Origin of the sequence: Streptomyces rectiverticillatus (assembly GCF_013394065.1) — a bacterium.
Taxonomy (GTDB): Bacteria; Actinomycetota; Actinomycetes; order Streptomycetales; family Streptomycetaceae; genus Streptomyces; species Streptomyces rectiverticillatus.
Genome location: NZ_CP040752.1, coordinates 7,132,582 through 7,188,938, shown reverse-complemented (window position 1 = coordinate 7,188,938; position 56,357 = coordinate 7,132,582). Strand labels below are relative to the sequence as shown.

Sequence of the window (56,357 nt, the reverse complement as noted above, 5' to 3'; positions counted from 1 at the left end):
CATGTGGCGATCCATGGAAACGATCCCTCCGGTCGGGTCGGTCGGGTGTGTGGGGTGAGTGGGTCCCTCTCCCTACTCCGCGTTACCCGGGATCCGTGAGGTATCCGTGTGAACGTCACACCATGTGGACGTCGATACCTGACAGAGCGGGTGGCTCGGAAGGGTGGCGCGCCCGGCTGATCGGTAGGTAGTGGTTCCACGCCCACGCCTCCCTTGAGCCCCAGGACGGTCAGCATGCTCGCGCCACCTCCCGCCAGCGCCGGTACCCGTAAGAGCCCGCCCGCGCCCGCCGCCGCCACGGAGGCGGGCGCCGGGCTGCCGCGCGGGCTCAAGCAGCGTCACCTGTCCATGATCGCGCTGGGCGGTGCCATCGGAGCGGGCCTGTTCGTCGGCTCCGGGGTGGGGATCAGGGCCGCGGGGCCCGCGATCGTCGTCGCCTACGTGCTGGCCGGCGGCCTGGTGCTGCTGGTCATGCGGATGCTGGCGGAGATGTCCGCCGCCGACCCGGCCACCGGGTCCTTCTCCGTGCACGCGGCCAAGGCGCTCGGCCCCTGGGCCGGTCTGACGGCGGGCTGGCTGTACTGGTCGCTGCTGGTCGTCAGCGTCGCCGCGGAGGCCCTCGGGGCGGCGGACATCATGACGGGTCTGCTCCCCGGGGTTCCCGGGTGGCTGTGGATGACGCTCTTCATGGCCGTGTTCACGGGCAGCAACCTCGCCGCCGTCCGGCGCTTCGGCGACCTCGAATTCTGGTTCGCCGGCCTGAAGGTCACCGCCATCTGCGTCTTCCTCCTGCTGGGGGCGCTCGCCGTCTGCGGCCTCCTGCCCGGTTCCGCCGCGCCGGGCGCCGCCCACCTCACCGGCCACGGCGGCTTCCTGCCGCACGGCTGGCACGGGCTGGCCCTCGGCCTCGTCGCGGCGGTCTTCGCCTACGGAGGGCTGGAGACCGTCACGATCGCGGCCGCCGAATCCGCCGACCCGGTCAGGGCGGTGGGCCGCGCCGCCAGAACCGTCGTCTGGCGGATCTGCTTCTTCTACATCGGCTCCATGGCCGTCATCGTCACCCTGCTGCCCTGGGACAGCAGTACCGCGCACACCAGCCCCTACAGCGGCACCCTGGAGCGCATGGGCGTCCCCGGCGCCGGGCACCTCATGAACGCCGTGGTGCTCGTCGCCCTGCTGTCGGCCATGAACGCCAACATCTACGGCTCCTCCCGCATGCTGTACTCCCTCGTGCACCGTGGCGATGCGCCCCGCGCCCTCGGCCGCGTCACGCAGGGCGGCGTCCCGCGCAACGCCGTCCTCGCCTCCGCCGCCTTCGGCTTCGCGGCGGTCGTCCTCAGCGTCATCTGGCCGGGCACCGTCTTCCGCTTCCTGCTCAACGCCGTGGGGGCCACGATCCTGATCGTCTGGTTCCTCATCGGCCTCTCGCAGCTGCGCCTGCGCCGCCGCCGCGCCGCACGCGGGGAAGCCGGACCGCCGGTGCGCATGTGGCTGTTCCCCCACCTGACGCGGCTGGCCCTGCTCGCGATCGGCGCGGTCCTGGTGGTCATGGTCCTCGAACCGGACTCCCGTACGCAGGTCCTGTGCACGGGGGCCTGGGCGGCGCTGCTGATCGTGTGCGGTCTGGTGAACGGGCGCCGGGGCAGGGCGCGGCGGGCCGCACACGCCGGGGCCCGGCACCGGGCAGGGTGACGGGCCCGGGGCCCGGCGTGTGCGGCCCGCGGATCACGTCGGCCGCTTCGGCCGCTTCGGTCACCGGTCACCGGTCACCGGTCACCGGTCACACCGAGAGGCCGACCCCCTGCTTGCGGTACCGGCCCGGCGCCACCCCGTACTCGCGCTTGAAGGCCTTGGCGAAGGCGAACTCCGAGGTGTACCCCGCCCGTTCGGCGACGGTGCGCAGCGGGGCGTCGCCCTCGCGCAGCAGCCGGCCCGCCGTCGTCATGCGCCACCACGTCAGATAGGCGAGCGGCGGCTGGCCGACCAGCGCGGTGAAGCGCCGGGCGAAGGCGGCGCGGGACAGCGCCGCCCGGGCGGCGAGCTCCTCGACGGTCCAGGGCCGCGCCGGTTCGTCGTGAATGGCGTGCAGCGCGGCCGTGACGGCCGGGTCGCTCAGGGCCGCCGCCCATCCGGACGGCTCCTCGGGGCGCTCGGTCAGCCACCAGGTGCGCAGCAGGTAGAGCAGCAGGGTGTCGAGGAGCGCCGGCACGACGGCGTCGGATCCGGGCTGGGGATCGGCCAGTTCGGCGCCGAGCAGGTCGACGGCGGCGCGCAGCCGGTCGTGGGCTCCGATGCGGGCCGGGAGGTGGATGAACGGCGGCAGGTCGGTCAGGAGGGGGTGGGCCCGCGCCTTGTTCAGCTGGTAGGCGCCGCAGAGCATGATGGTGTCGTCGCCGTGGACGGGCCCTTGGTGACGGAGCGACGGCCAGGAGCCGTCCGTCTTCAACCAGGCGTCCTCCAGCGGCGTGCCGGGGTCGTCGGCGATGCCGTGCCCGTACCCGTGGGCGAGGAAGACGACGTCGCCCGGGCCGAGGCGGGCGGGTTCGGCGCCGCCGGGCGGCAGCAGCCATGCCGAGCCCTGGAGGACCACGTGGAAGCCGGCGCCTTCGGAGGCCGGGAAGCGGACGCCCCAGGGCGCGCGCTTGACCGAGCGCGAGGAGTGGGGGCGTCCGGTGCGCATGGCGGCGATCGCGTCGCTCAGTACGTCCATGGCGGTACCTTACCGCCGCGATCGCACCCTGCCGCCGTGATCAAAAGACGCTGGGACATAACCAGGAGGCTTTCGGATATGGATCGTCTTCCGTCTCCTCCATACGGTCGTTCCCATGACAACTTCTTCTGCACACAAGACAGTCACCGGCGCAGCGGTCACCCGGGCGGTTCTCTTCCATGAGCTCGGCGGTCCCGAGGTCCTCAGGGTCGAGGACGTGCCGCTTACACAACCCGGGCCCGGCGAGGTCCTCTTCCGCGTCGAGGCGATCGGCCTCAACCGGGCCGAGGCCCTCTTCCGCGCGGGCGGCTACTACTACCGGCCGACGCTGCCCGGCTCCCGGCTCGGCTACGAGGCCGCGGGGGTGGTCGAGTCGGTCGGCGAGGGCGTGGCCGCGTTCGCCCCCGGCGATGCGGTGATGGCCGCGGCCAACTTCGACTTCGGTGTCCACGGGGTGTACGGCGAGCACGCCGTCCTGCCCGAGACGTCGCTGGTGCACCGGCCCGAGGGCGTGGACGCGGTCACGTCCGCGGCGGCGTGGCTGTCGTACTCGACGGCGTACGGCGGCATGGTGGAGACCGGCGGGCTGGCCCCGGGCGACCATGTGATCATCACGGCCGCCTCCAGCGGTACGGGGACGGCCGCGATCCAGACGGCCCTGCGGATGGGTGCGATCCCGATCGCCACCACGCGCGGCGAGTCCAAGCGGGAGCGGCTGCTGGAGCTCGGCGCGGCCCATGTGATCAGCACCGGCTCCCAGGACCTGGTCGAGGAGGTCGGGCGGATCACCGGTGGCCGGGGTGCGCGGATGGCCTTCGACGGAGTGGGCGGCCCGGGCTTCGCGACCCTCGGCGACGCACTGACCCCGGGCGGCACGATGGTGGCCTACGGCTTCCTGGACCCGCGCCCCATCCAGCTGTCGATGAACTGGCCGCTCACCGTCCACGCGTACGCCAACGGAGTCACGTGCCGCGACGAGGCGTACCGCCGCCGTGCCGCCGCCTTCATCGGTTCGGGCCTGGCGGGCGGCACGCTGGAGCCCGTGATCGCCGAGACCTTCGACGGCCTGGAGCGCATCACGGACGCGCACCGCCTGATGGACTCCAGCACCTTCACCGGAAAGATCGTGGTGAAGGTGTGACCACCGGGGCGGCGACGAGCCGGGCCCGGCCCGTGAACAGCCGCCGCGCGATGCTGCAGGCCCCTCTGCAAAGAGGGGCCTGCAGCCGCCCCGCAGCTACGGGGACAGGGGCGGCAAGTGATCGTTTCCGGCCGCAACGCAACCCCCGGATCGGGTGACCGGCCACGGTGGAGTGAATCGCACAAACGGCGACCGGCCCCCGGCCCAGAGCCCGCGGGCCGGTTGACGCCTCCTCGAATTCCCGAGCGACGAAACGCCCTTGGAGGGCCGTGACGCCCCCGATCAGGGGTCGTTTTCCCGATCGCTCGTCCGATCCGTACGTCAACGAGGAGGCGTAGTGCATCACCATCACGAGGGCCCCGCGCACACCGGCGGGGTGCATCCGGCATTCGAACACCGTCGGCCGGCAAGGCCCGTGGGATCCGGCGCGGCCACCTCCGGGAGGTGGCCGTCATGAGGCAGCGGGCGCGCTACACGTGCGCGGTCGACGTGATGGTCCTGCTGCACCGCGACGACGGCCGCGTCCTGCTGCTGCGGGGGGCCGGGGACGTGTACGCCGCCGGTCTCCTCGCCCCGCCCGGCGGGCATCTCGAGGACGGCGAGACCCTGGCCGACGGTGCGCTGCGCGAAGTCGCCGAGGAAGTCGGAGTCGCCATCGACCCGGCCGACCTGGAGTTCTGCCACCTGATCCACCACCGCAACCCCGAGGGGCAGGCCCGGGTCGGGGTCGTCTTCACCGCGCAGCGGTGGTCGGGCGAGCCGCGCAACCTTGAGCCGGAGAAGTGCTCCACGCTCGTCTGGGCCGACCCGGCGCACCCGCCCGCGGATTGCGTGCCCTGCACCGCCGCCGTCCTCGGCAGGTTCGTCTCGGGGGCGCTGCTGTCCACCCACGGCTGGGACGGGAAGCCGGGAGGCGCGGCATGAAGAGGCGCGGCATGAACATGAAGAGGCGCGGCATGAAGCAGAGGAACACGAATCCGGGGAAGCAGCAAGACCCGAGCGAGGGCGCCACGGCGGGAGACGCGGCGACCGGGAGCCGGCCGGATTCGGAACAGCTGCTGTTCGGCGGCCCGCTGCTGTACGACAACGGGTGGGCCCAGCACGAGGCGGCGTACTTCGAGATGTCGCTGTGGGCTATGGCCCTGCGGCTGCCCCGCCTCGTCCGCTCCACGGTGCGCCTGGCCCGGCAGGCCGACCGCCGGTCCCTGGCCGTGGTCGGCGCCGCCGAGCTGATCCGGGGCGCGGGGCAGGCCGTGGGACTGGTCGCGGTCAACGGCGTCCTGACCGCCTTCCTGGCCTCCGGGACCATCGCGCAGCGTCTGCTGGCGGCCGCACCGGCGATGGTGGTGGTGACGCTCGCCGGGACGGTGAGCGCGCTGGCGGCGTCGGCTTCGACGTCGGGCACGGGCCGGCTGGAGCCGAAGGTCGAGCGGGTGGCGACCGAGCAGTACCTGGAGCGCGTGGTCCGGGTCGAGCTGGCGGCGATCGAGGACGCGGACTTCCACCGGCTGCTGGATTCGGCCCAGTACGGGGCCGCCTCGGCGCGCCGCATGATCAGCTACTGCACCGGCGTCATCGGATCACTGGTGTCCTTCGCAGCAGCCGCCGGCGTGCTGACGGTGCTGCATCCGGTACTGCTGCCGCTCCTCGTCCTGATGACCGTGCCGCGCTCCTGGGCCGCCCTGCGGAACTCACGGACGCGGTACGCGAGTTACCTGCGGTGGGTGCAGCACTCGCGGGCCGGGAGGCTGCTGAGCCAGACCCTGATGCGGACGGGGCCCGCCCCGGAGATCCGCGTCCACGGCGTCGGGCCCTTCCTCGTGGATCACTTCCGCAGCATGTCGCAGGACTCCGAGGCCGAGCAGTCGCGGCTGGCCGACAGCGCCGCCCGGGTCCGGCTGGTCGCGTCCGCGCTCACCGGCGCCGCCACGGCCCTGACGTACCTGGCGCTGATCGGGCTGCTGGCGGCGGGGGCGATGGACCTGTCGGTGGCGGGCACGGCGGTGCTGGCCGCACGGACCGGCGGGCAGAGCCTGTCCACCCTCGTCCTGCAGGTCAACAACCTCTACGAGGAGGCCTGCTACGTACAGGACCTGGAGCGTCTGTGCCGGGAGGCGGCGGAGCGGGCCATCCCCGACGGCGGGCTGCCCGTGCCCGAGCGGCCGGCGCTGATCCGCTTCGAGAACGTCACCTTCCGCTATCCCGCCGACGGCCCCGGAGGCTGCGAAGGTTCCGAAGGTCCCGAAGGCTCTGAAGACTCCGAAGGTTCTGAAGGTTCCGAAAGCTCCCGGCGCCGCGAGCGGCCGGCGCTCAGGAACGTGTCCCTGGACATCCCCGCCGGAAGGATCGTGGCGCTCGTCGGTGTGAACGGCTCGGGCAAGACCACCGTCGCCAAGCTCGTGGCCGGTCTGTACCGGCCTGACGCCGGGAGCATCCTGTGGGACGGCGTGGACGCCGGCGCACTGGACCGGGCGCAGCTGTTCTCCCGGATCGCGATGGTCGGCCAGGACTTCCACCGGTGGCCGTTCACGTGCCGCATGAACGTGGCCATCGGCCGCACCGACCGGCCGCTGGACCAGCGGGCGCTGGAGGAGGCCGCAGTCCACTCGGGCGCCGACAAGGTCGTGGCGGAGCTGCCCAAGGGCTGGGACACGCTGCTGTCCAAGGGCTACAAAGGAGGCCATCAGATCTCCGGGGGCCAGTGGCAGCGGCTGGGCATCGCCCGCGCCCGCTACCGCGACGCCCGCATCCTCATCGTCGACGAGCCCACCTCGGCCCTGGACGCCCGGGCCGAGCTGGAGGTGTTCGAGCAGATCCGCAGACTCGCCGACGGCGGGCAGACCGTCGTCCTGATCACCCACCGCCTCGCGTCCGTGCGGCACGCCGACGTCATCCACGTGCTGGAGCAGGGCGAGCTCCGGGAGAGCGGCACGTTCGAGGAGCTGCTGAACACGCCCGGAGGCGTCTTCCGCGGCCTGTACGAGCTGCAGCGCGGGCAGTTCCAGGACGTGCCCGTGCCGGAGCAGCGGCGGATGGCTTAGTGGGGGCAGGCGGTGCAGGTACGGACGATGTAGATGCGTGGATGCGAGACACGTAGATGCGAGATGCGTAATTGCGGCCCCCGGGCGGTTTCCGTCCGGGGGCCGCATGACGTTCCGGTCGGGTCATCAACGCGCGTAGAAGCGCTGTCACCGAAATGCCCGCCTCCACATCGCCCGCGTCCGGCGGCCGACGGCTCATCATTCAGCACCATGGACATGGGCTTCCCGACCGATGCGGCGGCTCCCCCGCCGAACGGCGCCCGCAACGGGCCCGCCGTCTCCCGCGAGGAGTTCGACGCGCTCTTCGGCAGGGTCCGCACGTGGGGCCGCTGGGCGCCCGCCGACCGCGGGGCCTGGAACCGGGTGACCGCGGACCACGTCCGGCGGGCGGCCGCCCTGGTGCGGACGGGGACCGTCGTGCCGATGGGGCGGCCGTGGGACACCGTGCCCGGTCCGGACAACACCAGGCCCGCCCTGCGCTACATGTCCGACCTGGGCGACGTCGAGGCGCCCGAGCCCGCCGTCCACAAGGACTTCATCGGCGCCGACTACCACGGCAAGGCCGTCAGCCATCTGGACGCGCTCTCCCACATCGCCTACCGCGGGCGGTTCTACGGCGGCGGCACGGCGCGCGACCTCGTCGGTGCCGGAGGGGCCCGCTTCGGGGAGGTCGCGGCGCTCGGCCCCCTGGTGACCAGGGGGGTGCTCCTCGACCTGCCGGCCGTCATGGAGACCCCTTGGCTGGAACCGGGGCAGGCCGTGCACGCCGCGGACCTCACCGCCGCGGAGACGGCGCTCGGCGTGACGATCGGCGAGGGCGACGCCGTGCTGCTGCGGACCGGCCGCTTCCGGCGCCGCCGGGAACTGGGCCCCTGGGACCCCGGTGCCTCCTGCGCGGGCCTCCACGTGAACGCCGTGCCCCTGCTGGCCGAGCGCGGTATCGCCCTGCTCGGCGGCGACGGCGACAGCGACGTCCGGCCCTCCCCCGTCGAGGGCCTGCACTCCCCCGTCCACACGCTCGCCATCGCCGCGATGGGGGTGCCGCTGCTGGACAACCTCGACCTCGAAGAGCTCTCCGCCGCCTGCGCCGGCACGGGCCGTTACGCGTTCCTGCTCCTCGTGGCGCCCCTGAGCATCCCCGGTGGTACGGGCTCCCCGGTCAATCCCGTGGCAGTGCTCTGACGGCCGGGCCGCACCCGCCACCCCACCACTGTCACCGACCGCCACTGACCGTGACCGGACGACCGCGCACGCCCAGCCCGTTCCGATATGTCGGCAAAGTTCTAAAATGGAACAACAGTGCAGCCACCCCGGTACGGGTGGCCATCGGCGCACGTACCGATGAGGAAGTGATCCGGATGGGGCTCGTGGCGGACGACATCGGTCCCGTACGCGCCCGTGAGCAGTTCCTTCGCGGCGGGACGGTCGAGGACGCCGTGCGCAGCCCGATCCTGGACTCGTGGCAGCGCAGCCGGGCGCTGGGGCTCTCCCCGGACGGCTGCGAGCTCCCCTACACGCAGGACCTCGACCTCGACGGCCGCCTCATCCGCGCGGCCGCCCCCGTGATGGGCCGGCTGCAGGCCATGTTCGACGGCAGGAGCATGAACATCTCCCTCGCCGACGCGCGCGGGGCGGTGCTGCAACGCCGGTTCGGCGAGGCCGCGATGGTCAGGCACCTGGCCGCGATCCAGAGCGTCCCGGGCTTCGTGTTCGCCGAGAAGTACGGCGGGACCAACGGCATCGGCCTGGCCCTCGCGGAGCGGCACCTGGTCAACATCTACGGCGCCGAGCACTTCGCCGAGCGCTCGCAGGCGAACGCGTGCGTGGCGATACCCGTACGGGACCTGCTCAACGGGCGCATCGAGGGGGTCCTCTGCCTCGGCTACTCCTACGCGGACGCGGACCCGGCGCTGGACGTCGTGATCCGCAGGGCGGCCGGCGCCATCGAACGGCGGCTGCTGGAGCAGAGCTCGGCGCGGGAGCGCGCCCTGCTGCAGGCCTACCTCGACGCCAGGCGCCATGCACCGACCGACGGCACGCCCGTCAACGGGCAGCTGGGCGAGCTCGCCGCGAGCGGCCTCGACTGGCGCGACCAGATGATCCTCAAGGAGAAGGCCGGCGAGCTGCTCGCCTCGGCCCAGCGGGCCGCCGTCGAGGTGATCCTGCCCGGCGACCGGCGGGTCACCCTGCTGAGCCGCCCGGTGACGAGCCCCTCCGGCGTGGAGGGCCTCGCCGTCGAGGCGGTCATCCCCTCGCGGCACCAGCGCCTCGCCGTCTCCGCCGAGTCCGGGCCGCCCCTCGGCGCTCCCCCCGGCCTCCTGGCGCAGCAGGCCCTCACCGACGTCGTCCCGCCGCCCGGGCGCCTTCCCGGCCGCCCGTCGCCCGGCCGGGACACGGCGACGGCCCGCAGGCCGGACGCAGCAGGCGCGCCCGGCACTTCCGGCACTCCCAGGACTCCCGGCACTCCCAGCACTTCCGGCGCACGCGGCGCACGCGGCGCGCCCGGCGGCGCAGGCCTGCCCGCCGTCGCCGGCGGTGCGACCAGCGGGCTGGTGCTGGTGGGCGAGCCGGGGGTGGGGAAGTACGCCGTCGCGGCCCGCCGCCGCCTGGAGCTGCTGTCCGAGGCCAGCACCCGCATCGGCACCACGCTGGACGTGAGCCGCACCGCCCTGGAACTCGCCGAGATGGCCGTCCCGCGCCTGGCCGACTACGTCACCATCGACCTTCCCGCGGCGGTGCTGCGCGGCGACGAGCCGTCCGACCCCCGCAAGGACCTCCACCGCACGGTGGTCCACGGCATCCGCGACGACTGCCCCTTCTACCCCGCCGGCGAGCGGGTCGACCTCAAGCGGACCACGCCGCAGCTCCGCTGCCTGACCAGCGGGGAGAGCATCCTGGAGCCCGATCTGCGGGCCGCCCCGGGCTGGATCTCCCAGAACCCCGCGCGCGCCCAGCGCCTCCTGGCCCACGGCGTCCACTCCCTCATCGCAGTCCCGCTCCTCGCCCGCGGCATCGTCCTGGGCACAGCGAGCTTCTACCGCTCCCAGGACCCCTCGCCCTTCGGCGACGACGACCGCTCGCTGGCGCAGGAGCTCGCCACGCGCGCCGCCATCTGCATCGACAACGCCCGCCGCTACACGCGCGAGCACAGCATGGTCCTGGCCCTGCAGCACAGCCTGCTGCCGCAGGGCTTCCCCGAGCAGAACGCCGTCGAGGTCGCGCACCGTTACATGCCCGCCGAGTCCGGTGTCGGCGGGGACTGGTTCGACGTCATCCCCCTCTCCAGCGCCCGCGTCGCCCTCGTCGTCGGGGACGTCGTCGGCCACGGGCTGCACGCCGCCGCCACCATGGGCAGGCTGCGCACCGCCGCGCGTAACTTCGCCGAGCTGGACCTGCCTCCCGACGAGGTCCTCACCCACCTCGACAACCTCGTCGGGCGCCTGGACCGGGAGGAGTGCGGCGAGGACCCGTCCAGCGGCAACACCGGCATCATCGGCGCCACCTGTCTGTACGTCATCTACGACCCCACCTCGCAGCAGTGCACGATGGCCCGGGCCGGGCACCCACCGCCCGCGCTGGTCCGCCCCGACGGCGCCGTGACCTTCCCCGAGCTGCCCGCCGGCCCGCCCCTGGGGCTGGGCGGCCTCCCCTTCGAGAGCGCCGAGTTCCTCCTCCCCGAAGGCAGCCAGCTCGTCCTCTACACCGACGGGCTCATCGAGGACCGCCACCGCGACTTCGACGTGGCCCTGGAACAGCTGTGCCGGGCCCTGTCCCACCCGAACCGCCCGCCCGAGGAGACCTGCCGGGAGGTCGTCCGGACCGTGGTCCCCGAGCACCCGGCCGACGACATCGCCCTGCTCGTGGCCCGCACCCACACCCTGGACCCGCACCGGATCGCCGTCTGGGACCTGCCCGCCGACCCGGCCCTCGTCTCCTCCGTCCGCGCGGCCGTCACCGCCCGCCTGACCGAGTGGGGGCTGGAGGAGCTCGCCTTCACCACCGAGCTGCTGCTCAGCGAGCTGGTCACCAACGCCGTCCGGTACGGCACCGGCCCCATCCAGGTGCGCCTGCTCTACGACCGCGCGCTGACCTGCGAGGTCGCCGACACGAGCAGCACCGCCCCGCACCTGCGCCACGCGGCCACCACCGACGAGGGCGGCCGCGGCCTGTTCCTCGTCGCCCAGCTCTCCCAGTGCTGGGGCACCCGTTACACCGCCGGCGGCAAGGTCATCTGGGCGGAGTGCGCCCTGGAGGTCGGCGGCAAGCCCTTCGGCGCCGAGGCGTTCCTCGACGACATTCCGGCGCTCTGACGGCCCATCCGGCGCCGGGGCCCGCGGTGGCCGTAGCATGATGAAAGCGATGAAGGCGATAAAAACGATAGAAATGATGGAATATCTGCATTGCGGTAACTGGTCCTGACAGGTCCCGGAGAAGTCCGTGCACGACACTCCCGACATCCGCCCTCTCCCGGGCCGCGGCCCCGAGCCCCTCGTCCGCGTACGCGGCCTGAGCAAACGGCTCGGCGGCACCCTCGCGCTGGACGCGGTCGACCTCGACATCCGCACCGGCAGCGTCCTGGCCCTGCTCGGTGCCAACGGCGCCGGGAAGTCCACCCTCATCAAGGTGCTGGCGGGCATCCACCACGCGGACGAGGGCGAGGTGAGCGTGGCCGGGCACCCGCTGGGCACCGAGGCGGCCTCCCGGGCCATGTCCTTCATCCACCAGGACCTGGGGCTGGTCGGGTGGATGACCGTCGCCGAGAACATCGCCCTGGGCACCGGATACCCGCGCCGCGCGGGGCTGGTGTCCTGGCGGCGGACCCGCCGGCAGTGCACCGAGGCCCTGGGCATCATCGCCGCACACCTCGACCCGGACGCCGTCGTCGCCGACCTCACGCGAGCCGAACGCTCCCTGGTCGCCATCGCCCGCGCCCTGTGCACCCGGGCCGCACTGATCGTCCTGGACGAGCCGACCGCCAGCCTCCCGGCGGCCGACTGCGAGCGGCTCTTCGGCGTCCTGCACACCCTGCGCGACCACGGCCGCGCCGTCGTCTTCGTCACCCACCGGCTCGACGAGGTGTACAAGGTCGCGGACGCGTTCGCCGTGCTGCGCGACGGCCGGCTCGTCAGCCACGGCCCGCTCGCCGGCCACGGCCCCGCCCGACTGGTGCACGACATCGTGGGCCACGACGCCGTGGGCCACGGGCCGGGCGCCCACGGCATCACCGACCCCGCCCCGGGCCCCGCCGTCCTGAGCCTCGACGGCGTGCGCACCGAGCACACCGGGCCGGTCAGCCTGCGGCTGCGCCCCGGCGAGATCCTCGGCATGGTGGGCCTCACCGGCGCCGGGCACATGGAGCTGGGCCGCGCCCTCGCCGGCTCCCGGCCGGTCCTCGGCGGGCGGATCCGGCTCAACGGGCGCCCGTACCGGCCGGGCACGGTCGCGGCCGCCGTCGGCGACGGCGTCGGCTTCGTGACCAGCGACCGGCAGGAGGAGGGCTGCGCACCGGAGCTGACCGTACGGGAGAACTTCCTGGCCAACCCCCGGGCGGCAGGCCTGCGGGGCGCGCACTGGATCAGCCCCGGGCGCGAGCGCGCCACGGCCGGCGCCCTGATCGAGCGGTTCGCGGTGCACCCCCGCGACAGCGAGGCACCGATCGCCACCCTCTCCGGCGGCAACCAGCAGAAGGTCATGATCGGGCGCTGGCTGGGGACGAGCCGGAACCTGCTGATCCTGGAGGAGCCGACCGCCGGCGTCGACGTCGGCGCCAAGGCGGCGATCTACCGGCTGCTCCGGGACGCGCTGGCCGCAGGCCTCGCCGTCCTGCTCATCTCCACCGACTTCGAGGAGGTCGCCGACGTGTGTCACCGCGCCCTGGTGTTCGTCCGCGGAACCGTGACGGCGGAGCTCAGCGGCGAAGCGCTCACCGTCACCGCGCTCACCCACGCCGCCTCGGACATCGCCGCCCTCACCGGAACGCCGGGACGATGACGCCGCCCTCCCCTTCCCCTCCCCCGTCCCCGCCGCCCTCCTCTCCGGTGCCTCCGCCCGCTCCTTCGCCTCCTTCGCCCCGGCACCCGCCGGGCCACCTCTTCGGGCACCTCATCGGCGCCTACGGCCTCCTCGCCCTCACGGCCCTGCTGTTCCTGTGCTTCTCCCTCGCCCTGCCCCGCACCTTCCCCACCCTGGACAACATCTCCGCGGTCCTGTCCAGCCAGTCGATCCCCGCCGTGCTCGCGCTCGGTGCCACGATCCCCATCGCCGCCGGCAAGTTCGACCTGTCCATCGGCTACGGCCTCGGCCTCGCACACGTCCTGACGATGCAGCTCGTCGTCGCCGAACGGTGGCCCTGGCCGCTCGCCTGCCTCGTGGTGATCCTGGGCGGGGCGGCCGTCGGCGCCGTCAACGGCGCCGTCGTCGAATTCGCGAAGATCGACTCCTTCATCGCCACCCTCGGCACCGGCAGCATCATGTACGCCTTCACCGGCTGGATCACCGACGGGGCCCGGATCGTCCCCGGCCCGCACGGCCTGCCGGCCGCCTTCACCGCCCTCTACGACTCCCGGTTCCTCGGCCTGCCCGTCTCCGCCTTCTACGTCCTCGCCCTCACCGCCGCGCTGTGGCTGCTCCTGGAACGGCTGCCCCTCGGCCGGTACTTCTACGTCATCGGGTCCAACGCCCGCGCCGCCGACCTCGTGGGCATCCCCTCCCGGCGCTACGTGATCTACGCCTTCACCGGATCGGGCCTGGTCGTCGGCGTCGCCGGTGTCCTGCTCGCCGCGCAGCAGCAGACCGGCAACCCCAGCGTCGGCATGGACTACCTGCTGCCCGCCTTCGTCGGCGCGCTGCTCGGCTCCACCGCGATCAGGCCCGGCCGCGCCAACGCCCTGGGCACCCTCGTCGCCGTCACCGTCCTGGCCGTCGGCCTCGCCGGGATCGGCCAGCTCGGCGCCCGCTTCTGGGTCACGCCGCTGTTCAACGGCAGCACCCTGCTCCTCGCGGTCGGCCTGGCCGGCTACGCCGCGCGCCGGCAGCTGCGCCGACGGCGGACGGAACCCTCCCGGACGCCCCGTCACCCGCCCGGAGCCACGCGGTGACCACGGCCCGCACCACCCTGGCGGGTACGGTCGCGCTGGCAGTGGCCGCATGCGTCGTCGCCACCGGCTGCGAACGCGGTTCGTCGACGGGCGCCGCCTCCCCGCCCCCGGAGCCGGCGGCGGCCGGGTGCCCCGCCGTCCTGGCGAAGGCCCGGGCGGCCACCCGGCAGGCCGAGAAGACCGACACGGCGTGGGACGGCCCCACCACCGGCCCCCGCGCGGTCCGCGGCAAGAAGATCGTCTACGTAGCGCAGACCATGACCAACCCGGGCGTCGCGGGCACCGTCCACGGTGTGCGGGAAGCCGCGCGGGCCATCGGCTGGGACGTCCGGGTAATCGACGGACAGGGCACCCCCGCCGGGATCCAGGCGGCGTTCAGCCAGGCCGTCGCCCTCCGGCCGGCGGGCATCGTCATCGGCGGCTTCGACCCCCGTCTGACGTCCCAGCAGGTCGCGAGGGCCCACGCGGACCGCATCCCGCTCATCGGCTGGCACGCGGTCGACTCCCCCGGCCCGAGCGCGGACCCCCGGCTGTTCACCAACGTCACCACCCGGGTCGAGGACGTCGCGAGGATCAGCGCGGACTGGGTCATCGCGCACTCCCACGGCACCGCCGGAGTCGTGGTGTTCACCGACGCCTCGATTCCGTTCGCCAGGAACAAGTCCGAGCTGATCGAGAAGGAGCTCGCCACCTGCTCCGGAGTGAAGCTCCTCGCGGAGGAGAACATCCCGCTCTCGGACACGTCCAGCCGCACCCCCCAGGAAGTCTCCTCCCTCCTCTCCCGCTTCCCCGACACCTGGACCCACTCCGTCGCCATCAACGACGTCTACTTCGCCGACGCCGCCCCCGCCCTGCGCGCCGCCCGCAGAAAGGGCGGCGGCGCCCCCTACAACATCGGCGCGGGCGACGGCGACCCCTCCGCCTTCCAACGCATCAACAGCAAACAATTCCAGGCAGCCACCGTCCCCGAACCCCTCTCCCAGCAAGGCTGGCAGATCGTCGACGAGTTCAACCGCGCCTTCTCCGCCCGACCCCCCAGCGGATACGTCGCCCCGGTCCACATCGCCACGGCCGCCAACAGCACCGGAACCACGTCCTGGGACCCACCCGGCTACCGCGCGGCCTACCGGAAGATCTGGGGCACGTAAGAGAGGGCGCTGACACGGCCCTCACACGCAACCGCTCGGGGCGCCCGCGTCGCGCCACTGGGCGAAGCGGTTGCAGACGGTCTGCCAGGCACCGAACCCAGGCGGCACATCCCGCCACTGGCTGCCGGTGCGGAACCGCCATGACGCCCTCGAACTGCTGCCGCAGCGTATTCCTCCCGCGCCATCCGCGCCCGCCTTCGACGCGATGCGTCCACATCACCGCCATCAACGAATGGCTCCACCTACTTCGAAACACGGCCTACTAGGTTCTGTCTCTCCGATCACGATCGGAGAGACAGACCGTCGACGCGGCGTCTGCTCAGTTCTTATGTGCGGTCACCAGAGCGAAGGAGAGGAATTCTCCGCAGTCTGTGGTGAGCATGTCGATGACAGGCTGGTTCGCGCTCTGGCCGTCGGGATGGCGTTCAGCGCCTGCCCGGACTCACAGCAGCCAGTCCCGCCAGGCACCTTGCTGCAGCCGCGCGGACGCGACCTTCACCACGCCGAGGAGTGACCAGCGTTCCGCCGGTGCGGGCGAGGGCGCACTGACCGGCGAGAGGTCGCCTGTGGTTGGCAGCGCCGCCCGAAATCGGTGGACACGTCGCTCCCGAGAGCTCTAGGTTTGCGCGGGCCCAAGATCGACACGTCCAAGCGGGGTGCATTTGATGACGGTTCAAGCAGTGGTGGCCGACTGCGGACGGCTGCCCTCCAGGAACGCCAGGACCTCATCGAACTAAGGAATCCCTCCTGTGGATCTTCCACGCATTTTCACCATTCGCGAGAGCAGCCACCGCATCCACAACCCGTTCACCGCTGACAAGCTCGCCGCGCTGGGCCAGGCGCTCCATCTGGCACCTGGCACGCGGGCACTCGACCTCGCCAGCGGATCGGGCGAGATGCTGTGCACCTGGGCGCGTGACCACCGCGTCACGGGGACGGGGGTGGACGTCAGCACAGTGTTCACCGAGAAGGCCCGCGCCCGTGCCGCTGAACTGGGAGTCGCCGACCAGGTCGACTTCGTCCACGGCGATGCCTCCGGCTACGTCGCGGACGAGCCGGTCGATCTCGCCGCGTGTGTCGGCGCCACCTGGATCGGGGGCGGCGTGGCCGGCACCGTCGAGCTGCTGGGCCGCAGCCTCCGCCCAGGCGGCCTTATGCTGATCGGCGAGCCGTACTGGCGTCAGGCAACGCCGACCCAGGACGTCGTCGAAGGCTGTCACGCCAGCAGCAGAGCCGACTTCCGGATGCTGCCGGAGCTGATCGGGCACTTCGGCGACCTCGGGTACGACGTTGTGGAGATGGTGCTCGCCGACCAGGACAGCTGGGACCGGTACCAGGCGGCGCAGTGGCTCAACCTCCGCTGCTGGCTCGAGCAGAATCCCGATGACGAGCTGGCCGCCGAGGTGCGGGCCGAGCTCACCACCGGGCCTGCCCGCTACGTGCAGTACACCCGTGAGTACCTCGGCTGGGGCGTCTTCGCGCTGATGAGCCGCTGACACTCCGGGCAGTGCGGGTCTGGGCAGCATGCTGTCCGGACCCGCACGTTTCAGGCCGTGCCCCAATCTCGCTGACTACTCGTTGCGCTTCCCGATGCCGAGCTGGAGGGCGCCGCCCACGAGCCTGTGCAGGTTGTTCCATTGATACCCGAGGCCGTCTTCGGTCACGAGCGGAGCCAGATGAGGAGTGCGGCGGCGGTGACGGTGCCGAGGAAGACGTATCCACGCTTGTCGTAGCGGGTGGCGACGGCCCGGAAGTGCTTGATTCTGTTGATCGCCCGCTCGACAGTGTTCCTGGCTTTGTACCGGATCTTGTCGAAGTGGGCGGGTCGGCCGCCACGTGAACCTCTGCGCAGGCGGGCCGTCTTGGTGTCGCTCTTCTCCGGGATCACGTGCCGGATACCGCGTCGCCGCAGGTAGGCGCGGATCACGCCGTTGCTGTATGCCTTGTCGGCGCTGACGCTGCCCGGTACCCGCCGTGGCCTGCCCACGCCGAGCCGGGGAACGCGGATCTTGTCCATGACCTGCTCGAACTGGGTGCAGTCCGCCCGCTGCCCCGGAGTGATGACCAAGGAGAGCGGGCGGCACTTGCCGTCCGCACTCAGGTGGAGCTTGCAGGTCAGCCCGCCGCGCGAGCGGCCGAGGGCTTCGCCTGGAGCACCGCCCCCGCCGGGAACGGGTGCGGGCGCATGTTCGCCTGCACGTGAACTGATCTTTGTGCGGCCCCTTTTGAAGCACCGGACGTTGCCGGCGGCGGGTCTTTCGGGGCCCCGGCGGCGTGCTGGTGGGCGCGGATGGAGGTGGAGTCGATGTTGATATTCCAGTCGAGGTCGCCCGTGGCGTCGGCGACGGCCTGGACGTGTTGGAGCAGCTTCTTCCAGGTGCCGTCGGCCGACCACAGCTTGTGGCGTTTGTGGACGGTCTGCCAGGGGCCGAAGCGTTCGGGCAGCTCGCGCCACTGGCAGCTGGTGCTGATCCGGTGGATGATCCCGTTGATCACCTGGCGGTGGTCTCGCCACCGGCCGCACCGGTTGTTGCCCTTGGGCAGGAGCGGTTCCAGGACCGCCCACTCGTCGTCGCTGAGATCCCCTCTGCTGAGCATGATCAGAGCAACGAGCCGCCGCGCGAAGGGATATGACCTTCAGCGAGCGAAAGCCTCGGTCAGCAGCCCGGAAATGAGTTGCCCTGGCTGAGGAGGGGCTATTACCCTCACGCCAGCGCGACAGACGCGTGATCTCGGGATGAGGAGGTTGATGAATATGGCTGCCGTTGGCCGTCATCAGCTTGCCCTCGTCCGGCCCGTGCGATAGCAGAGCGCGGCCGGTCGTTCCAACGACCAGGAGAGACACATGTCTTCCTCTTCTTCCCCCGTCCACGCCGACGTGGTCACCAAGCGCCTCGTCCTGCGGCCCTGGACCAGGAGCGAGGCCACCGCGGTCCTCGACGGCACCCGGTCCCCGCACTGGGCGGACGATTTTCCCGCCGAAGGTGATCGCGTGGTCGCGGGCCTCTTCGAGATGTATCCCGACTGGCTCGGCGCCTACGGCCACCGTCTGGTCATCGAGTGCGACAGCGGCCTGGTGGTGGGCTCCATCGGCCTGTTCTGGCCGCCCAGCGAGGGCGTCCTTGAGATCGGATACGGCATCGTGGCCTCCCGACGTGGCCGGGGCTATGCCCCCGAGGCCGCCCAGGCCCTCGCCGACTTCGCCCTCACCGCGCCAGAAGTCCACACCGTGTCCGCCGACGTGGAACTGTCGAACCCGGCCTCAGTCCGAGTAATGGAGAAGGCCGGCTTCCACCGCTGGGCGACCGGGGAGAACGTAGCCAAGTGCAGGATCCCGATCCCGGACCGCGATCTGCGCTGATTGCGTGGGATCCTGGAAGCAGTGCCCTCCAGGACCCCATTGCGGTGGCTGATTTCCCCGGGCACCCAGCGTGATCGGAGAGACAGAACCTAGTCGCGCTTGGGCCAGATGAGGCCCTGATCGGTCCAGATGACACCCTTGTTGCGGCAGAGGCAGAAGGGGTGGCCAATGGGGTCGGCGTAAACGCGGAAGCCGTAGCCGTCGGGGCCGATGCAGTCCCGCTGCAGGGTCGCGCCGAGGGCGAGGACGCGGCGCTGTTCGGCCTCGATGTCGTCGACTTCGAAGTCGAGGTGGAACTGCTTGGGGTGCTCGCTGTCGGGCCACTGCGGGGCGCGGTAGTCCTCCACCTGGATGAAGGCCAGTTCGATCTCGCCGAACTGGATACCGGCCCAGTTCTCGTTACTGCCCTCCTTGACCGGGAGCCCCATCACCTCAGAGTAGAAGGCTGCCAGCTTCATCGTGTCCGGGCAATCGATGATGAAGTCGGTTAGTCGTAGCATCCCGCGATCTTGCCACAAGCTCAAACGAGCCGGACTTTGAGACAAGCCCTAACCCCGGCCGGCCGGGCCGACTCACACAGGCATGCAGCGGCGGTAGCCTTCGGCGGCCTTCTCCAGCAACCGGTTGGTCTTCTCCCGGTCAGCCGCCGCGTAGCCCAACTCGTTCAACGCGTGGCGGTACCGGTCGACCTCTGCCGACCGGGTCCGGTACATCGCGTTGTCAATGTGCTCGACGCAGACGAGCTCGGCCGGCCCGCCGTCCCTGAACCGCAAGTGCGTGATAGCTCGATAGCCGGCATCAGCTGACGGCGATGAGCAGCTCCACCCGCTTCTCGATGCTCTCCACCGGCTCGTGTGCATCTCGTCCGCCGAGTCCTCCAGCGCGATCAGGGAAGGCGCCGGCCAATATTGTGCCCGGCCGGCAACTCTTCGTCCTGTTAGGGCTGGTCGGTGAGGAGGCCGGCGCGTTCGGCGAGGAGAGCGGCCTGGAGACGCCGCTGCACCCCGAGCTTGCGCAGCACGGCTCGTACGTGGTCCTTGACCGTGCCCAGGCTCAGGTGCAGTTGCCGGCCGATGTCGGCATTGGGCAGTCCCCGGGCCGTCAGGGTGAGGATTTGTTGCTCGCGGGGGGGGGAAGAGCCGGGCGATGACGGCTGTGGTCGCGGTCCGGCTGGCGTCCGACAGGATCAACGTGAAGATCAAGATCATGGCTGCGGCGGTCGTCGCTTCGACGATGGCGCTCGCGGCGGCACCCGCCGCCTATGCGGTGGACCCGGTGCAGGAGCACAACATCGCGAAGTGCTACTTCGACAAGAGTGCGTCGGGCAAGGAGAAGGAGTGCCTCAAGCGAGCCGGTATCGCCGGCGCGGCTGCCCTTACCCTGGGCAGGATCAACAACAAGAAGGCCAAGGAAATCACCGCCAACGCGACGGTCGGTGCGCTGGCCGCCTGCAGTCATCTTCGCCGTCTGGGCCCTCGTCCTGTTCGTGGTCGACGCTTACGTGATCCGCGCCTTGTGGGGCCAGTTCCTCTTCACCGGCGCTTCCGTCGTCGCCATGACCTACCTCCAGAACAAAATCGCTCCCCGGAAGGAAACCTGACCGGCACGAAGTCAGCGGCGTCGACGTCTCCAGCGAACGACGCCGACCCCCAGCGCGCAGCGGAGGACCCCGGCATCACCCTGCCGGGGTCCTCCACCGGTTACCCACCGACTCGCGCAGATCCTCCAGCCGCACGACCAGCAGGTGCTGAGCGGTGCGCTTCCGTGCATGGTCGTCGGGTTCCGCCGGCCCTGCCGGCCGACCGGTGGCTCTGGAAGATCCGCGACCGCGCCGCCGTCAACGCCAGGCTGCCCGCGGTGAGCCTCGGCACGGCCGACCCCTCGAACGTGCCAAGCGGCTACGCCCTTCAGCTCAGCCTCGGACCACTGGACTCCCTCGTCGACTCGATGCAGAGGAGGCAAAGCCGGCCGAGGAAGCGGAAGAGGGTGAGGAAGGGGCCGACCCGCCGTCCCATGAGGCGCCCCCGCCGAAGCGAGGCAGCCTGGCGTCCTGCCGCGCGGATTGTCGGGCTGGTAGTGGGGGCATGGGAGCGGAGGCTGTTGGGGAGGGGGTACGGGGCTGGCGGCCATCGTGCGGCGCCGGTGTCCTCATATCGGCGGTCGAAGGAGTGTCATGGCTGATCTTGTGCCCGGCGTCTACGTCCGCGACGTTCCCAGCGGGCTTCGCACGGTGAATGGGGAGGGTACGTCCACCCCGGCGTTTCTGGGACTCACCTACCGAAGGGGCGAGGAGGGGGAAGAGCAGGGATCCGGCTCCTTGCAGCCCGTCAGGAGCTGGAAGGAAGGCGGTCAAGCTCGGCGAGGACGCGGTGCTGGGGGCTCTGTCCGCCGTCACTGGGGTCCGGGCCGGTGCTGCGCCGCGGTTGCCCGATCCTGGTGATGAGCTGGAACGTTTCCTGCCGCTGGCCGAAGCCGTCCATGGGTTTTTCGCCAATGGTGGCGGCTCCTGCTACGTCGTGCCCCTGACGGTCGAGGACGGGAAGTTTGCTTCTCTGGTGACGGCGCTGGAGGCGCTGGAAGGGGTGCACGACGTTCACATGGTGGCGGCGCCGGACATTGCGGTGTGGGCCCCGACGACCGACCGGCTCGGCGAGTGCGCACAGCAGCTCGCCGCCCACTGCGTGAAGATGCAGAACCGCGTCGCCATAGCGGACGTACGCAACGTTGTACTACCCGTGGGTGAAGGTGCCGGGACTGGACGGTGTGGCGCGGCAGGTCCCGCCCTGCGGCCACATCGTCGGCATCTGGGCCCGCACCGACGCCGAACACGGCGTCCATAAAGCCCCTGCCAACACACCCATCAAGGAGATCACCGGCCTGGGGCGCGACCTTAGCGACGGCGAGCAGGGCCCGCTCAACGACGCGGGCATCAACGGCCTGCGTACCTTCCCCGGCCGGGGATCCATGGTCTGGGGTGCCCGTACGCTCGCCGCGCCCGGCGACTCGGACTACCGGTACCTCAACGTGCGTCGGTTGGTGTGTTTCCTGAGGGATTCCATCCTGCAGTCCACCACGTGGGCCGCCTTCGAGCCGAACGACGAAGCCCTGTGGGCCACGATGAGGCAGACCATCACGGCATTCCTCACCGATCCATGGCGTCAAGCGCTCTGACGGGCACCACGCCTGAACAGGCGTTCTGCGTCACCTGCGACCACACCAACAACCCGCCGGAGAGGATTACGGAGGGCGTGGTGAACTGCGATATCGGCATCGCACCGGTCCGTCCGGCCGAGTTCGTCGGGTTCACTGTCCAGCAGTCTGCCGGGCAAGTAACCACTGGCGAATGACCTGGACGCATGCCGGCGTGCGCAGTTGGTGGCACGGCCGGCACGCGGGCGAAAAGACTCCGGACTGCTGTGGCATGGCCTGGTCCGGTGCGCGGTGGGCGGTGGGCGGTGGGCGGTGGGCGGGAGAGCATGCCTAGTTCATGGGCATAGTCAGCCGTACGAGCCTGCCGGGAGGGCTCTACTCCATGTCCTCGATGGGAGCGTCGTCGGTCAGGCGCATGTTCTTGAACGCCTCGCGATGTTCCTGGACCGTCCGGCGCAGACCCTTCTCCGAGGACTTGGTCTTGTTGCCTCCGCCGACCTGGGTCACGTAGGTGCCCTCGCCCCGGGCACGTCCTCTATCCGGGTCACGGAGAAACAGAATCCGGCGACCTCACCGCAGGATTCGGGCAGCCGCTCGCCGGTCCGCTCGGTGACGCCTTCGGCGAGCTTGTGCTTGCCGGACTTGTCGAAGACGATCACGTGCTCCCCTGCGAGGTTGGGGGTGCACTGGTCGCCGCCCTGCCCCTTGCCACTGTTGCGCAGTGGTGAGGTCAGGCATGACGTGGATCATTCCAGCCTGCCCCGATCGCGCAGATATAGGGCCATAGAGCCCTGAGTTGCGGACAGGGCGTTGGCCGGAGTGCGACACTCTCGACAGCAGCCCACTAAGAACTTCTAACGAAATGATCTTCAAGGTGGTTGGATCACTCCGAGACTGATGATCCGGGGGTGCTGGGTCGCTCGGCCGAAGCCATGGGAAGTCGACGACGAGCTGTGGGCGGTGCACGCTGCGCCGAGGAGAACGACCGCACCACTGCCGTGACCGTGCGCCCCGAGCCGGGCGGTGCCCTGAAAGGTCTGTACCGGCCCGCCCCGAACCGTTTGATCGGAGCCGGTGGAAGGTAAATGCGTCGACAGCGCCCCTCGGTACCCGGCAAAGTGGCCGCCCGTGACGAGCAGTGAGCTGTGGACCCGTGCGACCGCCGACCGCTACGACGCCGAGGAGACCGAGACGTCCTCGGCCGCCGTTCTCGGACCGGCTCTCGCCTTCCTCGCCGAGCTCGCCGGAGACGGCCGGGCACTGGAGTTCGCCATCGGGACCGGACGAGTGGGCGTTCCGCTCCGGGAACGCGGCGTGCCGGTAGTGGGCATCGAACTGTCCGAGCACATGGCAGCGGTGCTGCGGCGCAAGATCGACGAGGACACGCTCCCGGTAGTCATCGGGGACATGGCCACCACCGTCGTTCCCGGCGAGTTCACCCTGGTCTATCTCGTCTACAACACCATCACGAACCTGCTCACTCAGGACGAGCAGGTCGAGTGCTTCCGCAACGCCGCACGTCATCTGGAGCCCGGCGGCCGATTCGTCATCGAGCTGGGCGTGCCGCCGCTGCGGTTCCTGCCGCCCGGCCAGGTCGCGGTGCCGTTCGACGTCTCTGAGCAGCATCTCGGCTTCGACACATTCGACCTCGTCGAGCAGATTCTCGTCTCGCACCACTTCACCCGCGACGGCGACGACGGCCGCTACCGCCGCGACAACTCCCGGCACCGCTACGCCTGGCCGGCAGAGCTCGACCTGATGGCACGGATCGCTGGGCTCGAGATGGAACGTCGCGTCGCGGACTGGGACGGGGCGCCGTTCACCCAGGACTCCGCGAAGCACATCTCCGTGTGGCGCAAGCCAACCTGAGGTCGGCCACCGGGCCGTCAAAGTAAGCCGTGCCTGTCTTGAAACTCCTACCGGGAGTTCAGACGTCGCCAGCAGATCAGTGCGCATCCGAGGGTGAGGAAGGCTTCGTGGATGTCGTCGCGTATCTCCCAGCGGACCCGCAGGCGGCGGAACCAGTGCAGGCGGGCGAATGCTCGCTCCACGACCCAGCGTTGGGCGCCGAGTCCGGAGCCATGCTCGGTGCCCCGGCGGGCGATCAGCGGCTTCACGCCGAGATCCCGGACGAGGCGGCGGTACTTGTCGTGGTCGTAGCCGCGGTCGCCCAGCACCACGTCCGGGCGGTGCCGGGGCCGGCCTCGCTTGCCCCGCACCGGCGGTACCGCCTGAAGCAGCGGGATCAGCTGGGTGACGTCGTGGCGGTTGCCGCCGGTCAAGGTGGCGGCGAGCGGGATACCAGTGGCGTCGGTGATCAGGTGATACTTGCTGCCCGTCCTACCCCGGTCAACGGGGCTTCGTCCCGTCTTGGATCCGCCTTTAACGCCCGTATGTGGGAGCCGTCGACAGCCGCCCGGGAGAAGTCCAGGGCGTTCGCGCTGCGAAGCTTGGCCAGGAGGACCCCGTGCAGCCGGGGCCAGACTCCAGCCTCGGTCCACTCGGCCAAGCGGCGCCAGCAGGTCATACCCGAGCCGAAGCCGAGCTCCTGCGGCAGATGTTCCCAGGCGATCCCCGTGTGCAGGACGAACAGGATGCCCTGGAACACCAGCCGGTCCGGATGCCGCCTACGCCCGGGATGCAGGGGCCGACGCTCCACCTTCGGTAGCAGCCGCTCGATCACCGCCCACAGCTCGTCATCGACTTCCCACGGCTTCGATCGAGCCACCCCACACCCCCAGATCATCAATCTCGGAGTGATCCAACCACCTTGAAGATCATTTCGTTAGGACTTCTAAGGCGTGCCCGATGAGACCTTGTCTCCACCGGACACGCCCTCGGCGGTTGCTCAAGCCGTGCCTCATGTGACGACACAACGAAGTCTGTAGACGAATCGACCTATCGGCGTGCCCGCAAGCCGGCCGTCGCCAGCAGTGGGATGGCGAGGGGGTGTCCGAAGCGGCACCGCCCTCGTGGTGTCACCGGTGGCGGCGACCGGACCCCGCGTTGGACGCTTTATGACGCCGGATCTCAGGGCGTCATGACGTCGGGTGCGGGTGCGCGCTCAGCCGATGACGTCGAGGAGGTAACTGCTGTAGCTTCCGGCCGGCTGGTTGCCGAAGGGTTGCACGCTGGCACCGGCGGGAACCGTGCAGTTCTCGTCGAGGAACTCGACGAGAACATGTGACGTGTTGTTGCGGACCGAAAGCGCAGTGCCGTTGTTGGCACCCGGGAAGTCGACCTGCGTACAGGTGCCGGTCAGCGGGCGCCGGTCAATGTCGGTCGAGCCCGTGAAGAACACTCCGCTGTACTGGCAGACAGCATCCGTTGCGGGGCAGGGCGGTGCCGCCTGGGCGGATGTGGGGCCGACCACCATGGCGGCGGCCAGGCAGCCCACTGCGGCAGCAGACGTCACGATCCTGGACAGTGTGCGGGACATGCGACCTCCTTGGAACGACAGTCCTTGCGGGCACGTAGCTCAGGTTCGGCGCAGTGCTCCTCTCCACCCGGCCACACCCTTGGGATGCGGCGTAACCGGGCAACATAGGGGATACGAAAGGTGGCCACGCCGGCACAATCGGCTCGAAGGGATCAATCTCGGGCCGGGCGTCTGCGGGACGCACGGGGGGCGAGTGGGAGCTGCGCGTGCGAGGCCTCGCGCTGAACGGATAGTCCGCAGTGGCTGGCGCTCCGGCAGAGCCTCTCGCCATGGCCTGAAGTGTGCGCTCAGATTGTCTGATAGTAGAAGGCGTGTGGCAGGGGCGCGCGGTGGTGAGAGGCCGCGCCCCTGTTGGCTCACAAGCCCTGCTGCCCAGCAAGGAGGCCAGCAGGCACAGGGGCGCCTGTAACGAACAGCAAGCTCACAAACTCACATGGCAAGCAGCCGAGCGGGCCAGGCAGTGAATCATCAACGTGACATCTCGCCCCGAGGCGGCGCTGGCCGGCTACGCCTGCGCAAGGAGGGCGGGAGCCCACTCGATCGGTGCAGCCGCCGTCGCCGCTCGGTGATGGCGCGCCTGAATGCGTCTGTGGAACGGGAGGGGGATACCTGCCCACACCGGGTGGTGGCCTTGTCCAGGGTGGCCAGTTTCAAGTACCGGCGACTCTTCGTGGCGTGCATCGTCACGGGCCTTGCCACGTTGTTCGTCAGCGCCGGGCAGGCCGGAGGTGCCGAAAGTGTGGCGCATAATCATCCGGTGTCACACGAGATAAGCATTTTCGCCCTTCGCCAACAAGGCCCCGAGGACAACGTTCACCCGGAGCAGCACGGTGAGATCCGCCCGCTGATCAACGGGCAGGACGTCATCGAGGACGTCTACCCCGAGGGCACCACCTCGTGGTGGCAGGGCATTCCACTGGCTGCGACGGAGGCCGGTCGCAAGGTGATGCTGACGGCGGCGGAGTGCAGCACTACTTGCTGCGGCTCGGTCTGGGTGACCATCCGCCGCGAGGGCTCCCACATGCTCTGGACGGATTGGGAGAACAGCGGGGACAGTGGGAAGCTGCCCCCTGAGTACCGGTTCGACGCCGACCAGTACGACACAGAGCTGGCCCGAGCGACAGCGGCTTTCCTGCCTCAAAACACAGGTCGCGGCAAGTCCGTGGAGTTCGTCTACCAGCCGACGGCCGCGGACTTCGAAGAGGCGCTGCGTGCGCGAGCCCGCCGGACAGCAGCGGGCCGGACCCAGGCGCTGCTCGGACCCCTGATGGCTGCGGCCGGCGTGGCCGCCTTCGCCGTGCTCCGTGATATCGCATTGCCCGTGTGGATCACCGCGCTGGTGCTCTCCGTCGCAGCCGCGTCCTGGGGCACTGTGCGTGGGCTGCGCACCATGGCCCGCCGGATGTTCAGCATCGTGGAGCCGTACGGGCAGTGCCGTGTGGTCGCCGACGACCGTGGCATGGCCAGTACCGGCGAGCGAGTGTCCTTTACCCACGACTGGACGGTGTTCCGGGAGTACCTGGAGACTCCGGGGCTCTTCGTGCTGCTGGGCGGTGAGCGCGCGGCCGGAGTCTCGGTGGTGCCCAAGCGAGGGGCCCAGGGCCCTGCGGACGTGGACCAGTTCCGGGTGGTTCTGGACAGAAACCTGAAGCGGATCTAATCGGCGCTGAGCCTGGCCGGCCTGCGGAGACGCGATGGCGAGCGACGGCGGGTGCCGCCGGAGACCCCTGCCGTTCGGCGCTCTGTGATCACGGGGGCTGCGACGGAAGGAAGGAGATTGCGCGTGTGTCCGGGTATGGCTTTCACCCGTTGACTCTCGGCGTGAGGTTCGTGTTGGAGCTGGTGGCTCTGATGTGCTTCGGGCTCTGGGCATGGGTTACGGCGCCTGCTCCTCTGCAGTACGTCTTTGTGGTTGCCGTTCCCCTGGTCGCGGCCGTGCTGTGGGGAGTATTTGCCACCCCCGGTGATGCGTCCCGGTCCGGAGGGACCGTGATTGCGACACCTGGTCTGCTGCGACTCCTGCTGGAGCTGGCCGTCTTCTTCGGTAGCGCGGCGGCGTTGTACGCCACGGATTTCCGCACTCCGGCCGTGATGCTCGCCGGGGTGCTGGTCATGCACCACCTTCTATCGTGGGATCGGGTGTTGTGGCTGCTTAGGCATTGAGTTCGCCTGGGGACCGTCGCCAAACTCCCGTGCGAGGGGCGCGAGCCTCATGACGTCAAGTGCGTGCTCTTGGTGCCCGGCCTCGCGCCGATGTACCCGGGGCGGGGCAGCGACAGTGTGTGGGTGGCGTGGCGCGGCCGGCGAGTTCAAACCGTCTGCGCTCTTTCCAGTGAACTGAGCAGCAGCTGCATGCCGCATCCGGCCGCCGGAGGGGTGCCGGGCGGCGATTCACGCAGCGGGGCAGCCCGCCGGGTAGTTCCGCCCAGATCGCGTGTAGGTCTGTGAGGTGGTGCAGGAGACAGTCCCTGTCGTCGGCCTACACCGGTGTGGAGGCTGTCAGGCGCTGTTCGATCCTGACGAAGGGGTCGAGCTGTCCAAGGTCGATATCCGGGATGGGCAAAGCGTGCAGGCGCTGGAGCAGGGGTGCCATCTCGCCGGGGGTTCCGTGCCGGTGCGGTGGGAGCTCTTCCCAGAAGGTGACGGCGCGTTCTCGGGCGTGGACGGGCTGGTCGATGAGCAGGGGCCGCACGGCCGGCAGGTGGTGGGTGGCGAGCCAGCGGGTGACGGCGACTTCCCGGGCTGCCGCCTGGTGCCGGCCGAGGCGGGCGATGCGGCGGGAAGCCTGTTCCCGTGGGCTGGTCAGGCCGGCGCCGTGGTGATGCGGCGGCGCAGCTCGGTCACGTCCGGCTGCTTGCTGTGGTGGCTGGAGTAGCGGAAGAGTTCCCGGAGGTCTTCGGCCGCGCGGCGGGAGCGCAGACGTCCGACCTCGTCCAGGGCGCGGTTGGCGATGGCGACGGCTCCTTGCGGGTCGCCGGTGACCATGGTGAGGGGGAGAACTTGGTGCCGGAGAACGCGCGGCTTCGGGTCTCCGGTCGGTTGCCGTCAGGCGCCCCGCCCGCGTGCCGAATCCCACGCGTGCCACAGAGCTGCATAGGCCCCCTCCGCCGCCAGGAGCTCCTCGTGGCTGCCGAGTTCGACGATGCGGCCGCGGTCCATGACCGCGATGCGGTCGGCTTCCCGGACGGAGTCCAGGCGGTGCACGATCGAGATCAGGGCCGGCCCGATCCGGTCGGCGAGGCACTGGCCCGCGCCGAAGCCGCGTACGCCGAGGCGGGAACCCGGCTCCCACCGGAGTACGAAGCGTTCGTGCGCCTGGTGCAGAACCTCTCCCCCAGAACCCTGGCGGACGAGGGCGCTGCAGCAGAATGGCTCGACTTGTTCGAAGTGGCCGCGCTCACCGGCACCTCCGCCGCGCACCGCCCGCAGCCGCCGGTCCGGAACCGGCTGGCCGACTACGCCCGGATCACCACACCCCTGCTGGTGGTGGGGTTCGCCGACGACGTGCTGGACTTCCTCGCCACCCTTTCCACAACCGACCCCGGAGGGCCCCGTGTCCGCTGAGTCCGCTGCCGCCGCTGCCGCCGCTGCCGTGTCCTCCGGGAACGCGGAAACAGCCGCTGTCCATGTCGTGCATGTCGGCCAGGAGCCGCCGGGGGCATGGGCGGCAGCCGTCTACTTGTGCGGTCCGACCCCGCCGGCCCCGCGGAGCCCTCCTGGCGTCCGGACGCCGTCGCCGCCCTGCGCGCCGCTTGGACGGACGCGGGGCGGCTCGCGGTGTTCTTGCCCGAGCCCGCCCCCGGGGGCGCCTACCCGGCGTACCCGGATCAGATCGCCTGGGAGGAGGAGGCTCGGGCCGGGCGGTGCTCGGCGCTCCGCCCGAGGCCGAACGCATGGCGTATCTGCTGCACTTCGCCGACGGGCTCGGGGTGCCGGTGGAGCGCACCCTCCTGGGGGCGGCGGGCGCGGCCCTGCGCGCGGTGGGGGCGGGATCCCGCCGCACGGGCGGGGAGTGGGCGGTGCCGCTCACGGTGTGGCGGTCCGCACCGTTCCCTACCTGGTATGCCGACCGCCGGGCGGCCGGCGACCGGCTCCTGGACGCGCGCGTGGAGTGGTACGCCCCGCACGCGGGGCCGGACGGGGGCGCGGCCTGGCTGCTGACCGTCACGATCGCGCCGGGCGACGGAAGCGCCCCCGCCGTCGGACGCCTGCTGTCGGCTCAGGGACAGGGCTTGCTCATATAGAGGGCTTGCTCGCCCTCGGACGCGGTCCCGTCGTAGAGCACCGTGTCCAGTCCGCAGAAGGCGAAGCCCATCCGCCGGTAGGCGTGGATCGCCGGGGCGTTGACATTGGTGACCTCCAGCCAGATGTGCCCGGCGCCGCGCTCGCGAGCGAACTTCCCGGCGCACTCCATCAGTGCACGGCCGACTCCCCGGCCGCGGTGGTCCGGCGCCACCTCGATGTCCTCGACGGTGAGCCGGCGGTTCCACGGGGAGTAGGAGACCGCGACGAATCCGGCCAGGCCACCGCCGGCCGTGATGGCGAGGAAGGTCCGGCTGCCGGGGTCCTCGCCGTCGTCCCCGTCCTCGGCACCGCCGTCGGGCTCGTCCTCGGGGAAGACCTTGGTCAGGGGCGGGTCCACAGGGACCTCCCGGAGCGTGAATCCGTCGTCGGCGACCTCCACGCGGAAGACGGTGCCGGTCGTGAAGGAGCCGTCGAGCGCCTCGATGGCGTCGGTGTCCTCGGGGCGGGCGGTGCGGAACACGTAGGCCGTGCCGTCGGCAGTGGTCATGTCGCGACGCTACGACCGCCCAGGCCGGGACGAGTCGCTTTTCGGCCGCCGCGCGCTGCGGCGTGGGCCGGCCGGCCTCCTCGGTCGCTGAAACATTCCTTTCCGGTGCCGTCCCCGTCGTGCGAGCTGTTCACGCCAACCTCCGCGGAATCGCGGCCGGATGGGTCCACTCAATGAAAATCAGAGGTGGCTCGGCGGCGACGGAGTCGCAAGCATCCTTTCCGGCCGGCCGCAGACCTCCGAGTCGGCGGCTTCCTCCGCCCGGCGTGCTCTCGCCGCGGCACCGCAGCCCCGGCCGCGCCGGCACCCGGCACGTGCCGAACCGGATCGTCATGGGCGCCTTCAACCGCGCCCCCGGCACGTTGCATGTACTCGCCTTCCCGATCGGCTCCCATGTCCGCACCGCCGACCGAACCACGTGGCGCAACGGCAGCGGGTGCGACCGCACGGTCGTCACTGCCACCACCAGCAGGTCGGCGGCCACCGTCACTGCCAGCCCGGGACGTAACCACGGGCCCGTTCCTCTTCGGCACGAAACTGCCGGCCGGGGCGGTTGGGCATCCGGGCGTCACGCCCCTTCCGCCGGCCAGCGCCCGGCCGGCATTGGCGGCGGTCACGCCGGGAGGAGTGCTGTCAGGGCGGTGGTAGACGGTCGCCAGGGTCCGCTACTTGGCCAAGTAGCCGCCGTCGATCACATGGTCGCTACCCGTCAGGTACGAGGCGTCGTCGGACACGAGGAAGGCGACGAGCGCGGCGATCTCCGACGGCTGGGCGATGCGCCGCAAGGGGACGGAGGCGAGGAGATCGGCGGTCGCGCCGGGCGGGAGGGCGGCGGCCATGGGGGTGTCGACGAGGCCCGGTGACACCGACAGGACCCGCACGCCCTGTCCAGCGTACTCACGGGCCGCGGTTCGGGTCAGGGCGAGGACGCCCTGCTTGGCGGCGGCGTAGGCGGCATGGCCGCGGAAGCCCGAATGTGCCGCTATGGAGGCGATGTTGACGATGGCACCACCGGTCGCGGCCATCGCGGGGAGCTGGCAGCGCATCGCATGGAAGACGCCGTAGAGGTTCACTCTCATCACGGTGTCGAAGTCAGCGGGCGCCAGCTGGGCGAGCGGGACGAGGGGGCCGTTGGTCCCGGCGCTGTTGACCGCGATCCGCAGGCCGCCGTGCAGTCCGGCCGCCTCCGATACGACGCGGGCGACGCTGTCCGGGTCGGTCACGTCGATCCGGCGGGGCAGGGCGGTGCCGCCCGCCTTGGTGATCTCCTCGGCCACCCGGGTCGCGCCGTCCACGTCCAGGTCGGCGACCACCACCACGGCGCCTTCCTCCGCCAGCCGTCCCGCGCACACCGCGCCGATGCCGGAGCCGCCGCCGGTCACCAGGGCGACCCGATCGTGCAGTCGGCCCAGCTGGGCTCCGTTGTCCGGCGTCTGTGCGAGTACTGACATGGAGGGCTCCTGGCGAGGTGGGCGGTGGGCAGGGATGCGGAATCACAACGCGCGGCGGGGGTGGCCGGTGAGGAGGAGGCGGTCCGGGCGGAGGACGGTGCCGACCAGGGGCCGTACGGGCGGCGCGGCGTCAGCCGGTGCGATGCGGCGGTGGGCGGTGAACGCGGCCAGTGCCAGGGTCAGTTCGGCCCAGGCGAAGTCCTCTCCGATACACAGCCGGCTGCCCGCGCCGAAGGGGAGGTAGAGGTGCCGCGGTGCCTTCGCGGCGCTGTCGCGCGGCCAGCGCTCGGGGTCGAAGCGCTCGGGGTCCTCGTACAGGTGCGGATCACGGTGCAGGGCGTACGGGCTGAAAAAGACCTCTTCCCCCGGGGAGAGGTGGACGCCGCCGAGCCGGACCGGCCGTACCGCGCGGCGCATGAGCAGCCACGAGGGCGGGCGCAGCCGCAGCGTCTCGGTCAGGATCTGCCGGGTGTGGATCAGGGCGGGCAGGTCCTCGAAGCCGGGGGGCCGTCCGGCAAGGACGGTGTCGAGTTCGTCGTGGAGGCGCCGCTGGACCTCGGGGCGGCGGGAGATCTCGTACAGGGCCCAGGCCAGGGCGGCGCTGACGGTGCCGGTGCCCGCGAGGAAGAGGGTGATCAGCTCGTCGGTCACCTCGGCATCGGTGAGGGCTCCGTCCGGTCCTTCGGCGAGCAGCAGCATCGAGAGCAGGTCGCCGTGGTCCCGGCCGTCGGCGCGGTAGGTCTCGACGATCCGCCGCAGGACGGCCACCAGGCGGCGCAGCGGGCCGGGGTCCGGGGGACGCCAGCCCGGCAGCAGCGGGACGCGTTCCGCCCAAGCGTGCAGTGGGGAGAGCGCGAGGCGCATCGAGTGGTATTTGACGGCCAGCCAGTCCTTGACGGCGGGGCGCAGGCCGGGGTCCTGGGGGTGTGCGAAGAGGGTGCCGAGCAGGATGTCGAGAGTCAGGCGGTGGATGTCCGGCATCAGATCGCGTGTGGTGCCCGGCTCCCAGGCGGCGGAGCGGGCCCCGGAGCAGTCGGTCATGACGCGGGTGCAGCGGGCGATCCGCTCGTGGTGAAAGGCGGGCTGCATCATCCGGCGGTGGCGTAGGTGGCGGTCGCCTGCGGCGGTGATCAGTCCGTCGCCGAGCGGCACCCGCAGGGCGTCGAACATCGCGCCTTTGTCGAAGGACCGGGCCCGCACGGTCAGCAGTTCCCGGATCAGTTCGCCGGAGCTGAGGACGTGGACGGGGCGCGGGCCGATGTAGATCTTCGTCACCGGGCCGTGCCGGCGCAGTTCGCGGACGAAGCGCAGCGCGTCGCGGTGGAGCCAGGGGGCGTGACCGGCCAGTGGCAGCCGGCCGGGGGCGGTGGGAACTTCGACAGAGGAACGTTTCGGCGCCATGCTCGTCCGCATGTCAGACCACCTTGTGCGCGGCCGCGGCGTCGCCCCCGGCAGCCCGGAGGCGACGCTGTCCGGCGAAGAGGCCGTCGACGACGAACGCGTGGGTGTGGGTGGGGAAGTGGGTCAGCAGCGGCCGCGGTCCGTACATGAGCGGTACGCCCGGCCAGGTGCCGTCTCCGCGCTGGGTTTCCAGGAGGTGGCCGAGCCCGGGTGCCCAGCACGTCTCGTCGTGTTCTCCGCCGACGAGGCCGCCGCGCTCCAGGGCGGCGAGCGCCAGGCCGGTGGCGGCCGGGGTGCTCGGTCCGCCTGCCTCGACGGGCCACCCGCCATCGGGATTGCGGGTTGCGGCCAGAGCGCGGGCGGCGGGGTGTCCGGGCGGGTGTGGCGTCGCGCCGCCGGAATGTACCGCTGCGCTCTGGTGGTGCGCCGTCGTGCCCTTGTCGTGGAGTGCCGTCGTGCCCTTGTTGTGGTGTGCCGGCGTGCCCTTTTCGTGGTGTGCCGTTGTGCCGAGAGCGGGCAGGACCTCGGCGGTGGCGTACGGCAGGCCCCGGTACCAGCCGGCCTGCCAGCGCCCCCGCTCGCCGAAGCGGCCGGTGAGCCAGGTGCGCGCCGCGGCCAGCGGTACGTGGTGGTGGCCGCGGTGGCGGTCGAGCGCGGTGACGACATGGGCGACGACATCGTCCACCGGAGGGTCTCCGGCGGACTGCCAGGTCCGCCAGAGCCCGTCGGACGTCTGCTGCCGGGCCAGATGGCGCAGCCCGGCCCGCACCGTACCGGCCGTCGCGCCGTCGTCCACGCCGGCCAGTGCGATCAGGGCGGCCGCGGTGGTGTCGTTGTCGGATTCGACTCCCAGGCGGTACGGCCAGCCACCGTCCGGGTTCTGTGCCGCGACCAGGAACGCGACGGCGGCGGGCAGCCCGTGGCGGTCGAAGGCCGGGTTGCCGCGAAAGGAGCGTACGGTCAGCGCGGTGTCCCAGACGTCGCTGGTGGAGAAGCGCCAGGTCCCGTCCGGGAGTTGGCCGGCGATCAGGTGTTCCGTGCAGCGGTGGGCGGCGGCGCTGCCGGGCGCGGCGGCCTGGAGCGCGAGGGCCGCGAGGGCGGTGGCGACCGGGCTGCCGGAGAAGTCGCCCGCCGGCGACTGTTCCTCGGCGATCGTGAGGGCGGCCCGCCGGGCGGCGTTCCGGTCGCCGATGTGGAGTTCCACCAGGGCGTGGGCGGACCATAGTTCCACCCGCGTCCAGCGTTTGAGCCGGCCGGGGGCCGCGACCGCGGCGGCCAGTTCCTTGCGCAGCGTCTCGGGGGCGGTGCCGCCGCGGGCCGCACGTCCCCTGTGCAGGGCGACGGCCTGGACCAGGCGGGCACGGGCGGCCAACGCCTCGTCGGTGAACGCGGGGTGGCTGACGTCGACGGGACCACCGGTGTCCAGGGCCAGGGACAGCAGCGCGGACTCCACGGCGTGCGCCACCGGATGGTGGTTCTGGGGAGCGGCGCTGCCGGTGAGCCATGCCAGGCCCCGCTCGGCGGCCCGCCCGGCTCCCGGATGCAGTGAGCGGGAGAGGGAGAGGGCCAGCGTGCCGAGCGCGGTTTCGGTGATGCGGGGAGAGGGGGTGGCGAGCCAAGAGCCGTTGTCCCGCTGGGTGGCGAGGGCGTGCCGGGTGGCGAGGGTGAGGGAACGATTCACCTGTGCCGCGAGCACAGGCGATGAGCACGCGTGCGGTGCGCGGGGTAACGCACGTCCTGTTGACATCTGTCCTCTGCTTCTCGTGCTGCTGCTACTCGTACTGCCTCTGGCGCTCCGGATGCTGCCGGGGGCATGGATAGAGGTCCTGGTGGGCCCGTGCGGGAGCCGGGGGCGCCGGATCGCGTACGAGGACCCGAAGTAGCCTGACAGCGTGGACACTTCACTACCGGTCACCCACTCCCCACGGGAGATGGTCTCGATAGCGGACACATGCTCCGTCGCGTTACAGAACATGCCGCGGCTCGAAAACTGGCTCAAAGAGCTCGCACTCCCCGTGGACCCCGCACTCGTCCCCCTGATGTGTCTTCAGACGCCCTTCTGCACACCATGGCTGTCCTCGGAGACCTGCTACCAGGTGTCCCGGCTCATGCTCTGGCTGATGGCGATCGACAACGTGCTGGACGCGCCGGGCCCGGCAGGCGCTACGGAGGCCCGGGTGCGTGCCTGGCGACGGGTCCTCGACGGGCGTGCAGGAGGGGGCGGCGACCCCGTGGCGCTCGCTCTGGCGGAGATCGCGGAGGCCCTGCGGCGCGACGGCCGCCCCGAGCTCGCCGCCGTCTGGCGGGAGAGCATGCATCAGACGCTCACCGGCATGACCCTCGAGAACGCGGCGGCCCGGGCGGCGGCGGCCGGGGGCGGCCTGCCCCGCCTGACCGACTACCTGCTGCACGGCGCCTGGAGCATCGGCGTCGAGCAGCAGGTCACCGCCCTGTGGGCGCTCATGGACGAGCCGGGGCTGCCCCTCCGGCTGCCCGTGCTGCGCGGCGCACTCCGCCAGGCCGCGACCGCGATCCGCCTGCTCAACGACCTCCGCGGGCACCACCGGGAACGGTCCGAAAGCAAGGTCGACGCCCTCGCCATCGGCCTGGGCGAACAGGAGGCGCACCAGCGCGCGGAGGCCGGGATCGAGGGCTGCCGACGGGCCCTGGCACCGCTGACCGGGGCCGGGTACGGTTCAGCGGTGGCACTGGAGCGGGTGGTGCTCTGGCATGCACGGATGTACCGCCACTTCGACCCCGTACGGCCCGGACAGGCGGCTGCCCGTCCCCTGCCCGGCGGCGGACCGGACGCCACCGGGACCACGCGCCACGCTCCGTTCGTTCACCGGCCGAGGGAGGCCCCGCCCATGGGTACGGAACAGGAAGTCCCGAGCGAGCAGCAGGTCCGGGAAGTTCAGGAAGTTCAGGAAGTCCTGGACGTCATCGCGTCCGGAGCGGATTACGACCGCGCCAGGCTGATGGCCCTCTTCGACCGGCTGGAACCGGTGGGCACCGGCCTTCTCATCGGCACCTGGCGGGGCGGCGCGTTCGAGAGCGACAGTGAGAACGCCGAGCAGCTGGCGAAGATGCGGTGGTACGGCAAGCGGTTCGTCGACGCCGATCACGTGGAGCCGCTGCTGTGCCGGGACGAGAACGGGGAGGTCTACTCGTACGAGGAGATGGGCCTGGCGACACTGCGGGAGGTCGTCCACCGCGGCAAGCAGTCCACGGCGATGGTCTACGACCAGCTGCCCATCATCGACCACTTCCGCCGGCTCACCGACGACGTCCTGCTGGGCGTGATGGACAAGAAGGGCGACCCGGCGGACTTCTACTTCCACCTCACCCGGGTGCCGTCACCCACACGGCCGGCCGATGAGCCGCCCGCAACACGGTGACCCCGAGCCCGTGACCCCGGGCTGCGGGCCGGGGAACCACTCGCCGGAGCGGATGGCTGCGGTGCGCAAGGGGCAGCCGGCACACACCCCGCCGCCCGCATCGCCGCCCCGAGGGCACCGGTGCACCGTGGGACCACGCGGCCACGGCCTGCGCGCCATCGCCCTTCCCTACCTGCAAGACCTCTCGCACGCCACCCACCAGCACGTGCAACTCGTCGTGCGCGAGGGCCCGGGAATGCGTCCTCGCCGAGTGGCTGTCCGCGCATGACGCCCAGCCCGTTATGTTCCGCTGGGGCACGCTCGGACCGTGCACCCGATGGTGCCGCCGGCCTTCCTTCCGCTGTGCCGGACTGTACCGCCCCCCGACTGCGCCGGCCCTGAGCGGTGCCGCCGCCGACGGAGCGCGGGCCCGGCTGCCCGTCCTCTGCGCCCTGGTGCTCTCGGCTGACGGCGGCGGTCAGGCGTCGCTCCGACCGGGCTGCCAGCCGCGTGCCTGCGCCCACACGTCGGCCCGGTGCACCAGTTCCCACACCACCGAGGACTTCGCCGCGGTGTAGGCACGCCGGTCCATGCCGTACCGCTCGGCCAGCAAGGCCTTTCGCGCTCCGTACAGCTCCGCGTCCGCGGGACTGTCCCGGAGATAGTCGCGCAGCAGCAGGCAGAACTGCTCCGCGAAGCTGCCCGCCCGCCGGACGTGCACATGGGTGCGGGGGCCGGACGTCTCGCGGAAGTACCGTTTCGTCCGGTCGGGGTCGCCGGCTCGGAACTCGAACCCCATCGCCTCCAGCGGTGCGCGGAAGGCGGCGGGTTCGAACGCCTCGACGGACACCTGGACGTCGATCACGGGCTTCGCCCTCAGACCCGGTACCGCGGTCGAGCCGATGTGGTCGATGCGCAGTGCGACGTCCCCGAGCCCGGCGCGCAAGCGGAAGCCCAGCTCTCCGAAGAGGGCCGGCCAGGTGTCGCGGTACTCCACGATCTCGATCACGCACCGCACCCTAACGGCGCCACCGGACCGCTTCGGAGGCCCGGCGTTCCGTCAGGCGGAACGATACGACGGGCCCCGCGGATTGCCGTTCCATGTGGGGGAACACCGCCCGCCTTCTCGGGCCCCGTCGGGTCGGCCACCATCACATCGTCAGGATCCACGGAGCCTCCACGCACCCCTGCCCCCGACAAGCGAGTGTGAGGGGGCCGTCCGGCTCGTTCAGCTTTTCCGGATACCAGCGTCCCGTCTGGGCCCTCCGGGGCCGGGCCGCGACTGACGCCGTCCGGCCTGACCAGCACGTGGGTGTCCCGGGCGGTGTCGCAGGGCGCCGGCCGCCCTGCGCCGGGCCGGTGCCGGGTGACGGCAGGAGGAAGCTCAGGAAAGCAGTTCAGGAGGGAAAGCCCCCGGGAGAGCATGGACCGTGCGGTGCGCGTCCGACCGGTCAAGTGAAGAGAAGGTGAGGGGAGGGCGCCATGGGGACGGCCGCGGCGTAGGTGTTGCCGCACTCCACGACCTTCAGGTGCGCCGATGAGATGCCGGCCCGGCGACAAGGCATCCACCGCGACGCGCGCCGGGAATCCGGGCCCGCGGCGGTGACGTCGGGGTCCGCCGTCGCCGGATGTCCCGGCTGCGCCGGGACGCCCGCCGCACCGTTCGGCCCGGGCAGGGAAACGAGCAGGTCGCCGCGTCGAGGAGGCCTATGCCATATTCCGTTGCTCGATCGAAAGCCGTTCGGCAGCATGGCGCCCATGCAACGCCATGAACACGCCGGACCCTTGGCGCTGCGCGCCATGCAGGAACTGGCCACCCGAGCCTTCCCGGCGACCGGCTACCGGCACATAGGTGACCTCACCTGGAGCTGGTGCCTGGCTCTCGGCCGCGTCGACGCATGCCCGACGGCAGTCTGGACCGAAGGCGGGCGAACGCTGGCCTGGGGGTGGCTGGATCTACCGGACAGCCTGATGCTCCAAGTCGACCCGGACCGCGCGGAACTGGCGCACGACGTGCTCGCCTGGGCTGAACAAGCGGCACCCGGCCCGCTGCACGTCGAGGTGGCCGGCACCGAATCACACCTGGTCAAAGCGCTGGAACAGCGCGGATACAGGCGAGCTGTCGACGGCCCGTTCATGGCATGCCTCGACCGTGCCCTCACCGGACTGCCGGACGTTCCACCTCTGCCGGCCGGCTATGTGATCCGGGCTCAGCACGACGACACCGACGTGGCCGGCCGGGCCGCCGCACACCGTGCCGCCTTCGGATCGACCCGGGTCACCACCGAACGCCATGCCCGTATGAGGAACGCCTGGCCCTATCGCCCCGAACTCGACCTCGTGGTGACATCGCCCGCCGGAGACGTCGTGTCCTACTGCCAGGGCTGGTACGACGAGGTCAACGCAACCGGCGCGTTCGAACCGGTCGGTACCCATCCCGACCACCGCCGCCTGGGCCTGGCCCGGGCCGTCTGCACCGCGGTGCTGCACGCCTTCGCCCGCGCCGGTGGCCGGCGTGCCATCGTCTACTCGCGAGGCGACGCCGACTACCCCGTCCCCAAGCGGCTCTACGAATCCATGGGCTTCACCATGTACACCCGCACCCGCACCTTCGTCAGCAGGCCGTCGGACTGAGGTGTTCTGCCGATGGGACCGGGGCCCGCCTGCTGTAAGGAAGCGCCGCCTGCGGCCGCAGGCGGCCACGGCTACGGCGGGTACTCCACCAGCCCGGGCCTGGTCATCGACGTCTCGCGGCTCGGCTCGGTGACGGCGGACCCCCGGAGCGTGCGGGTGGGCGCGGGCGCGCAGGCGGTCGACGTCGTCGATGCGCTCGCCCCGTACGGGCTGGCCGTGCCCGGCGGCACGTGGGCGACGATCGCCGCGGCCGGGTTCGTCCAGGGCGGCGGCATCGGCTATCTCACGCGCTCCCTCGGCCTGGCCTGCGACCGGGTCACCGCGGCGCAGGTGGTCCTCGCGGACGGCCGGGTCGTCACCGCCTCCCCGGAGGAACACCCCGATCTGCACTGGGCGTTGCGGGGTGGCGGCGGCGGCAATTTCGGCGTCGTCACCTCGTACGCCATGACCCCCGCGGCCGTCGGCCCGGTACGGACGGCGCGGCTGTCCTGGACCTGGGACCACGCCGTCGACATGATGGACGGCTTCGCCCACTGGCTGGTCGAGGCCCCGCGGACCATCGGCGGCGCCGCCGTGGCCGTCCTGGTCGACGCGGCTCCGGGCGGGACGCCCCTCGCGGGAGTGACCCTGCTGTCCACCGGCACCGGTGCCGAACTCAACTCCGAAGTCGCTCGCCTGGTCTCCTACTGCGGTCCGCCGGCGGACCGCTCCGTCGAGCGGACTCCGTACCGGTCCTTCATGATGGAGACCTTCAAATGCGGCACCCTCACGGCCGCGCAGTGCCACCGCACCGGCAGCACGCCCGAGGGCCGGCTCCCAGGGCCGACGCCGGTTTCCACGCCGTCGATCCCCACTCCAACGGCGAGACCTACCAGAACTTCATCGACCCGTCCCTCCGCGACTGGCGCCACGCGTACTACGCCGAGAACTACGCCCGCCTCTCCTCCGTCAAGGCCGAGTACGACCGCCACGGGGCCTTCCGCTTCCCGCAGGGCATCGACCCGGCGCCCGCACCCAGGGGCGGCTGATCCCTCTCAGGGCCGTTCGGCCCATGGTGGACGCCGCTCCCGGCAGATCATGATCGGTGCAGCGCAGCGGTGCGCCGACCGTCGACGGGAGCCGGTTGTGGGCCAGGCAGAGGTGTTCTCCCAGTTCTCCCAGGACAGGCCGATCCGGGTCTTCCTCCTGGACGACCACGAGGTGGTCCGGCGGGGTGTCCACGACCTGCTGGACGCCGAGGACGACATCGTGGTCGCCGGCGAAGCGGGAACCGTCGACCACGCCCTCGCCCGGGGGCCCGCCCTCCGCCCCGACGTCGCCGTCCTGGACGTGCGGCTGCCGGACGGCGACGGCATCACCGTCTGCCGGGAGCTGCGCTCGCGGATGCCGGGGCTCGCCTGCCTGATGCTGACCTCGTTCGACGACGACGATGCCCTCCTGGACGCGATCATGGCCGGGGCCGCCGGGTACGTCCTCAAGCAGATCAAGGGGTCCGACCTCGTCTCCGCCGTCCGCACCGTCGCCTCCGGCCAGTCCATGCTCGACCCGGCCACGACCACGCGCCTGATGACGAGCCTGCGCGGGGACGGAGGGGACGGAGGGGACGCCGGACCCGGCGACGAGCGGCTCGCCGGCCTCTCCCCTCGCGAGCGCGACATCCTCGCGCTGATCGGTGACGGGCTCACCAACCGTCAGATCGGCAAGAGTCTGTTCCTGTCCGAGAAGACGGTCAAGAACCACATCTCGCGGCTGCTCGCCAAACTCGGCGTCGAGCGCCGCATCCAGGCGGCCGTCCTCGCCACCCGGGCCGGCGGGCCCGCCGCCGAGCCGGGCACGCCAGCGGGCGAACCCGGGGACCGCCGGGAGCAGTCCGGCCGCCGGGCCTGAGCCGCAAGCCGTTCAAGGACCGGTCCGCGGCTGCTCCGCCGGGAGGGGAACGCGCCAGGTCAGTACCGTGCCGTCGCCGGAGGGGGCGGAGAGCAGCAGCTGCCCGCCGTGCCGTTCCGCGCGTTCGGCGAGGTTGCGCAACCCGCTGCGGCGCCCTTCGCCGGGCATGCCGACGCCGTCGTCGGTGACGGTGAGCACCAGGTCCCGGCCGTCGTTGACCACGCAGACGCCGATGGACGTGGCGCGGGCGTGCCGGACGACGTTCGTCAGGGCCTCTTCCAGGACCGCCACCGCGTCGTCGATGACGGCGCGCGGCACCCGGGTGTCCAGCAGGCCCTCCATGCGCAGGCTCGGCGCGAAGCCGAGGAGCGCGGCGGCGCCGCCGACGGTCTGCACGACACGGGTGCGCAGCCCGTGCCGGGGCGCGGTCTCCCGGGACCGCAGACCGAAGATCGTCGCCCTGATGATCTTGATGGTCTCGTCGAGGTCGTTCACGGCCCGCTGCACGCGCTCCGACGCCTCCGCGTGGTCGATGAAGCGGTCCGCGCTCTGCAGCGTCATGCCCGTGGCGAACAGCCGCTGGATCGCCAGGTCGTGCAGGTCGCGGGCGATCCGGTCGCGGTCCTCCAGCAGCGTGAGCTGTTCGGCGTCCGCCCGGCGCTGCGCCAGTTCCATGGCCATGGCCGCCTGCCCGGCGAAGTTCAGCAGGGGCTCGATCTCCTCCTGCGAGAACACCGGCCGCCCCGTGCCCCGGGCCAGGAACAGCACGCCGATCACCGTCTCGCCGGACTTGACCGGCACCGCCACCGCCGGTCCCAGCCCCGTCAGCGACTTGGGCACCGCGGAGACCCGCGGGTCCTCGTCGACGCTGAGGCTGCAGACCGGCTCGCGCTCGGAGAGCACGACGCCGACCAGGCTCCCTTCGACGGGGAGGACGACACCGCGGATGGCATCGGCCAGTTCGCCCGTGGCGACCTCGACGGTCAGCGCGGACCCGTCGTCCAGCGGCAGCGAGACCGTCGCCAGCTCGGCCTCGGTGATCTCCTTGGCCAGCTCGGCGATCTGGGCCATCACGTCCTGCCGCGGGCTGCCGGACATCAGACTGGTCGTCACCCGGGCGCTCGCCCGCAGCCAGCGTTCGCGCCGCGTGGACTCCTCGTACAGGCGGGCGTTGTCGACGGCGACGCCCGCGGCGACGGCGAGCGTGGAGAGCACCGCCTCGTCCTCGGCGTCGAAGTCCGCCCCGCCGCGCTTCTCGGTCAGGTATAAGTTCCCGAACACCTGGTCGCGGACGCTGATGGGGACGCCCACGAAGCTGTGCATCGGCGGATGGCCGGACGGGAAGCCGTACGAGGCGGCGTGCTCGGAGATCTTCGGCAGCCGCAGCGGGGCGGGGTGCCGGATCAGCTCCCCGAGCAGCCCGTGCCCCGAGGGGAACGGCCCGATGGCCTTGATCTGCTCGTCCGTCAGCCCGACCGTGAGGAACTGCGAGAGCGTGCGCCCGTCCTGGCCGATGACCCCCAGCGCCCCGTACCGGGCGTCCACCAGCACCACCGCCGCCTCGACGATCCGGCGCAGCACGTGCTCCAGATCCAGTTCGCGCCCCACCGACAGCACTGCCTCCAGCAGGCTGTGCACCCGGTCCCACGTACCGCGTGCGGTGTCGAGCCGCGCCTGGAGCTCCCCCAGCAGCTCGTCCAGTCTGAGGTGCGGCAGCCGCACCGAACCACCCCCGGTGGTCTCCAACGCGTCTCCTCACGAACGGACGACGTGTGTCTCGCCGGACCACCGTATCGGGCCCGGGGCGGGGCAGAAACGGCTGCACCCGCCCCGGCCGGAAGTGGGTTACGGCGCCATCTCGTACGCGCCTGACAGCGCCTCGACGCGCTCCCAGACGCGGGCCGAGCGGGCGTCGTCGACGACGGGGCGGCGGACCGCGCCGAGGGCCCAGCGCTGCTGCTCCTCGGTGGCGGAGTCCTTGCCGTGCAGTTCGACGGCGTGCGCGGAGAAGTCGCGGACGAGGACGGCGAACAGCTCGTCGAGCACGTCCCGGTCGAGGCCGGTCAGGCGCGCCTGCTCCAGGATCAGCTGGCCGTGCACGACGAGCGCGAAGAGCTGGCCGACGGCGAGGAGGAGGTCGAGGTCGCGGCTCTGCTCCTCGTCGGGCGCGGCGGTGGTGACGAACTCGCACAGCGCGTCCGCCTGCTCCCGGAAGCGGCCGACGTTGGGTACGTCGGCGTAGGCGTCGTAGGCGGTGCGCCAGTCGTGGAAGCGGATGGCGCCGAGGCCGCGGGCCGGGCCCTGGCGGAAGAGGAAGTCGTCGTCGGCCGCGTCGAGGCGGGTCGGCACGGGCGCGTACTCGGCCGGGTTGAGCAGGTGGTTGCCCATGAACTTCAGGATCAGCGCGAGGTTGACGTGGACGGTGCCCTCCAGCTTCGGCAGGCCCCGGATCTCCGTGGCGGCCTGGGCGAAGTAGGTGTCCTTCTCGAAGCCCTTGGCCGCGATGACGTCCCACATCAGGTCGATGACCTTCTCGCCCTCCGTGGTCACCTTCATCTTCGTCATGGGGTTGAAGAGCAGGTAGCGGCGGTCGTCGGGGCCGGCGGAGCGGAAGTAGTCGACGGCGCGGTCGCTGAACAGCTTCATCCCGACGAGGCGGACGTAGGCGTCGGTCAGCTCGCGGCGCACGTGCGGGAATGCGGTGACGGGGCGCCCGTAGAGGATGCGGTTGTGCGCGTGCGTGACGGCCTCGTACATCGCGTGCTCGCAGATGCCGATCGCGCCGGTGCAGAGGTTGAACTTGCCGACGTTGACGGTGTTGAGGGCGGCGTCGAAGGCGGCGCGGCCGGTGTGCAGGACGTCCTCGGCCGCGACCGGGTAGTTATCGAGGCGGAACTCGCTGACGTACTTCGACGAGTCGACGACGTTCTTGACGAGGTGGTACGCCTCGTGACGGCTGTCGGCGGCGAAGAAGACGTAGCCGTCGGGGCCCTCGACGTCGGTGCGGCGGCCGAAGACGGAGACGAGGCCGGCGGCGTTGCCGTTGCCGATGTAGTACTTGGAGCCGCTCGCCCGGAAGCCGCCGTCGCCGTCCGGCTCCAGGAGCATGTCGGTGGAGTAGATGTCGGCGCCGTGGGCCTTCTCGGACAGGCCGAAGGCGAACACCTCGCCCTGGGCGAGGAGTTCGGCGGCGCGGGCGCGGGCGGCGGCGTTGTCGCTCTGCCAGACCGGGCCGAGGCCGAGGATGGTGACCTGCCACGCGTACCAGTAGTCGAGCCCGTAGAAGCCGAAGATCTCGTTGAGGGCGGCTATGCGGGCGGTGTCCCAGCGCTTGTCCTCGTGCCCGCCGGCGGCGGCGGACGGTGTGAGGAAGGTGGCGAACAGGCCCTCCTTCGCCGAGAAGGCGAGGAAGTCGGCCAGCCAGGTGCGGGAGCGGTAGTCCTCGATCAGCTTGCGCTTGCCGCGCTCCTCGAACCAGTCGACGGTGGCGCGCAGCAGCCTGCGGGTCTCGGGGTCGAAGTGCGCGGGGTCGTAGGTGCGCGGGTTGAAGAGCAGCTGGTCGGCCATGGAGGTTCGCCTTTCCGGCTTGACGGTCGAAGGTGGCGGTGGACGGTGATGGTGGAGGCGGAGGTGAAGGTGGAGGCAAAGGTGGAGGCGGCGGGTCGCGGTGGAACGCGGGTTCAGTGCTCGCGGCGGAGCCGGTGGAGCGTGGCGAGGACGTCGTCGAGCCAGGCGATCGTCATCCGCTCGTAGGCGATGCCGCCGCGCAGGACGACGTGCTGGAGCTCCCGCCCGGCGTCGCCGGGTGTGCCGGGCGCCCCGGGTGCGGTGAAGTCGCGCTCCTCCCCCGCGAGGTAGTGCGCGAGCCGGTCGGAGTGCGCCCGGTGGTGCCGCTCGACTTCGCGGATCAGCGCGGCCGGGTCGTCGAAGGCCGCGCCGCGGATCTTCACGGCGAGGTCGTGCCGGACGCTCTCGGGTTCGATCGGCTCGTGGAGCCAGCCGGAGAGGGCGGCGCGCCCGAGGGCGGCGACGGAGTACTCCTTCTTGTCCGGCCGGCCCTGCTGCGGCACCTCGCGCACGTCGATCCAGCCGTCGCCCTCCATCCGCTTGAGGACGCGGTAGATCTGCTGGTGGGTGGCGGTCCAGAAGTAGCCGATGGACCGCTCGAAGCGCCGGGCCAGCTCGTAGCCGGAGCCCGGCTTCTCCAGCAGGGAGACGAGGATCGCGTGCTCGAGCGCCATACCCGGATCCTGCTATGCAACTCGTTTCATAGACAAGCACCACCGCCCGGGTGAGACGCGGCTCACTCGCAGCCGCGCCTCAGGGGACGAAGAGCCCTCACGGGCGAGGAGCCCTCAGCTCTCAGGGGCGTGGGATGTTGCGCAGATTCGAGCGCGCCATCCGGACCATCCGGCCCACGCCACCCTCCAGGACCATCCGTCCCGCCGACAGGGCGAAGCCGCTGACCATGTCCGCGGTGATCTTCGGCGGGATCGACAGGGCGTTGGGGTCGGTCACGATGTCCACCAGCGCCGGGCCCTTGTGCCGGAACGCGTCCCGCAGGGCACTCCGCACGTGCTTCGGCTTCTCCACCCGCACGCCGTAGGCACCGGCCGCGCCGGCGATGGCGGCGAAGTCGGGGTTGTGGTTGGCCGTGCCGTACGACGGCAGGCCGCCCACCATCATCTCCAGCTCGACCATGCCGAGCGACGAGTTGTTGAACAGGACCACCTTCACGGGCAGGCCGTACTGCACCAGCGTCAGGAAGTCGCCCATCAGCATGGAGAACCCGCCGTCGCCGGACATCGAGACGACCTGCCGGCCCCGGTCCAGGAGCTGCGCCCCGATCGCCTGGGGCAGGGCGTTCGCCATCGACCCGTGGGTGAAGGAGCCGATGACGCGGCGGCGGCCGTTCGGGGTGAGGTAGCGGGCCGCCCAGACGTTGTTCATCCCGGTATCGATGGTGAAGACCGCGTCGTCGGCGGCTTCCTCGTCCAGGACGGAGGCCACGTACTCCGGGTGGATCGGGGTGTGCTTCTCCACCTTCCGCGTGTACGCCTTCACGACGCCTTCGAGGGCGTCGGCGTGCTTCGCGAGCATCTTGTCGAGGAACTTCCGGCTGCTCTTGACCTGCACGCGCGGCGTCAGGCAGCGCAGCGTCTCGCGGACGTCGCCCCACACCGCGAGGTCGAGCGCGGACCGCCGGCCCAGGTGCTCGGGCCGGACGTCCACCTGCGCGATCTTCACGTCGTCCGGCAGGAAGGCGTTGTACGGGAAGTCGGTGCCCAGCAGGAGCAGCAGGTCGCACTCGTGGGTGGCCTCGTAGGCGGCCCCGTAGCCGAGCAGGCCGCTCATGCCGACGTCGTAGGGGTTGTCGTACTGGATCCACTCCTTGCCGCGCAGCGCGTGCCCGACGGGAGCCTTGACCCGCTCCGCGAAGCGCATCACCTCCTCGTGGGCCCCCGCCGTGCCGCTGCCGCAGAACAGCGTCACCTTCCGCGCCTCGTCGACCATCCGGGCGAGGGCGTCGATCTCCGCGTCCCCCGGCCGCACCGACGGCCGGGCCGTGACCAGCGCGTGCTCGCCCGAGCGGGCCGGGGCCTGCTCTCCCGCGACGTCGCCGGGCAGGACGATGACGCTGACGCCGCCGCGTCCGACGGCGTTCTGGATGCCGGTCCGCAGCACCCGCGGCATCTGCCGCGGGTTGGAGACCAGCTCGCAGTAGTGGCTGCACTCGCGGAACAGCTGGTCCGGATGGGTCTCCTGGAAGAAGCCGGTGCCGATCTCACCGCTCGGGATGTGCGAGGCGAGCGCGAGCACGGGGGCCATGGAGCGGTGGGCGTCGTAGAGGCCGTTGATGAGGTGCAGGTTTCCCGGGCCGCAGGAGCCCGCGCAGGCGGCCAGCCCGCCGGTCAGCTGGGCCTCGGCCCCCGCGGCGAAGGCGGCGGCCTCCTCGTGCCGGACCTGGACCCAGTCGACGGCGGCATGGCGGCGCACCGCGTCCACGACCGGGTTGAGGCTGTCCCCGACGACCCCGTAGAGCCGCCGCACCCCGGCACGCGCCAGGATGTCGACGAACTGCTCCGCCACCGTCTCCTTCGGCATGAACCCGTCCTCCCGCGTCGCCGGCCGCAAGGACCGGCGCGCGGCCGGTCTCTCCGCCCCCTGCCCCCATCAATCCACAGAACACCTGCCTGTGCATCCCTGACAGGAGGGGCGGGGCGCGGGATCCCTGGCAGAAGGGGCGGGCGCGGGGCGTTCCGGCGGCCGGCCGCCTAGCGCCGCCGGTACACCGAGCGCTGGAGCTGGTCCTTGGCCGGGCCGGTGGTGCGCCATTGCACGTGCCATTCGCCGGGTGAGACGACGGTGAACGTGCCGTCGTAGCGGTCCCGCCCGCAGGGGTGACGGGTGGTCCAGTGCCCCGTGCGCAGGTCGAGGTCGTGGAAGGGCCGGCCGTCGGCGAACAGCACCTCGGCCGTGCCGTCCGGCCGGGCCAGCAGCCGGAGCGTCCGCCCGGCCCGGTTGACCGCGCCGCCCCAGCTCAGCTCGCCGTCTTCGACGTGCAGTACGGACGCGCCGTCATCGCCGGGCCGGAAGACGGCCGTGCCGTGGAACGACCCGCCGGCGCCGGTGTCCAGGTCGAGCAGGGTGCGCTCGACGGTCCACTGCCCGGACAGGTAGGCGACGGCGTCGGGGACGGGACGGGGTGCCGAATCCCTGACGGGTGTCGGATCATGGGCGGCGCAGTTCACCGCCCCATCATCCCCCGCCGCCGTGGGCGACGGGCCTTGAGGTGGCACAGGGTGAGGGCCCGCGGTGAGGATCATGGTGAGGACCCACGGGGAGGGAACGCACTGATGCGCAGTATCTACGTCGTCACGCACCCGGAAGCGACGCACCACGTCGAAGGGGTGGTCGGCGGCTGGCACGATTCGCCGCTCACGCCGGCGGGCAGGCGCGCGGCGGCCTCCATCGCCCGGGCGCTGCGGGCCGCGGTCCCCGACGGCGCCGGGGTGGAGCTGTTCTCCTCGGATCTGCAGCGGACCCGGCAGACGGCCGAAGAGGTGGCCGGGCTCCTCGGCGTGGAACCGGTCCTGGACCGCCGGCTCCGGGAGAAGTCCTACGGGGAGGCCGAGGGCAGGCCGCAGGAGTGGCTGGACCGGCGGTTCGTCCCGCCGCCGGCCGCCGGGGACCGGATGGGACACCACGAGGGTGTGCCGGGTGCCGAGACCAGAGCGGTCTTCGCCCGGCGCGTCTACGCGGCCGTGGACGAGATCCTGCGGCGCCCGTGCGCGCACCAGGTCATCGTGACGCACGGTTTCGCCCTGACGTTCGTCGTGGCGGCATGGATCGGGATGCCGTTCGAGGCGCTGGGCCGCGTCAGCTTCCGGGCGGCCCCGGGCAGCATCACCACCCTGCGCGAGGACGACTTCTTCCACAACCGCCAGGTCGCCGGCCTCGGGGACACCCGGCACCTCGGCTCATGAGCGCGACCGCGGTGCACCTCACGCGGCCCGGGCCTCCCGGCGGTAGCCGCCCGGGGCCCGGCCGTATTCGCGTTTGAACGCCTTGGCGAAGGCGTACTCGGAGCCGTATCCGGTGCGGGCCGCGACGGTGGTGAGGGGTACGTCGGTCTCGCGCAGCAGCTTGGCGGCGGTCGTCATGCGCCAGCGGGTCAGATAGGCCATGGGCGGCTCACCGACGAGGGCCGTGAAACGGCGGGCGAAGGCCGCGCGGGACAGGCCCACGCTTTCGGCGAGCGACTCGACGGTCCACTGGGCGGCCGGGTCCGCGTGGACGGCGGACAGGGCCGGGGCGACGGCGCGGTCGCCGAGGGCGGCGGCCCAGCCCTCGGCCGCAGTCGGGGGCTGGTCCTCGAGCCAGGCGCGCAGGATGTAGAGGAGCAGGGAGTCGATGAGCGCGGGGACGATGCCGGCCGATCCGATGCGGGGGTTGTCCAGTTCCGTGCCGAGGAGTTGGACGGCGGCGCTCAGTTCGGGGTGGCGGCCGTGCCGGGTGGGGAGGTGAATGATCTCGGGGAGCCGGCTCACCAGGGGGTGGGGCCGCCCCTGGTCCAGGTGGTAGTTGCCGCACAGCAGACTCGTGCCGGGGCCGTCGCCGCCGATGGTGACCGTACCGAGCGGCGAGCCGGGCCGGAACTGCTCCGGCCTCTCCGCTTCGGCCGGCGTGGAGGGGTGGTCGGCGAGGATGTGCCCGCGGCCGTCGCGCAGGAAGACCACGTCGCCCGGGCCGAGGGCGAGGGGCTTCAAGTGCGGCGCGTCACCGAGGGGGACGAGCCAGCAGGTGCCGTGCAGCACCACGTGGAAGCCGGCGCCGGCGACCGGGGGGAGGCGCAGCCCCCAGGGGGCGCGGCCGTGGGTGCGTACGGACCTGGGCTGCCCGGTCCGCATCGAGCCCAGCGCCTCGGTCAGGATGTCCAACGCCGTCCCCTCCTCCCCTTCTTTCCCGCCACCGGCCGTCTTCTTTCCCGCCACCGGCCGTCCGGCCAGCCTACGTCCCGGCCCGTGTCAGCCGACGGTCAGGACGATCTTGCCCTGGGTCCGGCCCGACCCGACCGCCTCGTGGGCCGCGGCGGCTTCGGCCAGCGGGAACGTCCCGGCGACGTGGGGGCGGATGCGGCCTGCGTCCACGAGGGCGGCGATCGCCTCCAGCGAGGCGTAGTCGGGCTCGACGGAGATTCCGGCGAAGTTCCGGCCCGCGGCCTCGACCTGGGCGGCGAGCTCCTGGTTCCCGTGCTCCATGATGCTGACGAGCGTGCCGCCGGGGCGCAGGACGGCCAGGGAGCGGACGCCTTCGGAGGAGGAGTCGAAGACGACGTCGGCGTCCTTGACCGCCTCGGTGAAGTCGGTGGTGCGGTAGTCGATGACCTCGTCGGCGCCCAGGCCACGTACGAAGTCGTGCTTGGGGGCGCTCGCCATGGCGATCACGTGGGCGCCGCGGGCCTTGGCGATCTGCACGGCGAAGTGGCCGACGCCGCCGGCCGCGCGGTGGATCAGCACCCGCTGCCCTTCGGTGATCCGGGCCGCGTCCACCAGCCCCTGCCAGGCGGTGAGCGCGGCGAGCGGGAGGGCCGCGGCGTGCACGTGGTCGAGGGCGGCGGGCTTGCGGGCCACCTGGCGGGACGGCACGGCGACGTACTCGGCGTAGCCGGTGGCGGCGCGCGGGAAGAACGGCATGCCGAAGACCTCGTCGCCCGGCTTGAAGCGGGCGCCCGGGCCGGCCTCCTCGACGACGCCGGAGATGTCCCAGCCGACGCCGAAGGGCGGCTCGCCGAGCAGCGGGTAGGCGCCGGAGCGGACGGCCACGTCGACCGGGTTCACGCCGCTGGCGTGGACGCGGACGAGGACCTCGCCGCCGAGGGGGGTGGGACGCTCGGTCTCGACGACCTCCAGGACCTCGGGGCCTCCGAAGGACTTCTGGACGACAGCGCGCATGGTGATCTCTCCCTGGGAAGGGGCCGGGGCGGTGCCCCCGGCGGTTGATGTGCTCAACATTAGGGAGATCGAATGAGCGGATGAATATCCCTGGATCTCGGAAAGATGTCCCATCGTCCACGTCCGAGGACACCCGTCCGACGAGGATCACACCGGCGGCAAAACGCGGCGAACCCGGCAAACAGCTACACCCCCACCCCGCCCGGCGGCACCTCCTGAATGATCAAAGGAGGCGTGGGGTTAGCATATGAGCGCCGCCAAGCTCGATCGAGAGATGGACCTGTGACTGTCAACGAAGACTCGTTCACAAGCTGGAAGAACCGCGAGGAGATCGCGGAGTCGATGATCCCGATCATCGGGAAGCTGCACCGGGAGCAGGACGTCACGGTCCTCCTCCACAGCCGCTCCCTGGTGAACAAGTCGGTGGTCAGCATCCTGAAGACCCACCGTTTCGCCCGGCAGATAGCGGGCGAGGAGCTCTCGGTCACCGAGACGCTGCCGTTCCTGCAGGCCCTGACCACGCTCGATCTCGGCCCTTCCCAGATCGACATCGGCATGCTCGCCGCCACGTACAAGGCCGACGACCGCGGCCTGTCGGTGGCGGACTTCACCGCCGAGGCCGTCGCCGGCGCCACGGGTGACAACAAGATCGAGCGGTGCGAGGGCCGCGACGTCGTCCTCTACGGCTTCGGCCGCATCGGCCGCCTCGTCGCCCGCCTCCTCATCGAGAAGGCCGGTTCGGGCAACGGCCTGCGGCTGCGCGCCATCGTGGTCCGCCAGGGCGGCGACCAGGACATCGTGAAGCGCGCCTCGCTGCTGCGGCGCGACTCCATCCACGGCCAGTTCCAGGGCACGATCACCGTCGACGAGGCGAACAGCACGATCGTCGCCAACGGCAACGAGATCAAGGTGATCTACGCCGGCGATCCGTCCGAGGTCGACTACACGGCGTACGGCATCAAGGACGCCATCCTCATCGACAACACCGGCAAGTGGCGCGACCGCGAGGGCCTGTCCAAGCACCTGCGCCCCGGTATCGACAAGGTCGTCCTGACCGCGCCCGGCAAGGGTGACGTGCCCAACATCGTGCACGGCGTCAACCACGACATGATCAAGCCGGACGAGCAGATCCTGTCCTGCGCGTCCTGCACCACCAACGCGATCGTCCCGCCGCTGAAGGCGATGGACGACGAGTACGGCGTGCTGCGCGGCCACGTGGAGACGGTCCACTCGTTCACGAACGACCAGAACCTGCTGGACAACTACCACAAGGCCGACCGCCGCGGCCGTTCCGCGCCGCTGAACATGGTCATCACCGAGACCGGTGCCGCCTCGGCCGTCGCCAAGGCGCTGCCCGACCTCAAGGCGCCGATCACCGGCAGCTCGATCCGCGTTCCGGTGCCGGACGTCTCGATCGCGATCCTCAGCCTGCGGCTCGGGCGCGAGACCGACCGCGAGGAGGTCCTCGACTACCTCCGCAACGTGTCGCTGACCTCGCCGCTCAAGCGCCAGATCGACTTCACCACCGCCCCCGACGCGGTCTCGAGCGACTTCATCGGCTCGCGCCACGCCTCGATCGTCGACGCCGGCGCCACCAAGGTCGACGGCGACAACGCGATCCTCTACCTGTGGTACGACAACGAGTTCGGCTACTCCTGCCAGGTCATCCGTGTCGTCCAGCACGTGTCCGGGGTGGAGTACCCGACCTTCCCGGTACCGCAGGTCTGATCCCGGCGCACCGTCTCGTCCGGCGTCCCTGAACGCCGAGGCCGGGCGGCCACCTCAAGGGCGAGGTGGCCGCCCGGCCGTTTTCCGTGGGCCTCACACGTCCCCGGCCGTCGGCCCCTCCCGGGCCTCCTGGCCCTCCTGGTCGAGGGCCAGGAGGGCCGCGCCGATCCACCCCGCCTCCGGCCCGAGGCGGGCCGGTTTGATCTCCGGGAGTTCACGGTGGGCGCCCGCGGTGACGTACCGGGCGAAGCTGGAGCGGGTGGGGGCCAGCAGCAGTTCACCGGCTTCCGCGACGCCGCCGCCGACGACCACCAGCTCGACGTCGACGAGGTTGACGAGCGTCGCGATGCCGATGCCGAGCCAGTGTCCGAGACGCTCCAGCTGGGCACGTGCGGACGGGTCTCCGGCGCGCGCGGCCGCGGAGACCGTCTCCCCGGTCACACGGCCGGAACCTCCGGCGAGCGTCGCCAGCGCCCCGCCGGGTTCGGCCGCGGCCGCCGCACTGCCGTAGCGGCCGAGCGCCCGCCCGGAGGCCAGGGGTTCGAGGCAGCCGGCGTTGCCGCAGCCGCAGCGTTCGGTGCCGTGCGGGTCGACGATCGTGTGCCCGAATTCCATGGCTATTCCGGTGCGGCCGCGGAAGAGGCGGTCCGCCAGGACGAGGCCGCCGCCGACGCCGGTGCCCACCGTGATGAATGCCATGTAAGCGGCGCTGTTTCCCTTGCGGTACTCCGCCCAGCAGGCGGCATTGGCATCGTTGTCGACAAGGGCCGGCAGGCCGGTGGCTTCCTGCAGCAGACGGCGGAGCGGCAGATCGCGGTAGGCATTGTTGGGGGCGGTCCGGATGCGGCCTTCGGGCCAGTGGACGAGTCCCGCCGCTCCGACGCCGACGGCCACGGTTCCGGGATTCCGGGAGCGCAGTTCTTCGACCAGGGCGGAAAGGGCCTTCAGGATGGCCGCCTGATCGGAGGGGCACGGAACGGCCGGGACCCGTCCGACGATGCGGCCTCCCGCGTCGACCACTCCTGCTGCGATCTTCGTGCCTCCGATGTCGAGTCCGATGGCGAGCCGGTCGTCGTCGTGGAACCGTGGGCGCATGGGGGACACTCCTACCGGGGTCGAAGCCGGACGCCGAAACAACTCTGCAGCGCGATCAGCGCGGCGCCGTGCGCACCACGGACGGCATCCAGCGGCTTGGTGACGATGTGACAGTCCCTGCTGATGTGGAACGTGTGCGCGGGAAACCTCCTCATCGCGTGGAGGAAGGAATTCGCCGCCCGGCGCCCCGGCCCGCCGCTGATGAGATCCTCCGCCGCATAGATCACCACATGGGTCGGGCCGAACGTGGTGAGTAAGGTGGCGATGCCACGGGCGATCGAGGTCCCGGCTTTGCGGAATGCCGCTGCCGCCTGGCGGGCCTGCGGGTCGTTGCTGTCGGTGAGCGCGATCGCGGCCTCCAGCCCGTCCAGTTCCCGTCCGGTCAGCTCTTTGACCACGGCGGTCAGTGCCCGGTTCCCCACCTGGCTCTCGATGCACCCCCGCATTCCGCAATCACAGATCCGGCCCCGCTGCCAGACCTGGAGGTGCCCGAACTCCATCGGGACGGAGATCCGTTCGCCCCGGACGACCATTCCGGCACCCACGCCGTCGCGGACGAGGACGACCCCGAACGTCGCGCTCCTGCTGCCGACGCCGAGGCTCTGCTCGTACGCGGCGAAGGCGTGCGCATCGTTCTCCACCGACGTGGCGCAGCCCATCTTGAAGGCGAGTTCCGCGCCGAGGGGGACGTCCACCCACTCGTACGGAGGGGGCTTCTCGTGCCGGTGGTCGTCGGGGCCGTTGACGAGGTGGAGGACCGTTCCCGTGTCCGGATCGACGGGGCCGCCCACCTGGACTCCGACGCACACCCTGCTCCGGGGAAAGGCACAGCCCAGTCTGTCGTCCATCAGGCGCCCCGCCATCTCGGCCACGCGCTTCACCACCTCAGCCGACTCCATGACCGTGAGGTGCCGACGGGTGCGGGCCATCACCACACCGTCGGATCCGACGACGACCCCCGTGAGTTTGTACGGCTGGAGTTCGACGCCGACCGCGTAGTGCCCGTGGTCGAGCTCGTACGAACGCCGCAGCACCTGCCGCACTTTCACGTCGTTCACGTTCATGCGATGTCACCTGCGTCCGGTGGTGCGCTCAGGAGAGGAGATCAGGCCATCGGTCCGGAGGCACTCCCTCCGGGTACCGCTGGGCCGCGGCGCGGATGGCGATGGGCGTCAAAGTGACGATCTCGTCGGTGTCGCCCGCCTCCTCGTCGTCGCCGGCCACGCGACGCAGCTCCTCCGCCTGCTCGGTGGTCGCGCAATCCCACAGCGCACCGACGAGACCGGATGCGCCCGTGTCCTGGAATTCGTCGAAGGAGTCCTGCCCGGCCATGAGGTGGCGGCTCCGGTCGGCATAGGGCAGGTGCCGCACGCACTCGGTGAGGAACGCCGCCTTCAATTCCGGTACGGCTGCCTGCGGTTCCGGAACCGGCTGCTGCGCCCCGTCACGGAAACTGCTCAGCGCCCGCGCCGCCGTCTCCACTGCCAGCGCGTCGACGTCGTCCCGGTGGAGACGGACACCGGGGCGGCCCGCCGTCGCGACGGCCAGCAGCCAGAGATGGACGACGTGATAGCCGTAGGCGGCCCAGCCGGCCCGGGTTGCGAAGCCGGAGGCGTCGGCCGTCCGGGCGGGGCTCGCATCCGGTGCTGCCGCCGTCGCGGCCCCGACGAGCCGTTGCAGGCGCTCCTCCACCACGTCCGGGGTGAGCCGCCTCTCGACGTCGGCCCGGACGGTGCGGAGAAAACGTTCGAAGGCCGGGTGCACGCACGGCGTGGCATCTCTGGCGGCCCCCGGCCGGGTCCTGCGTGTTGCGAGACCCCGCTCATCCCTTGCGGACACGCGGACCTCCTTCTTGTGCCTCGTAGTCGTCCAGCAGGCTGCGCACCGTGGCGATCGCGTGCCGCAGATTGCTGCGGACCGTGCTCGCCTTCACGCTGAGGAGTTCAGCGGTTTCCTGCGCGGAGTATCCGTCCAGGTGCAGGGCCAGGACCTGCCCCTGCCGGGGCGGGAGTCCGTGCAGGATCTCCAGCACCTTTTCGTGCTCGTCCGGTTCGGCGCGGTCCGGTGACGCCGGTCCCGACAGGCGGGCGCTCTGCGATTCCAGAGCCAGTCGCCTGCGATTGCGCTCGGCCTTCTTGCAGTACGCGTGCCAGGCGACCGTCCGGACCCAGCCCGCGGGGCTCTTGCAGCCCGGCCCTTTACGCAGAAGCTCCTGCATGGCGTCCTGCACCGCATCCTCGGCTTCCTCATAGGTCGCCCCGGCTCTCATCAGGCTGTGCACGACTCGTGGAAACTCCGCCCTGAAGAAAGCGGCGAAAACCGGCAACTCGGCGGGTAAGGCCCCGTGATCTCCTCGGGGGCTCACGCTCACGCAGCCACCTCCTCCGGGTCGGTCCACACCCTTATAGGTCCCTGAGGGGGCGATGGCGTGCAAAGGCCGCCGGGGCCGCTCTTCGGCAGCGTCCGGCTACGGAACTTGCACGGGACGGGCGCCTTCCGCCCCTTCTTCGATGACAGCCCCGACGAAGGAGAGGCCCTCATGAGCCGCCGTACCGGCACACGACACCCCGACGGCAGCGGTCCCGCCGGACCGAAGCGCCGCCCGAGCCCCACGGAGGTCGTGGCGCTCGTCAACGGCACGACGGCGAGCCTCGGCAGCGCGTACCTGCTGACGTCATCGGTCCTGATCACGGTGCTGGCCGGAGTGCTGGCGGCAGCCGTGACGGCCCTGCACTTCGTCTTCGGCTCCTGACCCTGCCACGCCCCGAGCCCCACCGGCCCCCGGGCCCCCCGAGCCCGGGGGCCGGGACCGGCCCTGTTTCCCCGTGGCCGTTCGCGGGGAACCGGAGCCCCATGGACCACGCTTCCCCGGACCACTCCTGCGCACCGGTGCTGGACGCTCTCGTCGCGTACCACGAGACCGGGCAGGTGCCGTTCACGCCCCCGGGCCACAAACAGGGCCGCGGAGCCGACCCACGCGTGCGGGAGGCGCTGGGGGACGCGGTGTTCACCAGCGACGTCCTGGCCACCAGCGGGCTGGACGACCGGAGCTCCTCCCACCACGTTCTCGAACGGGCCCAGGCGCTGATGGCCGATGCCGTGGGTGCCGAGCACACGTTCTTCTCCACCTGCGGCAGCTCCCTGTCCGTCAAAGCGGCCATGCTCGCCGTCGCCGGACCCCACCAGGAACTGATCATCGGGCGCGACGCCCACAAGTCGGTGGTCTCCGGCCTCGTGCTCGCGGGCATCCGGCCCGTCTGGGTGGATCCCCAGTGGGATCCGGACCTGCACCTGGCCCACCCTCCGTCCGCGGAGGTCCCCGACCCCGTAGAGCTGCGTCTGGAGCAGGTGATGCTGCCGCGCGACGCGTTCTTCGGCCGCACCGAACTGGTGCCCTGGGAGAAGGCGGCCGGCCGCGTCGCGGCGGAGATGCTGACCCCCTACCCGCCC

At 71.4% G+C, this 56,357-nt stretch carries 55 protein-coding genes and 2 pseudogenes (2 of these 57 only partly in view); 27 read left to right on the top strand and 30 right to left on the bottom strand.

Annotated elements, in window-relative coordinates:
• Nucleotides 1-3, bottom strand: the start of a protein-coding gene (locus tag FGW37_RS31100) for a WhiB family transcriptional regulator (RefSeq protein WP_179084116.1). 318 nt of this gene lie to the left of the window's left edge; the window shows 3 of its 321 coding nt (coding positions 1-3); it begins with the start codon at nt 1-3; its stop codon lies beyond the left edge, outside the window.
• Between the two features lie 231 nt (nt 4-234).
• Between FGW37_RS31100 and FGW37_RS31095 the strand changes: the two genes are divergently transcribed.
• Nucleotides 235-1,692, top strand: a complete 1,458-nt coding sequence (locus FGW37_RS31095) for an amino acid permease (RefSeq protein ID WP_179084115.1) — start codon at nt 235-237, stop codon at nt 1,690-1,692.
• 88 nt (nt 1,693-1,780) lie between these two features.
• Here the strand turns inward: FGW37_RS31095 and FGW37_RS31090 are convergent, their stop codons facing one another.
• Complete coding sequence (locus FGW37_RS31090) at nt 1,781-2,710, bottom strand: AraC family transcriptional regulator (RefSeq protein WP_179084114.1); 930 nt, start codon at nt 2,708-2,710, stop codon at nt 1,781-1,783.
• Between the two features lie 115 nt (nt 2,711-2,825).
• Here FGW37_RS31090 and FGW37_RS31085 point away from each other — a divergent pair, with 115 nt between their 5' ends.
• The 8 genes from FGW37_RS31085 (at nt 2,826) to FGW37_RS31050 (ending at nt 15,137) form a co-directional block, all read left to right on the top strand.
• Nucleotides 2,826-3,851, top strand: a complete 1,026-nt coding sequence (locus FGW37_RS31085; RefSeq protein WP_179084113.1) for a zinc-dependent alcohol dehydrogenase family protein — start codon at nt 2,826-2,828, stop codon at nt 3,849-3,851.
• A gap of 453 nt (nt 3,852-4,304) precedes the next feature.
• The gene (locus FGW37_RS31080; RefSeq protein ID WP_179084112.1) at nt 4,305-4,775 is read left to right on the top strand and encodes an NUDIX hydrolase; all 471 of its coding nucleotides are present in this window, start codon (nt 4,305-4,307) and stop codon (nt 4,773-4,775) included.
• A gap of 32 nt (nt 4,776-4,807) precedes the next feature.
• On the top strand, nt 4,808-6,892 hold the full coding sequence (locus tag FGW37_RS31075) for an ABC transporter ATP-binding protein (protein ID WP_179084111.1): 2,085 nt from the start codon (nt 4,808-4,810) through the stop codon (nt 6,890-6,892).
• A 216-nt stretch (nt 6,893-7,108) separates the two neighbouring features.
• Complete coding sequence (locus FGW37_RS31070) at nt 7,109-8,074, top strand: cyclase family protein (protein ID WP_179085013.1); 966 nt, start codon at nt 7,109-7,111, stop codon at nt 8,072-8,074.
• A gap of 176 nt (nt 8,075-8,250) precedes the next feature.
• Nucleotides 8,251-11,202 (top strand): SpoIIE family protein phosphatase, encoded by a 2,952-nt coding sequence (locus FGW37_RS31065; protein WP_179084110.1) that lies wholly within the window; start codon nt 8,251-8,253, stop codon nt 11,200-11,202.
• A 127-nt stretch (nt 11,203-11,329) separates the two neighbouring features.
• Nucleotides 11,330-12,883, top strand: a complete 1,554-nt coding sequence (locus FGW37_RS31060; RefSeq protein ID WP_179084109.1) for a sugar ABC transporter ATP-binding protein — start codon at nt 11,330-11,332, stop codon at nt 12,881-12,883.
• A complete protein-coding gene (locus FGW37_RS31055; RefSeq protein ID WP_179084108.1) occupies nt 12,880-13,989 on the top strand; it encodes an ABC transporter permease in 1,110 nt (369 codons plus the stop codon). Before FGW37_RS31060 ends, FGW37_RS31055 begins: the two co-directional genes overlap by 4 nt.
• Entirely contained in the window at nt 13,986-15,137 is a 1,152-nt protein-coding gene (locus FGW37_RS31050) for a substrate-binding domain-containing protein (RefSeq protein WP_179084107.1), read from the top strand. Before FGW37_RS31055 ends, FGW37_RS31050 begins: the two co-directional genes overlap by 4 nt.
• Nucleotides 15,138-15,158: 21 nt before the next feature.
• Here the strand turns inward: FGW37_RS31050 and FGW37_RS31045 are convergent, their stop codons facing one another.
• Nucleotides 15,159-15,308: a transposase gene (locus FGW37_RS31045; RefSeq protein ID WP_425506673.1), complete on the bottom strand. Its 150-nt coding sequence runs from the start codon at nt 15,306-15,308 to the stop codon at nt 15,159-15,161.
• Nucleotides 15,309-15,886: 578 nt separating this feature from the next.
• Here FGW37_RS31045 and FGW37_RS31040 point away from each other — a divergent pair.
• Entirely contained in the window at nt 15,887-16,633 is a 747-nt protein-coding gene (locus FGW37_RS31040) for an SAM-dependent methyltransferase (protein WP_179084106.1), read from the top strand.
• Between the two features lie 164 nt (nt 16,634-16,797).
• On the opposite strand, the pseudogene FGW37_RS31035 reads toward FGW37_RS31040, so the two are convergent.
• Nucleotides 16,798-17,735, bottom strand: a pseudogene (locus tag FGW37_RS31035) (IS5 family transposase).
• Nucleotides 17,736-17,982: 247 nt separating this feature from the next.
• Between FGW37_RS31035 and FGW37_RS31030 the strand changes: the two are divergent.
• Complete coding sequence (locus FGW37_RS31030) at nt 17,983-18,498, top strand: GNAT family N-acetyltransferase (RefSeq protein WP_179084105.1); 516 nt, start codon at nt 17,983-17,985, stop codon at nt 18,496-18,498.
• Nucleotides 18,499-18,587: 89 nt separating this feature from the next.
• Here FGW37_RS31030 and FGW37_RS31025 read toward each other — a convergent pair whose 3' ends face one another.
• The 3 genes from FGW37_RS31025 to FGW37_RS31015 all read right to left on the bottom strand — a co-directional run bounded on the left by FGW37_RS31025 (nt 18,588) and on the right by FGW37_RS31015 (nt 19,573).
• Nucleotides 18,588-18,998, bottom strand: coding sequence for a VOC family protein (locus FGW37_RS31025; RefSeq protein ID WP_179084104.1), 411 nt, complete (start codon nt 18,996-18,998; stop codon nt 18,588-18,590).
• Between the two features lie 72 nt (nt 18,999-19,070).
• Nucleotides 19,071-19,271: a Scr1 family TA system antitoxin-like transcriptional regulator gene (locus FGW37_RS31020; protein WP_179084103.1), complete on the bottom strand. Its 201-nt coding sequence runs from the start codon at nt 19,269-19,271 to the stop codon at nt 19,071-19,073.
• A 164-nt stretch (nt 19,272-19,435) separates the two neighbouring features.
• A complete protein-coding gene (locus FGW37_RS31015; RefSeq protein WP_425506672.1) occupies nt 19,436-19,573 on the bottom strand; it encodes a LuxR C-terminal-related transcriptional regulator in 138 nt (45 codons plus the stop codon).
• 360 nt (nt 19,574-19,933) lie between these two features.
• Here FGW37_RS31015 and FGW37_RS31010 point away from each other — a divergent pair, with 360 nt between their 5' ends.
• Nucleotides 19,934-20,098, top strand: coding sequence for a hypothetical protein (locus FGW37_RS31010; RefSeq protein ID WP_179084102.1), 165 nt, complete (start codon nt 19,934-19,936; stop codon nt 20,096-20,098).
• A 727-nt stretch (nt 20,099-20,825) separates the two neighbouring features.
• Here FGW37_RS31010 and FGW37_RS31005 read toward each other — a convergent pair.
• The gene (locus FGW37_RS31005; RefSeq protein WP_179084101.1) at nt 20,826-21,176 is read right to left on the bottom strand and encodes a hypothetical protein; all 351 of its coding nucleotides are present in this window, start codon (nt 21,174-21,176) and stop codon (nt 20,826-20,828) included.
• A gap of 46 nt (nt 21,177-21,222) precedes the next feature.
• On the opposite strand from FGW37_RS31005, the gene FGW37_RS31000 reads away from it, so the two are divergent.
• Nucleotides 21,223-21,669, top strand: a complete 447-nt coding sequence (locus tag FGW37_RS31000) for a phage tail sheath family protein (RefSeq protein ID WP_281394912.1) — start codon at nt 21,223-21,225, stop codon at nt 21,667-21,669.
• Between the two features lie 354 nt (nt 21,670-22,023).
• Here the strand turns inward: FGW37_RS31000 and FGW37_RS33930 are convergent, their stop codons facing one another.
• Nucleotides 22,024-22,155: a hypothetical protein gene (locus FGW37_RS33930; protein ID WP_281394911.1), complete on the bottom strand. Its 132-nt coding sequence runs from the start codon at nt 22,153-22,155 to the stop codon at nt 22,024-22,026.
• On the bottom strand, nt 22,152-22,307 hold the full coding sequence (locus FGW37_RS30995; RefSeq protein ID WP_179084099.1) for a hypothetical protein: 156 nt from the start codon (nt 22,305-22,307) through the stop codon (nt 22,152-22,154). Before FGW37_RS30995 ends, FGW37_RS33930 begins: the two co-directional genes overlap by 4 nt.
• Before the next feature lie 469 nt (nt 22,308-22,776).
• On the opposite strand from FGW37_RS30995, the gene FGW37_RS30990 reads away from it, so the two are divergent.
• Nucleotides 22,777-23,517: a class I SAM-dependent DNA methyltransferase gene (locus FGW37_RS30990; RefSeq protein WP_179084098.1), complete on the top strand. Its 741-nt coding sequence runs from the start codon at nt 22,777-22,779 to the stop codon at nt 23,515-23,517.
• A 47-nt stretch (nt 23,518-23,564) separates the two neighbouring features.
• Here FGW37_RS30990 and FGW37_RS30985 read toward each other — a convergent pair.
• Together FGW37_RS30985 and FGW37_RS30980 are read right to left on the bottom strand one after the other, a co-directional pair.
• Nucleotides 23,565-24,394 (bottom strand): IS5 family transposase gene (locus FGW37_RS30985; RefSeq protein ID WP_246430883.1). Its coding sequence is split into 2 segments (ribosomal slippage): nt 23,565-24,047 and nt 24,050-24,394, totalling 828 coding nucleotides; the frame shifts between segments, so codons are not numbered across the junction.
• 318 nt (nt 24,395-24,712) lie between these two features.
• Nucleotides 24,713-25,087 (bottom strand): hypothetical protein, encoded by a 375-nt coding sequence (locus tag FGW37_RS30980; RefSeq protein WP_179084097.1) that lies wholly within the window; start codon nt 25,085-25,087, stop codon nt 24,713-24,715.
• 640 nt (nt 25,088-25,727) lie between these two features.
• On the opposite strand from FGW37_RS30980, the gene FGW37_RS30975 reads away from it, so the two are divergent.
• Nucleotides 25,728-26,747 carry a YcxB family protein gene (locus FGW37_RS30975; protein ID WP_179084096.1) on the top strand — a complete coding sequence of 340 codons (1,020 nt, stop codon included), beginning with the start codon at nt 25,728-25,730 and terminating at the stop codon, nt 26,745-26,747.
• A gap of 125 nt (nt 26,748-26,872) precedes the next feature.
• A complete protein-coding gene (locus tag FGW37_RS30970; protein WP_246430657.1) occupies nt 26,873-27,250 on the top strand; it encodes a DUF2568 domain-containing protein in 378 nt (125 codons plus the stop codon).
• Nucleotides 27,251-27,889: 639 nt separating this feature from the next.
• On the opposite strand, the gene FGW37_RS30965 is transcribed toward FGW37_RS30970, so the two are convergent.
• Nucleotides 27,890-28,072, bottom strand: a complete 183-nt coding sequence (locus tag FGW37_RS30965; RefSeq protein ID WP_179084095.1) for a hypothetical protein — start codon at nt 28,070-28,072, stop codon at nt 27,890-27,892.
• Between the two features lie 60 nt (nt 28,073-28,132).
• Nucleotides 28,133-28,291 (bottom strand): hypothetical protein, encoded by a 159-nt coding sequence (locus FGW37_RS30960; protein ID WP_179079119.1) that lies wholly within the window; start codon nt 28,289-28,291, stop codon nt 28,133-28,135.
• Here FGW37_RS30960 and FGW37_RS30955 point away from each other — a divergent pair.
• A complete protein-coding gene (locus tag FGW37_RS30955) occupies nt 28,286-28,651 on the top strand; it encodes a hypothetical protein (RefSeq protein ID WP_179079118.1) in 366 nt (121 codons plus the stop codon). The genes FGW37_RS30960 and FGW37_RS30955 overlap by 6 nt on opposite strands.
• 299 nt (nt 28,652-28,950) lie before the next feature.
• Nucleotides 28,951-29,331 (top strand): hypothetical protein, encoded by a 381-nt coding sequence (locus tag FGW37_RS33635; protein ID WP_246430656.1) that lies wholly within the window; start codon nt 28,951-28,953, stop codon nt 29,329-29,331.
• Here FGW37_RS33635 and FGW37_RS30945 read toward each other — a convergent pair.
• From FGW37_RS30945 to FGW37_RS30930, 4 genes are all read right to left on the bottom strand, one after another.
• Nucleotides 29,307-29,879: a GNAT family N-acetyltransferase gene (locus tag FGW37_RS30945; RefSeq protein ID WP_179084094.1), complete on the bottom strand. Its 573-nt coding sequence runs from the start codon at nt 29,877-29,879 to the stop codon at nt 29,307-29,309. The two genes, FGW37_RS33635 and FGW37_RS30945, sit on opposite strands and share 25 nt — an antisense overlap.
• A gap of 665 nt (nt 29,880-30,544) precedes the next feature.
• Entirely contained in the window at nt 30,545-31,330 is a 786-nt protein-coding gene (locus tag FGW37_RS30940) for an SDR family NAD(P)-dependent oxidoreductase (protein WP_179084093.1), read from the bottom strand.
• Nucleotides 31,331-31,372: 42 nt separating this feature from the next.
• On the bottom strand, nt 31,373-32,743 hold the full coding sequence (locus tag FGW37_RS30935; protein WP_179084092.1) for a cytochrome P450: 1,371 nt from the start codon (nt 32,741-32,743) through the stop codon (nt 31,373-31,375).
• Nucleotide 32,744: 1 nt separating this feature from the next.
• Nucleotides 32,745-34,412: a prenyltransferase/squalene oxidase repeat-containing protein gene (locus FGW37_RS30930; RefSeq protein WP_179084091.1), complete on the bottom strand. Its 1,668-nt coding sequence runs from the start codon at nt 34,410-34,412 to the stop codon at nt 32,745-32,747.
• 211 nt (nt 34,413-34,623) lie between these two features.
• Between FGW37_RS30930 and FGW37_RS30925 the strand changes: the two genes are divergently transcribed.
• Nucleotides 34,624-36,129 (top strand): DUF4334 domain-containing protein, encoded by a 1,506-nt coding sequence (locus FGW37_RS30925; RefSeq protein WP_246430655.1) that lies wholly within the window; start codon nt 34,624-34,626, stop codon nt 36,127-36,129.
• A gap of 457 nt (nt 36,130-36,586) precedes the next feature.
• Here the strand turns inward: FGW37_RS30925 and FGW37_RS30920 are convergent, their stop codons facing one another.
• A complete protein-coding gene (locus FGW37_RS30920; protein ID WP_218650619.1) occupies nt 36,587-37,117 on the bottom strand; it encodes a GrpB family protein in 531 nt (176 codons plus the stop codon).
• A 749-nt stretch (nt 37,118-37,866) separates the two neighbouring features.
• Here FGW37_RS30920 and FGW37_RS30915 point away from each other — a divergent pair.
• From FGW37_RS30915 to FGW37_RS33620, 4 genes and pseudogenes are all read left to right on the top strand, one after another.
• Entirely contained in the window at nt 37,867-38,742 is an 876-nt protein-coding gene (locus tag FGW37_RS30915) for a GNAT family N-acetyltransferase (RefSeq protein WP_179084089.1), read from the top strand.
• Nucleotides 38,743-38,754: 12 nt separating this feature from the next.
• Nucleotides 38,755-39,093: pseudogene (locus FGW37_RS33625) on the top strand (FAD-binding protein); the annotation flags it as partial.
• Nucleotides 39,094-39,497: 404 nt separating this feature from the next.
• Nucleotides 39,498-39,770: a BBE domain-containing protein gene (locus tag FGW37_RS34280; protein WP_425506671.1), complete on the top strand. Its 273-nt coding sequence runs from the start codon at nt 39,498-39,500 to the stop codon at nt 39,768-39,770.
• Between the two features lie 97 nt (nt 39,771-39,867).
• Entirely contained in the window at nt 39,868-40,629 is a 762-nt protein-coding gene (locus FGW37_RS33620) for a response regulator (RefSeq protein WP_246430881.1), read from the top strand.
• Between the two features lie 12 nt (nt 40,630-40,641).
• On the opposite strand, the gene FGW37_RS30905 is transcribed toward FGW37_RS33620, so the two are convergent.
• The 5 genes from FGW37_RS30905 to FGW37_RS30885 form a co-directional block, all read right to left on the bottom strand.
• Nucleotides 40,642-42,375, bottom strand: coding sequence for a GAF domain-containing sensor histidine kinase (locus FGW37_RS30905; RefSeq protein WP_179084087.1), 1,734 nt, complete (start codon nt 42,373-42,375; stop codon nt 40,642-40,644).
• Nucleotides 42,376-42,474: 99 nt separating this feature from the next.
• Nucleotides 42,475-44,196 carry an acyl-CoA dehydrogenase family protein gene (locus tag FGW37_RS30900; protein ID WP_179084086.1) on the bottom strand — a complete coding sequence of 574 codons (1,722 nt, stop codon included), beginning with the start codon at nt 44,194-44,196 and terminating at the stop codon, nt 42,475-42,477.
• A 113-nt stretch (nt 44,197-44,309) separates the two neighbouring features.
• The gene (locus tag FGW37_RS30895) at nt 44,310-44,870 is read right to left on the bottom strand and encodes a PadR family transcriptional regulator (RefSeq protein ID WP_179084085.1); all 561 of its coding nucleotides are present in this window, start codon (nt 44,868-44,870) and stop codon (nt 44,310-44,312) included.
• 121 nt (nt 44,871-44,991) lie between these two features.
• Nucleotides 44,992-46,734: a pyruvate dehydrogenase gene (locus FGW37_RS30890; RefSeq protein ID WP_179084084.1), complete on the bottom strand. Its 1,743-nt coding sequence runs from the start codon at nt 46,732-46,734 to the stop codon at nt 44,992-44,994.
• A 170-nt stretch (nt 46,735-46,904) separates the two neighbouring features.
• Complete coding sequence (locus tag FGW37_RS30885; RefSeq protein ID WP_179084083.1) at nt 46,905-47,381, bottom strand: DUF6314 family protein; 477 nt, start codon at nt 47,379-47,381, stop codon at nt 46,905-46,907.
• Between the two features lie 105 nt (nt 47,382-47,486).
• Here FGW37_RS30885 and FGW37_RS30880 point away from each other — a divergent pair, with 105 nt between their 5' ends.
• Nucleotides 47,487-48,116, top strand: coding sequence for a histidine phosphatase family protein (locus FGW37_RS30880; protein ID WP_179084082.1), 630 nt, complete (start codon nt 47,487-47,489; stop codon nt 48,114-48,116).
• Nucleotides 48,117-48,134: 18 nt separating this feature from the next.
• On the opposite strand, the gene FGW37_RS30875 is transcribed toward FGW37_RS30880, so the two are convergent.
• The gene (locus FGW37_RS30875) at nt 48,135-49,070 is read right to left on the bottom strand and encodes an AraC family transcriptional regulator (RefSeq protein ID WP_179084081.1); all 936 of its coding nucleotides are present in this window, start codon (nt 49,068-49,070) and stop codon (nt 48,135-48,137) included.
• 87 nt (nt 49,071-49,157) lie between these two features.
• Entirely contained in the window at nt 49,158-50,084 is a 927-nt protein-coding gene (locus tag FGW37_RS30870; RefSeq protein WP_179084080.1) for an NADP-dependent oxidoreductase, read from the bottom strand.
• 282 nt (nt 50,085-50,366) lie between these two features.
• Here FGW37_RS30870 and FGW37_RS30865 point away from each other — a divergent pair, with 282 nt between their 5' ends.
• Nucleotides 50,367-51,812, top strand: coding sequence for a glyceraldehyde-3-phosphate dehydrogenase (locus FGW37_RS30865; RefSeq protein ID WP_179084079.1), 1,446 nt, complete (start codon nt 50,367-50,369; stop codon nt 51,810-51,812).
• Between the two features lie 93 nt (nt 51,813-51,905).
• On the opposite strand, the gene FGW37_RS30860 is transcribed toward FGW37_RS30865, so the two are convergent.
• From FGW37_RS30860 to FGW37_RS30845, 4 genes are read right to left on the bottom strand one after another with little or no spacing between them, the layout of a single operon-like run.
• Nucleotides 51,906-52,907 (bottom strand): ROK family protein, encoded by a 1,002-nt coding sequence (locus tag FGW37_RS30860; protein ID WP_179084078.1) that lies wholly within the window; start codon nt 52,905-52,907, stop codon nt 51,906-51,908.
• Nucleotides 52,908-52,918: 11 nt separating this feature from the next.
• Nucleotides 52,919-53,971: an ROK family protein gene (locus FGW37_RS30855; protein WP_179084077.1), complete on the bottom strand. Its 1,053-nt coding sequence runs from the start codon at nt 53,969-53,971 to the stop codon at nt 52,919-52,921.
• A 28-nt stretch (nt 53,972-53,999) separates the two neighbouring features.
• Nucleotides 54,000-54,746: a hypothetical protein gene (locus FGW37_RS30850; protein ID WP_179084076.1), complete on the bottom strand. Its 747-nt coding sequence runs from the start codon at nt 54,744-54,746 to the stop codon at nt 54,000-54,002.
• A complete protein-coding gene (locus FGW37_RS30845) occupies nt 54,730-55,278 on the bottom strand; it encodes an RNA polymerase sigma factor (protein WP_179084075.1) in 549 nt (182 codons plus the stop codon). Before FGW37_RS30845 ends, FGW37_RS30850 begins: the two co-directional genes overlap by 17 nt.
• 168 nt (nt 55,279-55,446) lie before the next feature.
• Here FGW37_RS30845 and FGW37_RS30840 point away from each other — a divergent pair, with 168 nt between their 5' ends.
• Both FGW37_RS30840 and FGW37_RS30835 read left to right on the top strand, forming a co-directional pair.
• Nucleotides 55,447-55,659 carry a hypothetical protein gene (locus FGW37_RS30840; protein ID WP_179084074.1) on the top strand — a complete coding sequence of 71 codons (213 nt, stop codon included), beginning with the start codon at nt 55,447-55,449 and terminating at the stop codon, nt 55,657-55,659.
• Nucleotides 55,660-55,760: 101 nt separating this feature from the next.
• Nucleotides 55,761-56,357, top strand: partial view of an Orn/Lys/Arg family decarboxylase gene (locus FGW37_RS30835; RefSeq protein ID WP_179084073.1) — the 5' portion only. The gene runs 153 nt beyond the window's last position; only the first 597 of its 750 coding nucleotides appear in the window; the start codon lies at nt 55,761-55,763; its stop codon lies off the right edge, out of view.

Excerpts from the sequence above, each read along its gene's own strand:
- FGW37_RS30855 (WP_179084077.1), bottom strand. The coding sequence starts at position 53,971 with ATGAACGTGAACGACGTGAAAGTGCGGCAGGTGCTGCGGCGTTCGTAC.
- FGW37_RS34280 (WP_425506671.1), top strand. The coding sequence starts at position 39,498 with ATGCGGCACCCTCACGGCCGCGCAGTGCCACCGCACCGGCAGCACGCC.
- FGW37_RS30880 (WP_179084082.1), top strand. The coding sequence starts at position 47,487 with ATGCGCAGTATCTACGTCGTCACGCACCCGGAAGCGACGCACCACGTC.
- FGW37_RS31090 (WP_179084114.1), bottom strand. The coding sequence starts at position 2,710 with ATGGACGTACTGAGCGACGCGATCGCCGCCATGCGCACCGGACGCCCC.
- FGW37_RS30895 (WP_179084085.1), bottom strand. The coding sequence starts at position 44,870 with ATGGCGCTCGAGCACGCGATCCTCGTCTCCCTGCTGGAGAAGCCGGGC.
- FGW37_RS30940 (WP_179084093.1), bottom strand. The coding sequence starts at position 31,330 with ATGTCAGTACTCGCACAGACGCCGGACAACGGAGCCCAGCTGGGCCGA.
- FGW37_RS30965 (WP_179084095.1), bottom strand. The coding sequence starts at position 28,072 with ATGGTCACCGGCGACCCGCAAGGAGCCGTCGCCATCGCCAACCGCGCC.
- FGW37_RS30945 (WP_179084094.1), bottom strand. The coding sequence starts at position 29,879 with ATGACCACTGCCGACGGCACGGCCTACGTGTTCCGCACCGCCCGCCCC.
- FGW37_RS31085 (WP_179084113.1), top strand. The coding sequence starts at position 2,826 with ATGACAACTTCTTCTGCACACAAGACAGTCACCGGCGCAGCGGTCACC.
- FGW37_RS31080 (WP_179084112.1), top strand. The coding sequence starts at position 4,305 with ATGAGGCAGCGGGCGCGCTACACGTGCGCGGTCGACGTGATGGTCCTG.
- FGW37_RS31070 (WP_179085013.1), top strand. The coding sequence starts at position 7,109 with ATGGGCTTCCCGACCGATGCGGCGGCTCCCCCGCCGAACGGCGCCCGC.
- FGW37_RS31075 (WP_179084111.1), top strand. The coding sequence starts at position 4,808 with ATGAAGCAGAGGAACACGAATCCGGGGAAGCAGCAAGACCCGAGCGAG.
- FGW37_RS31095 (WP_179084115.1), top strand. The coding sequence starts at position 235 with ATGCTCGCGCCACCTCCCGCCAGCGCCGGTACCCGTAAGAGCCCGCCC.
- FGW37_RS30840 (WP_179084074.1), top strand. The coding sequence starts at position 55,447 with ATGAGCCGCCGTACCGGCACACGACACCCCGACGGCAGCGGTCCCGCC.
- FGW37_RS30935 (WP_179084092.1), bottom strand. The coding sequence starts at position 32,743 with ATGCGGACGAGCATGGCGCCGAAACGTTCCTCTGTCGAAGTTCCCACC.
- FGW37_RS30890 (WP_179084084.1), bottom strand. The coding sequence starts at position 46,734 with ATGCCGAAGGAGACGGTGGCGGAGCAGTTCGTCGACATCCTGGCGCGT.
- FGW37_RS31055 (WP_179084108.1), top strand. The coding sequence starts at position 12,880 with ATGACGCCGCCCTCCCCTTCCCCTCCCCCGTCCCCGCCGCCCTCCTCT.
- FGW37_RS30915 (WP_179084089.1), top strand. The coding sequence starts at position 37,867 with ATGCAACGCCATGAACACGCCGGACCCTTGGCGCTGCGCGCCATGCAG.
- FGW37_RS30860 (WP_179084078.1), bottom strand. The coding sequence starts at position 52,907 with ATGCGCCCACGGTTCCACGACGACGACCGGCTCGCCATCGGACTCGAC.
- FGW37_RS31065 (WP_179084110.1), top strand. The coding sequence starts at position 8,251 with ATGGGGCTCGTGGCGGACGACATCGGTCCCGTACGCGCCCGTGAGCAG.
- FGW37_RS30980 (WP_179084097.1), bottom strand. The coding sequence starts at position 25,087 with ATGTCCCGCACACTGTCCAGGATCGTGACGTCTGCTGCCGCAGTGGGC.
- FGW37_RS30900 (WP_179084086.1), bottom strand. The coding sequence starts at position 44,196 with ATGGCCGACCAGCTGCTCTTCAACCCGCGCACCTACGACCCCGCGCAC.
- FGW37_RS30870 (WP_179084080.1), bottom strand. The coding sequence starts at position 50,084 with ATGCGCGCTGTCGTCCAGAAGTCCTTCGGAGGCCCCGAGGTCCTGGAG.
- FGW37_RS31030 (WP_179084105.1), top strand. The coding sequence starts at position 17,983 with ATGTCTTCCTCTTCTTCCCCCGTCCACGCCGACGTGGTCACCAAGCGC.
- FGW37_RS31025 (WP_179084104.1), bottom strand. The coding sequence starts at position 18,998 with ATGCTACGACTAACCGACTTCATCATCGATTGCCCGGACACGATGAAG.